Genomic DNA, 42,461 nt, shown 5'->3' with positions numbered 1-42,461 from the left:
ATACGTTGAGCTAACCAGTACTAATGAACCGTGAGGCTTAACCTGACAACACCGAAGGTGTTTTGTCTGAGAGACAAAGATGAATGAAGTAGGCTTGTTTAAGATTGAATATTGCTGGTTATGACGAGAAATCGAAGTAACGGGTAATAAAACTGACCAGTTTGTTTGGAACAAACTAGAACAGTGCGGAGCACTGGCCCCCAGAGGGGTGAGTCTCAGGAAGAGACGGATAATTAAAGAATTTGAAGAATTCTGCTTGGCGGCCATAGCGCAACGGTCCCACCTGATCCCATGCCGAACTCAGAAGTGAAACGTTGTAGCGCCGATGGTAGTGTGGGGTCTCCCCATGTGAGAGTAGGGAACTGCCAGGCATTAAATAAGACGAGAAAGCCAACCCAATGGGTTGGCTTTTTTGCGTTTGGAGTTTTTAAATAGAATAATAATGAAAAATACACTATTTAGATGCCCCAACATAGGGCACTTTTATTATTAATTGAATAATTAACAAAAATTATGACGAGAGAATGCAGCGAGCACTGTCCTTTCTGAAATTTCCAAATAGTCTTCCATTGCCATCGCAGCTTCTTCTGCTTTACCATCCATTAACAGCATTAAAATCTGTTCATTTTTCTCAATATAAGGCGCATGTAGTAATTGAGGATCGTTTAATAAACCGAAGGCTAAGCGTAATTCTGCTAGAATAAGTTGGTATTGTTTAAACAGTCTAGGGCTATCTGAAAGCTCAACAATTGCGGTATGAAAATGCATGTTACAGGTTCCGACACCATTCCAATCTTGTTGTTCTTGAAACTTTTTTGCTTGTTCGACACTATCTTGCATTCTAATAATGGCTGGGTGCATAGGATAAGAATGTCGTAATGCATCACACTCAATTAACCGTCTTACACGATAAATATCCATAATAGAGGCCATATCTGGTACTGAAACAAAAACCCCACGATTAGGTTTATAAGTTAACAGCCCTTCTTGCGTCAACACACGAAAAACTTCTCTCAAGGTATTACGCGATATTTCTAGCGTTTCACTTAATGCGGTTTCTGAAAGTCTTTCACCAGGAGGTAATTCTCCTATAGTGATCTTTTGTCGAATAATATTGGCGACTTTTTGAGAAAGAATTTGTGGAGATGTTTTCTTCTGCATTATCTTCTGCTATTAGCTCAATAGAAACATCTATTCTATCAGTGAGCTTTACAATATATAACCTCTATTGTCGCTGTATGTTGCACTTATCACTCTCTACAATATTGCTTTCCGCTTCTTTTTATTAAAAAAATTGATTTTTTCTTTATCAATTTTTAATGTTCAAATTTATTTTTCTTCATTTATATGCACTATTTTTGTGCATCTTATTTTTTTATGCTTCATTCCCGTGCATTTTTGATACGAATAAATCATCTCAAATTGTCAATAAAATGTTAAAAATGCGATCTTCTTTGCACTTTTATCATCCCATATTTAAATCTATTTGCTTATTTATTCATCTATTATTATTAATTGTTCAACAATCTAATATCACTTGATTAACAATCATGTATTCATGCTCAACAATGGCATGTAAATTGCCTTAGTAATAATAATTAAAATAATGATGATAAAGGGGGTAGCTTATGGCTACACAAGATTCTGCAAATACAGCTCCAACTTCGTTTATAAAAAGTAGACGTTCCTCTCTGATTGCCGCTATTTTTTTAATGGCAACCTCAGCAATTGGTCCTGGTTTTATTACACAAACAGCAACCTTTACGGCGACAATGGGGGCCGCATTTGCGTTTGGGATCTTAGCGTCGATTGTGATTGATTTTATTGTGCAACAAAGTATTTGGCGAGTGATCACGGTAACCAATATGCGGGCTTCAGATATTGCCAACAAAGCTATCCCAGGAAGTGGCTATTTGCTGGCGATATTAGTTATCTTCGGTGGTTTAGTGTTTAACGTTGGTAATATTGCAGGTGCAGGATTAGGGCTTAATGCGATGGTTGGACTAGATCCTAAATGGGGTGGGATCTTAAGTGCATTGCTTGCGATCTATATTTTCTCTTCACGTAAAGCCAGTAACTTTATTGATCGTATGATTATCATTCTTGGTATGGTCATGATCTTACTAACTGTTTTTGTTATGTTTGCATCCAATCCACCGATTGGCGAAGCATTAAGACAAACAGTTTTACCTGACTCTATTAACTTTGCCACAATTACCACGATTGTGGGGGGAACAGTAGGGGGTTATATCTGTTATGCGGGTGCTCATCGTCTTCTTGATAAGGGAACGACGGGTATTGAGAATATTGAAGCGGTATCGAACGCTGCAACAAAAGGTATCTTAGTTGTTGGATTGATGCGCTACATTTTATTTCTCGCCATTTTAGGTGTTGTGGCTAGCGGTGTAACATTAGATATTTCTAGCCATGCTGCGAACCCTGCTTCACAAGCATTTCAACATGCTGCGGGTTTAACTGGGTTACGTATCTTCGGTCTTATCTTATGGGCCGCTGCTCTCACTAGTGTTATTGGTGCTGCTTACACCTCTATGTCATTTATTACGGTGTTTAAAAAAGGGATCACAGAACGCCAACGTAATATCGCAACCATTATCTTTATTGCTGTTTCATTAGCTATTTATATGATGATGGGAACAGCGCCCGCTGCTCTATTAGTCTTTGCCGGTGGTTTTAATGGTCTGATTTTACCTATTGGTATGACACTGTTTATTTTTGTTGCATGGCGTCGCCAAGACTTAATGAATGGCTATAAATACCCAGCATGGTTGTTATGGTCAGGCATTTTAGTCTGTGTACTGACTTGGTATATGGGCATCATGTCAGTCGGTGCGATTTTCAACTACCTCAAGATTGCTTAAAGGAATAATAACAATGATAAATGCCATCGATTTAAACAGTGATTTAGGTGAAAGCTTCGGACAATGGACAATGGGCAATGACGATGCAGTACTTGAAATAGTCAGTAGTGCCAATATTGCCTGTGGTTTCCATGCTGGCTCCCCGGATGGAATTTTAAGAACATTAAAAGCGGCAAAACAACACAATGTCGCAATAGGGGCGCATGTCGCTTATCCTGATTTAGTGGGGTTTGGTCGCCGTAATATGGATATCGCCAGTGATGAATTAACCGCAGATGTGATTTATCAAATAGGTGCTTTGCAAGGATTGGCAAAAGCAGTGGGTTTGAGCGTGACTTATGTTAAGCCTCATGGCGCGTTGTATAACACAATTGCTCATGATAAACGCCAAGCACTTGCTGTTATTGAGGCGATACTCGGCGTAGATCCTCAACTGACATTAGTTGCTTTAGCAGGATCACCTTTGATTACTCTTGCAAAAGAAAAAGGACTTCGTGTTATAGCCGAAGCCTTTGCAGACAGAGCTTATCACGCTGATGGCACTCTGGTTTCTCGTAAAAAAGAGGGCGCAGTTTTACATGATCCGGAACGTGTTGCACAACGTATGCTACAACTTGTACAAGAAGGTGGTGTTGAGTCTATAGAAGGTATTTTTACGGCGATAAAAGCTGATTCTATTTGTGTTCATGGTGATAGTCCTGATGCAGTCAATTTAGCCAAAAGCGTAAAAGAAACTTTAATAAATCATGGTATTGCAATTAAATCATTTGCTCCTGCTTTACTGAAAGTTGAGGGGTAAATATGACAAATTTAATGAAAGCAACTGTTGATGCAATCACCAAAGCACAAGAGGCTCGATTAGCAATTCGTCATGGTTTAGCTATACCAACAGCAGGTATGGCAAAAGGAATGACACAAGCAAATATGATTAGTTTGCCTCGCGATTGGGCATTCGACTTTTTACTTTATGCACAGCGTAATCCTAAAAGTTGCCCTATCTTAGATGTTTGTGAATCAGGTAGTTATCGTACTGTTTTAGCGAAAGACGCCGATCTGCGTACTGACATTCCTCTTTACCGTGTTTGGGAAAATGGCAAATTAACAGATGAGATTACAGATGCTACAGCCATTTGGGCACAACACCCCGATCTCGTAACGTTTCTTATTGGTTGTAGTTTCACTTTTGAAACGCCGATGTTAGAAGCGGGTATTGAAATTCGACACATTACGGATAACTGCAATGTTCCGATGTATAAAACCAATCGTTTATGTCGCCCAGCGGGACGATTAGAAGGCGAGTTAGTGGTTTCAATGCGTCCTATTCCGTCAGATAGAATTGCTGATGCAGTCATGATCAGCGGCCGCTTTCCTTCGGTACACGGTGCTCCGGTTCATATCGGTTCACCAGAAGCGCTGGGTATTAAAGACATTATGTCACCCGATTTTGGCTCTCCAGTAAGAATTGAAGAAGGTGAGATCCCCGTGTTTTGGGCTTGTGGTGTGACACCACAAGCGGCGGTGATGCGTTCAGGCGTTCCTTTTGCGCTCAGTCATGCTCCGGGGCATATGTTTATTACTGATGTGCCTGATGCTGCTTATCATGTATAAGGGAGGAAGATATTTTGCGCTTTTTGCCTGTTAACTTGTCTCACTTACTTGTCGAACTCTCCTCTTTAAAAGAGACGCTCGCATTGTATGAATCCGTTAAACAAGCTGATATTGCTGCTATTGAAGATATTGTACCCGCAGCGAAAACGCTCTTAATTCACTATACACCGTGGCTAATTACGGCTGAAGAACTTGTTGTTCAGCTCCGACAATTAGAAATCAAAGCGCTATCAGCACGTCAAACACAGTCATTAACGATCCCTGTTCATTATCAAGGTGAAGATCTCAATGAGGTCGCTGAATTATTAGGGATCACTACCAATGAAGTGATCCGCAGGCACACAGAACAAACTTATCAAGTTGCATTCACTGGTTTTGCACCGGGGTTTGCTTATCTGATCGCTGATGAAACCCAGCTCTATGTACCTCGTCGTAAAACGCCTCGTACACGGATCCCAGCAGGCTCTGTTGGATTAGCCGGTGAATTTAGTGGTGTGTATCCACAACAAAGTCCCGGCGGTTGGCAGTTAATCGGAACGACGGAAATAAAAATGTGGGATCTTTCCCGCGAACAACCCGCCTTTTTATTACCGGGAAATGAAGTGCATTTTATTGATGCACAAAAAGCACCAATAACAGTTTCATTGCCTGAAAAAAAATCGGCAGTAGCTTCCCCTCTTTCATTAAATGATACAGGCTTATATGTTATTTCGGCAGGGTTACAGACATTATTTCAAGATGAAGGACGAATTGGTGCTGCATCAATGGGGGTTTCTGCTTCTGGTGCACTAGATAAACCCGCTTTACATGCGGCTAATCGTTTGGTTGGGAATCCGACAACCTTCGTGGCACTTGAGATAACTCAAGGTGGATTAACACTTAAAGCGCGACAAGATTGTGTTATTGCCTTAACTGGGGCGGATTGTTCTATTTTACTAAAACATGAGTCGGGAAAGAGTGAATATCTATCAAGCTATCAACCAATTGATGTTCGTTGTGGTGATGAAATTATTTTAGGTATACCAACAACAGGGGTACGTAGCTATCTTGCTGTGAGAGGTGGGTTTGAATTACCTAAAGTTTTAGGTAGTCAGGCTTTTGATACTTTAGCGCAAATTGGGCCTAGTGCACTGCAAGAAGGCGATGTCCTTCATCTGAATAATGAAAGCATTTCAAACGGTATTGTAGCCGATGAACAGCCAACATCAGTGCTACCAAAACAAGGTGATATTGTCACACTTGATATCGTTTTAGGCCCTCGTACTGACTGGTTTACCGCGGATGCAATAAAGACGCTAACCTCTCAATTATGGCAAGTCACACCACAATCTAATCGTATTGGTTTACGTTTATTGGGCGAAACGCCCCTTGCGCGTGAGCAACAACAAGAATTATCAAGTGAAGGCACCTGTATTGGTGCAATACAAGTACCAATTAATGGGCAGCCTGTTTTGTTTCTTAACGATCACCCATTAACAGGGGGCTATCCTGTTATTGGTGCTGTCGCTGAATATCACTTACCACTCGCAGGGCAGATCCCTGTTAACGCTAAAATTCGTTTTAATCCAATTACCGAATTTCAAGAATATTGATAGGAGAATGCCACTCATGACAACAATTAACCAAAAACAACGAGTGAAGCATCGAGTACTTATTGCAAATCGAGGTGAAATCGCGGTTCGCATTATTCGTGCTTGTCAGGATTATGGTGCCACTTCAATTGCCATTTATGCCAATGATGATATTGATGCACTACACGTTCGTCTTGCTGATGAAGCTTATGGACTCAATGGTAATTTACCGAAAGAAAGCTATTTAGATATCAACAAAATTATTGATATTGCTAGTAAAGCTAAAGCGACGATGATCCATCCAGGCTATGGTTTTCTTTCAGAGCGTGCAGATTTTGCAAAAGCGGTACAAGAAGCCGGATTTATTTGGGTCGGGCCAAATCCTGAAACGATTGAGGTACTTGGCGATAAAGTGAAAGCACGTAAAATTGCACAATCTGTCGGTGCTCCCCTTGTAAATGGCACAGCAGATCCCGTTAATGATGCTAAAGAGGTTCTAGATTTTGCCAAGCAATATGGCCTACCTGTTGCCATTAAAGCCGCTTTTGGTGGTGGTGGGCGAGGCTTAAAAATTGCCCATAAAATGGAAGAAATTGAAGAGCTTTATCATTCCGCAGTACGAGAAGCAGTCACCGCATTTGGACGTGGTGAATGTTACGTTGAACAATTCTTAGATAAACCTCGTCATATCGAGGCGCAAATTATCGCAGATAAATTAGGCAATGTTGTTGTTGTCGGAACGCGAGATTGTTCGTTACAACGCCGTAATCAAAAGCTGATTGAAGAAGCCCCAGCACCTTATTTAACAGATGAACAACGTGAACGTATTCATCAATCAGCTAAAGATATTTGTGCTAAAGCGGGTTATGTCGGAGCCGGTACAGTTGAGTTTTTATTAAGTGCAAATGGTACTATCTCATTTCTAGAAGTGAATACACGTTTACAAGTAGAGCATCCGGTTACAGAAGAAACCGCGGGTATCGATTTAGTGATAGAGCAGTTACGTATTGCTGACGGGTTGCCAGTCAGTATTGATAAAACCCCTGTCCCGCGCGGTCACTCTTTTGAATTTAGGATCAATGCGGAAGATCCGGCGAAAGGCTTTTTACCTACACCAGGTTTAATTACACACTTCTCTCAGCCTTCAGGTCCAGGTGTGCGAGTAGACAGTGGTGTTGCTGAAAATAATCAGGTTTCACGCCAATTCGATTCAATGATGGCCAAACTGATAGTGACAGGTGCAACACGTGAACAAGCCATTGCACGGGCTCGTCGGGCATTATCTGAATTTAAAATAGAAGGTGTGGCAAGTGTATTGCCTTTCCATTGTGAAATGATGGAACACACCGATTTTACTGAAGATTTTAAGGTACATACTCGTTGGATTGAAACTGATTTTCAGGCAAAAAATAGCCATTTCCCACGTAGTACACCAGCAAAAAATGAACAACTCGTTCGTACCTTTATTGAAATTGATGGTCGTCGTCATGAACTTGCTTTGCCAGCTCAATTATTATCACTCTCTGCGGTAATACCAACAGCAATGAATGCCAGTCATGAGAAAGAAGAGAATGAAAAAGCAGTTATTGCACCAATTTCTGGTGTATTACATAGCTGGATCTTATCTGATGGTGATAAAGTCAAAGAAGGTGATGTTATTGCTATTATGGAAGCGATGAAAATGGAAGTTCAGGTGGTCGCATCTTGTGACGGGGTATTACAGCAAAAAGCCAAAACAGGTGATTACTTTTCAGCAGAAACCGTTTTAGCTGAAATAAATTAAGCGTGTTAAAGAATTAATATATTGATTAATAAGAATAATGCCCGCCTTTAATATTCGCCCTTTAAGATGAGTAAATTTCGTATTAAAGGGCTTTTTTATAATAACTTTATTTATATATCTATTTGTTATATCTAATTCCTTTTGGTTATAAGTTATTTTGCCTATAATCTAGGCTCGCTAAATTATCAGCAAAAGGAAATAAGATGTTACTCGTCTCACAATTGCTTATCGGCGCTGCAATAGGGTTAGTTATTACAACGACCGGCGTTGGCGGAGGCGTTATTTTATTGCCTGTTCTTATTTATCTTTTTGGAATGAATGCATTAGCGGCTGTGGCAACGGCTAATTTGTTATCTATGCTAATGAAACTCTCGTCTTCTTATATTCATTTTCGTTTAGGTAATATTCCATTAAAACCCGCATTATTAATTTTGGCGATCATGTTTCCTGCAACTTTTTTAGCGAGTTATGGGGTGACGTGGTTGGGATCGCAACCTCAATATTACGATCGTGTTGAATCTGGTATTAATATTTTAATGATCGTTGCCATCGTGTTTTCATTGATCTTGTTTTTACAACGAATGATAAGAAGATCAACAGGTTCAGATCTTTTAATTTCTTTGCCACCACCTTCATCCGTTACTTTTTCTTCCTTATTTGTACCAGGAATGAGTGCAGGGTTTGTGCTTGGAGCGACGGGAGTTGGAGGGGGATTAGTGGTATTGCCTGTATTAATGCGTTTTGCACAAATGGGGATTAAAGAGGCAATTGGTACCTCTATTTTTATTACCACGATCCTTTCGGGTGGCTCAGCTATTGCTTATAGTGCTGGTGGTTATACCGATGTTCACACGGCACTTATTCTTTGCTTAGGATCATTGTTTTCTATTCCATTATCACGCTATTTACTTGTCTATTTATCAGAGCGTTTTTTCCAATATTTAACACTGTCGTTTATTCTGATCAGCATCATTATGATGAGTTGGAAGTTAATCTATTGAATATAAAAAATTTTTTATATTCGATTCAATCATTGTGGATAAATTGAATGACATAAGCAACATAAAAATATAAGATATTTTTATGTTTTTCCTATGAAAGATATGAAATGACTGAAATAAAACTAGATAAATCTAATTATTCTCAATGGGTTATACGAAATTCTTTGTATTGGATGTCTAGCTATACTCGTTGGACATTAGAAGAAATAGATAATCAATGGAAAATTACGTTTGAAGACAATAACGAGTCAAATTTATTCGAATTTAATAAATTAATTAATGATTATATTTTAAGAGAAAAAATAGAATTAAAAACAGGAAAAGTAAAAGAATCAATTATTAATAAAGTGTTGGTGAGTATAAATGAAAGGTTGAACGAATGAATTTATTACCATTTAACTTCGAATACATAGATGATAATAGATTATTTATCAGCAACCTAGCTGGTTTTAATCATGTTTTAAATCACGTTGAGTTATCAAATATTATTGATTTTGGAAAAAGTGCTGATGAGCAAGTAAATAAAATACTTCGAGATAAATTATTTCTTACTGATGAGGATACAAAACTTCCTAAAATGATGATTGCATCTGGTTTAGGAAAAAAATTAATGTCAGAAATGAGATTTTCTCCAATTTTTATGATCGTGCCGACATTACGTTGTGATCATACTTGTAAATATTGCCAAGTAAGTCGAGCCTCCATATCGTCTAATAATTTCGATTTAAATGAGAATGAAATTCCTAAAATAATCTCACTAATAAAAAATCTTTCGAAAAATAATTATAAAATTGAAATACAAGGTGGTGAGCCATTAATTAGGTTTGACCTTGTAAAAAAAATATATGACGAAGCTATTATTCAACTTGGTCAAGAGAATATTGAGTTTGTTATTACTTCAAGTCTTTCATTACTTACAGATAAAATGATTGAATGGTCAGAAGAAAAGCCTGTTATTTACTCAGTATCTTTAGATGGAAATGAATATGTACATAATAAAAACAGGATATTACCTACAAAAAATTCATTTCAGATAATTACAGAAAATATAAAAAAACTGCAACGCAGACTAGGTAAAAATAGGGTTTCAACAGTCACTACGGTAACAAAAGAATTACTTCATAATCCTCAGTCACTCATTGATGCTCATTTTGAATTAGATATATTTGATCTTTTTATTAGACCTATAAGCCCTTATGGATTTGCAGAGAAAAAAGAAAGCTACACAATATCTGAATATATTAATTTTTATGAGAAATTATTAGATATTATTTTCGAGGAAAACAAGAAAGGATTTCCTTTTGTTGAGCATTCTGGTGCTATACATATAAAAAGATTATATAGCCCAGGCTTTTGTGGATATGCTGATTTAAAATCGCCAAGTGGTATAGTATTTAATAGTTTACTATTCAATTATGATGGGAAAGTCTATGGAAGTGATGAATCAAGAATGCTTCAGCAGGTATACTCTGATATTGACTTTTCTTTAGGTGACTTTGATTCGTTATCATTTAATAAAAATCCTATCTATAATAATTTACTTTCTAATTCATTTAACATGTTACATGTTGGTTGTGAAACTTGTGCTTTTCAGCCATATTGTGGCGTTGACCCTTGTCAGAATATCAGTTTATTTGGTGAGCCGATTGGAAATAAAAGCCTTTCACGATTTTGCCTTTATCACAAAGGGATGTTTAAATTATTAGTAAAAAAAATTGATAAAGGTAATGAAGGATCTACTTTATTAAAAAGTTGGACTTATGCTTGAGGTTATTAGAAAAGATTTATTCGATATAAAGAGTAATTTAGATAATGGTTACTACCAAGTATTTAAAGATAAACTGGTAGATCCTAAATTCTATTTAGACAATGTTATTGTTCAACAAGAAGAAACGGTTTTATCGCCGAAACCTTATAACGGTACAAAATATGTAATAGTAAATAGTGAGCTTTATAATAGTGTCGAGAATGGTGATATTATTTCTTCTTCAAATAATAAAGTGAGAGTAATTCTATCTCGTAAGGCAAATCACAATACATTACTCGTAACTGAACGATGTAATAATCTATGCCAGTTTTGTTCTCAACCACCCAAAAAAGATGATGATTCTTGGCTATTAGAAGATGCTATTCTTGCTATATCTGCATTTAATTTTGATGGCATCATAGGAATTAGTGGTGGGGAGCCTTTAATTTATGATGAAAAATTTATTGATTTCATCCAAATAGTGAAAAAAGATGCACCTAAAACGGCACTACATGTATTAACTAATGGGCGAAAATTTAGTGATATTACTTTTACTAAAAAATTAGCAGAAGAAATTAAGGGAATGGCTATATCATTTGGTATTCCTCTCTATTCTACTCATGAGAAAACTCATGACGAATTAGTTGGATGTAAAGGGGCATATAAAGAAACGATTGCAGGATTAATTAATGCTGGTAATTTAGGTATCAATATTGAATTAAGAATAATACCAACAAAAATAAATTACCTTTATTTTCATGGGATTGTTGAACTATGTGCAAGGATTTTTTCAAATATTAATCAAATTTCAATTATGAATTTAGAGCCAACAGGCTGGGCTAAAAGAAACTGGGAGGATCTTTATATTTCTCCTGATGAGTACTCAGAACAGCTAAATTTAGCGATTAATATGACGGATATTAGTCAAATACCTTTGGCATTGTTTAACTATCCTTTATGCCATCTACCTGAAAACTTATGGGCATACAGTGTTCAATCTATTTCTGATTGGAAGAATTATTATCCAAGTGAATGTAGCCTATGCAAAATGAAAGAGCATTGTGGCGGATATTTCAGTTCTTCATATGGTAAATATCATCAAACTGCGAGGGCAATTTTATGAAAAAGTGGAGTTTAGCTGCATTACTACCTGGTTTTTTATCCTTAAATAGTCAGGTAATAGCCAGTTCTACCGGACTACCTAATTCTGAATTAACCTTTGAACCTGAAGATCTTGTTTTTGCACCCTTAAATGTAGAAACACCATTTTATATTGCTGGACATAGAAGCCATAGCTCTCACAGAAGCCATCGTAGCCATAGTTCTCACCGCTCTTCTTCTGGTGGTGGTTATTATAGAAGTGCTCCTTCTACGCCGAGTTATTCTCAGCCACAAACAACCAATAGAACAAATTCGCAGAATTCGTCAAATTCTTCATCTAATAATGATTTTTCACAATCGGTTAGGAATTCAAACTTTACTCAAGAACAAAGAAAGCGCCTTGTTATGAGGGTACAATTTGCATTATTTGAAAAGCATTATTTCAATGGTGTAATTGATGGTGTTATGGGACCAGCAACCCGCCAATCAATACAAAACTATAGAAGAGATATGAAACTATCTTCTAATGCATTAATTGATGCTGATTTATTAAATGCATTAGGAATTTATGCAACTAATTAAAAATGCAGATGGTTAAAGTATGAACATTAAAATAGGTGATGAATTTTTAGTTTATATGGCGCTAGGTGAAGAAAGCTATATGAAAGAGTATTATCGTGTTGTTGAATTAGATACTCAACTTTCTCAAGTAACAGGTAAGTTACTCAAAAGAACAACGGCTGATGATAAAAATATTGGTTTGGGTCGTTGTGAGTTAGAAGGCGGTATTGAGCAATTTGCATTAGAAGATATCTACCCCGTTAAAGAGTGATCTTAATTGCAGATCACTCTTCTTAATTCATTTGTCGTTTAGGCTACAGGCGCATTTTCAGGTAATGCAGATGCCGGTAAACCAAATACTTTGTCAAATACCCAGTTATAAACGAAAGTATAACAAGGGATAATAATTATCAGCGCAAAATCCATCACTAACGCTTGCCATAACGAAACATTAAGCCACCATGCAATTAACGGAATTAAATAGAGTACTAGTGTTAGCTGAAATCCAATTGCATGTACAATACGGCGTCTAAAAGTTCGAATTCTTGAAATCTGCCTACTTTCCCAAAATTCAAACATACAGTTATAAATAAAATTCCAACTCACCGCGATTGTTGTTATCACAAGCGCTAATGGGCCAGTTACTGCTGTTGAGCTATCAGCCAAAAGAGCAAGTCCAACGGATGAAATAACCCAGCCAAAAATCTCATAAGCTGTCACGTAGACAATTTTTCGTTTAATACCTTGCATTGTGCTCTCTTTTTTCTGTGGATCCGTGTTGTTAAGCATCGTAAGATAAATCAGCAAGAATGACAGAAAAAGTCAGCTAGTATCAATTTAACTGAAACATCAGGAGTGAACATGCAGTTTTCAAGTGAACATATTGCGATATTTTTAGCCGTGATGGATAAGGGATCTTTCTCTGCGGCAGCACGTTCATTAAAACGTGTTCCTTCTGCTGTTAGTATGGCGATTGCCAATATGGAAGCTGAATTAGGCTATGCACTTTTTGAGCGCTCATCACGAGAGCCTCAACCAACCGAAAAAGCCAAAGCACTTGAACCTCATGCCAGAATGATCGCAGAGCAATTAAAATTATTACAAGTGCATGCACAAGAGCTTTCCATGGATCTCGAAAGTGTTTTAAATATAGGTGTTGCAGCTGATATTAATCCTGATTATTTATTACCTGCGTTATCTGAATTAACCCAACGTTATCCATTACTTAATGTGAATGTGATAACCGCAGCACAAGACGACATTATTGAAATGTTGCATTCACATAAAATTCAATTGAGCCTCGTTTATGGGGGCTTGTATGTGAATGGTGATGAGCAATTTCAATATCTTGGCTCAGAGTCATTAGTGGCAACAATCTCTGCAAGTCATATTGCATTAGCACACCCTGCAGGCGTATTTATTGAGGATTTAGTGAATGTTCGCCAAATTATGATCGCTAGTCACACCAAAGAGTTGAGAGATGAACGCTCATTAGTGGCTACAAATTATTGGCAAACGGATAGTTTTCAAATGGCATTAGGTATGGTTGAAGCGGGAATGGGATGGGGTAATTTACCGTATTCGCTGATTTATACTCAATTACAAAAAGGAAAATTAAAACAGCTGCAGTTTAAGAATACGAAAAATGAGTTACGGTTGCCTATTCATGCCATGTGGCTAAAAGGGGAGTCGTTACAAAAAGGGGCAAAAGAATTAGTTGAGCTGATGAGTTCTCATCAGCCCATTGTACCTAATTTTGATTAATCGATACGTTGTTGATGAACCCAAACGGCAACTTCAACACGAGATTTTAGCTTCATCTTTTTTAGTAAGTGTTTAACGTGCACTTTGACCGTACTTTCTGTGATATCAAGTTTACGTGCGATCATTTTATTGGATAGCCCTTGCGCTATTAATTTTAAAATATCACGTTCACGCGGGGTGAGTTGTTCAATATCACGCTCACCTTCAGAACGATCTTCACGTAATGATTCTGCTAAAATCGGCGTTAATGCAGGACTGACAACCATTTTTCCGGCAGCCGCTTGTTTAAGTGCTGCAAGCAATTCTTCAGGCTCCATATCTTTTAAAAGATAGCCATCTGCACCACGTTTTAACGCTGTGACTAAATCATCACTATAATTTGATACGCTGAAAACAACGATCCGACCTGATAACGACTTTAGTCGAAGTTGATCAAGTGTTTCAAAACCATTCATTCCTGGCATATTCAGATCCAGCAAAATTAAATCTGGATCTAATTCTTCTGCGAGTTTCACGCCTTGAATACCATCACCCGCTTCCCCAACGACAGTGAGTGTTGTATCAAGACTTAAGAGTTGTTTTACACCATTGCGTAGCATTGGGTGGTCATCAATGAGTAAAATTGTCGCTTTTTCTGTGGGTGATCCCATGTTATTCATTACGACTTGCTCCATGTTAGACAGGGTCTTTATGAGTAGTGATTAATGGAAATTTAACAAGCACTTGAGTACCGCCCTGTTCACGTACTTTGATAGTATAAGAGCCATTTAGGCTATTTGCGCGTTCACGCATAATAATAAGGCCATAGTGATTTAATTTTTCAGGGTTAGGACTAATTCCTTCACCATTATCGTTAATTTTTAATTCAATAATGCCATTATCAAGAGATAAAGAGACTTCAGCCCAGTTGGCATTGGCATGCTGTAATATATTATTCAATGCTTCACGTACAATTTGAACCACATGAATACTCTGATGTGAATTCATGCATTTTGCAGGTAATTGATAGTCAAAATTAATAGTAAATCCAAGGCGCTGATTAAATTCGGTCAGTGTACTTTCTAACGCAGCTAGTAATCCCGGCTCTGTGAGTTTTAAGCGAAACGTGGTTAACAGTTCTCTTAGTTGACGATAAGCCACATTAAGCTCTTCTCGCATCTCTTTAAGGAGTTTTTGGCAGTTATCCGGTAAGGTTTCTGACTGCATTTGCAAATAGCTAACTTGCATTTTTAAACAAGAAAGCGATTGAGCAATCGAGTCATGTAATTCACGAGCAATTGCCGAACGCTCATCCATGAGTAAAAGCTGTTGCTGCTGTTCGTTTTGCTGTTCCATCGCAAGCATTGCTGAGATCTGTTTTGTCAGTAATAACATTAAATTATTCTGTTCGTCAGTTAAAACAGTAGTTTCAGGTAACTGCATGACAAATAATCCATAACGATGGATTTGATCAGCTAATTCCCAATGTAATAACCCACTATTTAATGAAGTCGTTATTGACGTATTATCTTCACAACGTTCGCATTGCTTATCTGGGCAGTGATGTGGACGTGATTGAGGTTCTAAACTGATTTCATTAAACAGTGTGTGATGATTATCTTCATATAAACGTATCTGCAAATAAGCATCAGGAATGATTTGTTGAAGTTCAAATAGTATCTGTCTTAATCGAGCGCAAAGAGGGGCAGGGGAGTGTAATTGCTGGCTTGAATGATAAAGGTAAGAGAGCACTTTATTTTTCTGTTGTAAGTCGTGCGTTTTTTCGACCACTCTTTTTTCTAATTCACTATACAGCGTAGAAAGCTCTTCTGACATGGTATTGAGTGCGATACCCAATGTGGCAATTTCATCATGGTGTGCGCGCTGATGAAAACGTGCTGAAAAATTACCATGACCAATTGAATGAGCCATCGCCATTAATTGTTGCCAAGGATGTAATAAACGACGGCGAAAATGCCAAACAGAGCCAAACAGTAATAACAGAGTGAGTGCAGTAAAAATAAGCTGAGTATAAGCCACCATCCTGATTTTTTGCTCTGTTAGCTGGTCGATACTTAACACTAATTTATCGAGCTGAGAAACAAAAAAGATAACTTCTTCTTTTGCATCATTACGTTGTTTTGCATAGAGCAATGTTGGTTTTAAGGTATCTTTCCAGTAAGTATTTAATTGAGCATATTGTGATTGTAGCGATTCATTGCTTAGGACTTGAAGTAATTCATCACTGTCTAAATCGGTTTCTAATTCATGAAGGTAATAACGATGCTGTTCATCTAGAGGTAAAGCAGATAGCAAACGATAACTTTGCATTCGCAACGATCCAGATTTATTAATCGCATGAGCGTTACCTTGCACACTCAAAATAATATGGTTAGAAATTGCCATTCCTACCACACCCAATAGCGTGAAAAGTAACATTAATATCGCTATCTGATTAATAATTGAAAAACGGTAGTGCCATTGGATTTTATGTGTACTCATCGTTATTTTTCCAAGTTTATTCTGGCGCTATATTGCCTTAAAAAGACACCAAATGTCATATACCACTAAAGTATTACTCCTAAATATCCAATAGAGATAATTTCACTTCTAAATTATGATGTTTTTAATCTAACTAATTAATTTAGAATGAAAAATTAAGTATTATGTTATTAATACTTAGGTGTAAATAGTGATTTTAGTTCAAAAATCAAACAAATGTTTGCTTGATGCAGATCATGACTAATTAACAATTCTAATCGTACAAAGATGCCAATCTAACCGTTAATCGAGGTTGTTATGGCACTCACTCAACACCCAGAAAAAATGAGAAAAGGGGTGATCAAAGATTGGCATCCTGAAGATAAAGCTTTTTGGGAAAAGACTGGTCAAAAGATCGCTTCACGTAATTTATGGATTTCTGTTCCTTGTTTACTTTTATCATTCTGCGTATGGATGCTTTTTAGTGCCGTTGCAGTAAATTTGAACAAAGTAGGTTTTAACTTTACCACAGATCAGCTATTTATGCTGACGGCACTGCCTTCAGTCTCAGGTGCTATTCTGCGCGTTCCTTATTCTTTTGTTATTCCTATTTTTGGTGGCCGTCGCTGGACGGCAATCAGTACCGTATTTCTGATAATTCCTTGTCTCTGGCTAGGCGTCGCCGTGCAGGACGCCACAACGTCTTACTCAACCTTTATTATAATTTCGCTGTTATGTGGTTTTGCTGGAGCAAACTTTGCATCCAGTATGGCAAACATCAGCTTTTTCTTCCCTAAAGCACGTCAAGGTGGGGCATTAGGATTAAATGGCGGATTAGGTAATCTCGGAGTGAGTGTTATGCAACTCGTCGCCCCTTTAGTGGTTGGCGTTGGTGTTTTTGCTCTGTTTAGTGGCCCAGGTGTCGTTCAGCCTGATGGTTCACGTTTATGGCTAGAAAATGCTGCGTGGATTTGGGTTCCTTTCTTGTTGATCCTGACATTTGCAGCTTGGTTTGGTATGAACGACCTTGCGGCTAACAAAGCTTCTTTAAGTCAGCAATTACCTGTTTTAAAACGTGGTCACCTCTGGTTATTAAGTATTTTATACCTGTGTTCTTTTGGCTCATTTATTGGTTTTTCAGCGGGTTTTGCGATGTTATCGAAAACCCAATTTCCCGATATCGTTATTTTGCATTATGCCTTCTTCGGACCTTTATTAGGTGCCTTAGCTCGCCCTGTGGGTGGCGCTTTGTCGGATAAATTTGGAGGCATTCGAGTCACACTGATTAACTTTATCATCATGGCAATTTTCTCTGCTCTACTCTTCTTAACACTACCTGAAAATGGTGTTGGTGGCTCATTTATCGCGTTCTATGGCGTATTTATGGTGCTGTTTTTAACCGCAGGTTTAGGTAGCGGTTCTACATTCCAAATGATTGCTGTGGTGTTTAGAAAAATCACCGTTGACCGCATGAAAGCACAAGGTGCTTCTGATGAAGCAGCGCAAAAAGAAGCAGTAACAGAAAGTGCAGCTGCGCTTGGTTTTATCTCAGCCATTGGTGCAATAGGTGGCTTCTTTATTCCTAAAGCCTTTGGCACATCGCTTGCAATGACTGGCTCACCTGCCGGAGCCATGAAAATCTTTGTTCTATTTTATATCGCCTGCGTCTTGATCACTTGGTTGGTCTATGGACGTAAACACAATAAACAATAATGACGAATTATACGCAATGTGAGAGCGCTCACGCGCATTGGGAGAGTATCTGATGAGTAAGTTTCTCGATAGATTCCGCTATTTTAAACAGCTTGGCGATACCTTTTCAAAGGATCATGGCCAAGAATTAAATGTTAATCGTGACTGGGAAGATGGTTATCGTAGTCGCTGGCAACATGACAAAATTGTCCGTTCCACTCATGGTGTTAACTGTACTGGCTCTTGTAGCTGGAAAATTTATGTCAAAAATGGGTTAGTCACATGGGAAACCCAACAAACGGACTATCCGCGTACACGTCCTGATTTACCCGATCATGAGCCTCGTGGTTGTCCTCGTGGTGCAAGCTATTCATGGTATTTATATAGTGCGAACCGCGTTAAATACCCAATGGTACGTAAACGCCTAATTAAATTATGGCGTGAAGCGAAAGCACAACACTGTGATCCTGTCGATGCTTGGGCTTCTATTATTAGCTCGCCAGAAAAAACCAAAAGCTATAAACAAGCTCGTGGTCGTGGTGGTTTTGTTCGTTCTTCATGGTCTGAAGTGAATGAAATTATTGCCGCTTCTAACGTATTTACAGCTAAAGAATATGGTCCTGATCGTATTATCGGTTTCTCACCAATTCCAGCAATGTCGATGGTGTCATACGCTGCGGGTGCGCGCTATTTATCTCTTATTGGCGGGGCATGTTTAAGTTTTTACGATTGGTATTGCGACTTACCACCAGCATCACCCATGACATGGGGTGAACAAACAGACGTTCCTGAATCGGCGGACTGGTATAACTCTTCTTACCTGATTGCATGGGGCTCTAACGTACCGCAAACACGTACTCCAGATGCCCACTTCTTTACCGAAGTTCGCTACAAAGGGACTAAAACTGTTGCGGTTACACCTGATTATGCTGAAATTGCTAAACTGTGTGACCAATGGTTAAATCCAAAACAAGGTACTGATAGCGCAATGGCAATGGCGATGGGACACGTTATTCTTAACGAATTCCACGTTAAACGCCAAACTGAATACTTTAGTAACTATGTGCGCACTTACACTGACATGCCAATGTTAGTGATGTTAGATAAACATGATTCTGGCAATTTAGTTGCGGGTCGTATGTTACGAGCTTCTGATTTAGTGAACAATCTCGATCAGGAGAAAAACCCAGAGTGGAAAACCATTGCTATTGATGAGAAAACACAGCAATTGGTTGCCCCTCAAGGTTCGATGGGCTTTCGTTGGGAAGGCGCAGCTAAATGGAATCTTGAGCCTAAAGACGGTAAGAGTGGTGAAGAAGTCACTTTACAATTAGGGCTTTTAGAGAACCACGATGATGTTGTAGATGTGGCATTTCCTTACTTTGGTGGCATCAAGAGTGAATACTTTGAAGGTGTTGTTCTTGATGACGTTCTCGTTCATAAACTGCCTGCTAAGCGTATTACACTTGCGAATGGCGAAGAAAAATACGTTACAACCGTCTATGACTTGCTATTAGCAAACTACGGTATTGATCGTGGCTTAAATGATGAAAACTGCGCATCAAATTACGATGAAATCAAAGCATATTCACCAGCATGGGCAGAGAAAGTGACGGGGGTAAGCCGTCAAGATATCACCCGTATTGCACGTGAATTTGCAGATAATGCAGAAAAAACACATGGTCGTTCTATGGTGATTGTGGGAGCCGGTATTAACCACTGGTATCACATGGATATGACCTATCGTGGCATTATTAATATGCTGATTTTCTGTGGTTGTATTGGTCAAAGTGGTGGTGGCTGGGCACATTATGTTGGACAAGAAAAATTGCGTCCACAAACCGGTTGGTTGCCGTTAGCCTTTGGTCTTGACTGGCAGCGCCCACCTCGTCATATGAATAGCACGTCATTTTTCTATAATCACTCAAGCCAGTGGCGTTATGAAACCGTATCACCGACAGAGTTATTATCACCATTAGCGGATAAATCACGCTTTAGTGGTAGTTTGGTCGATATGAACGTGCGTTCAGAACGTATGGGATGGTTACCATCGGCACCTCAATTAAACTTAAACCCGCTGTCTATTGCGAAAAAAGCCCAAGAGGCAGGCGTTAGTGTCGCTGATTACACCGTTAATGCATTGAAATCAGGTGAAATCCGTTTTGCTTCAGAGCAACCTGATAATCCACAAAACTTCCCACGTAACTTATTTATCTGGCGCTCTAACTTATTAGGTTCAGCGGGTAAAGGACATGAGTATTTACTGAAATACTTGCTGGGAACCGAAAACGGATTACAAGGTAAAGATTTAGGCGAGCAAGGCCAAGTTAAGCCACAAGAAGTGGAATGGCAAGATAAAGGCGGTGAAGGTAAAGTTGATTTAGTGGTAACTTTAGACTTCCGTATGTCAAGTACCTGTCTTTTCTCAGATATCGTTTTACCAACCGCAACATGGTATGAAAAAGACGATATGAATACTTCGGATATGCATCCGTTTATTCACCCATTAACGGCAGCCGTTGATCCTGCTTGGGAGTCTAAAACAGACTGGGAAATCTATAAAGGTATCGCTAAAACCTTCTCTAAATTGTGCGTGGGTCATTTAGGGGTTGAAACCGATTTAGTGACATTACCTATTCAGCATGACTCTGCCGCTGAAATGGCACAGCCTTTCGATGTGAAAGATTGGAAAAAAGGCGAATGTGACCTTATTCCGGGTAAAACCGCACCACATCTTATTCCTGTTGAGCGTGATTATCCAAATACTTATGCTCGCTTTACCTCACTTGGCCCGCTGATGGATAAATTGGGTAATGGCGGTAAAGGGATCAGTTGGAATACACAAACAGAAGTCGATTTCCTGAAAAAACTCAATCGTGTCCGTCATGACGGTGTGGCAAAAGGGCGTCCAGCAATTGAAACAGCAATTGATGCAGCCGAAGTTATCCTCTCTTTAGCCCCTGAAACTAACGGTCAAGTAGCGGTAAAAGCGTGGGATGCACTAAGTAAAGTGACAGGACGCGATCACACTCACTTAGCCAAAGTGAAAGAAGACGAGAAAATTCGTTTCCGCGATATCGTTGCTCAGCCTCGTAAGATTATCTCAAGCCCAACATGGTCTGGCCTTGAAGATGAACATGTCTCTTATAACGCCTGTTATACCAACGTTCACGAGATGATCCCTTGGCGTACTTTAAGTGGTCGTCAGCAGTTGTATCAAGATCACGAGTGGATGCGTGCTTACGGTGAAAGCTTAGTGGTTTACCGTCCACCTATTGATACTAAAGCGATTGATGCGGTTAAAGGTAAAAAACCAAATGGTTTTCCTGAGAAAGCATTGAACTTCCTGACTCCTCACCAAAAATGGGGAATTCACTCAACCTATAGCGATAACTTATTGATGTTAACGCTCGGTCGTGGTGGCCCTGTGGTTTGGCTGAGTGAAGATGATGCCAAAGAGATGGGAATTAGCGATAACGATTGGGTTGAAGCATACAACAGTAATGGTGCGCTAACTGCGAGAGCGATTGTTAGCCAACGTATTCCCGATGGCATGATTTATATGTATCACGCACAAGAGCGTCAAATAAACCTGCCAGGATCAGAAATGACAGGCATGCGTGGTGGTATTCACAACTCTGTGACGCGTGTTTGCCCTAAACCAACTCATATGATTGGTGGATACGCTCAGTTAGCTTATAGCTTTAACTACTACGGCACTGTTGGCTCTAACCGTGATGAGTTTGTTGTGGTGCGTAAAATGAAACAGATTGATTGGCTTGATGGTGAAGGTGATGCTTATCAACAGACCCTGAATGGACAGGAGAAGGCATAATGAAAATTCGTTCACAAGTCGGTATGGTACTCAACCTCGACAAATGTATCGGTTGCCATACCTGTTCAGTAACCTGTAAAAATGTTTGGACCAGTCGCGAAGGTGTTGAATACGCTTGGTTCAATAACGTTGAAACAAAACCAGGCACAGGGTATCCACAAAATTGGGAAGACCAAGAAAAGTGGAAAGGTGGATGGATAAAAAATATCAAAGGTAAATTAGTACCAAGAATGGGCAACCGTGTTGGTCTATTATCTAAAATTTTTGCCAATCCCGATGTCCCAGCATTGGACGATTACTATGAGCCGTTTGATTATGACTATGAGCATTTAAAAAATGCACCAGAAGGCTCATTACCGACAGCACGTCCTCGTTCGTTGATCACAGGTCAGCGCATGACCAAGATCGAAAAAGGTCCAAACTGGGAAGACGATTTAGGCGGTGAATTTAGTCAACGTGCTGCGGACAAAAACTTCGCTAATATGCAAAAAGAGATGTATGGGCAGTTTGAAAATACATTCATGATGTATTTGCCACGTTTATGTGAACACTGCTTAAATCCAGCTTGTGTTGCGACATGCCCAAGTGGTGCAATTTATAAACGTGCTGAAGATGGCATTGTGCTTATCGACCAAGATAAGTGTCGTGGATGGCGCATGTGTTTAACGGGGTGCCCATACAAAAAAATCTATTTCAACTGGAAAAGTGGTAAGTCAGAAAAATGTATTTTCTGTTATCCACGTATTGAAGCGGGTCAGCCAACCCTGTGTTCAGAAACTTGTGTAGGGCGTATTCGTTATCTGGGGGTAATGCTGTATGACGCAGATAAAATCTCACAAGCTGCCAGTGCAGATAATGAAAAAGATTTATACCAAAGCCAGTTAGATATCTTCTTAGATCCCTTCGATCCTGAAGTGATTGCAGCTGCAGAAGAGCAGGGTATTCCGTTAAGTGTAATTGATGCCGCACAGCGTTCACCTGTGTACAAAATGGCAGTAGATTGGAAGCTGGCATTACCACTGCACCCAGAATATCGCACTTTACCAATGGTTTGGTATGTACCACCTTTGTCACCGATTCAATCTGCTGCTGATGCAGGTGTGTTACCACATACAGGCGTTCTGCCCGATGTAGAAAGCTTACGTATTCCCGTTCAGTATTTAGCAAACTTACTGACAGCCGGTGATACGGCACCAGTGTTATTAGCATTAAAACGTATGCTAGCGATGCGCCATTACAAACGTGCTGAAACTGTAGAAGGAAAAACGGATTTAAGTGCGTTAGAGCAAGTCGGTTTGACTGAAGCGCAAGCACAAGAGATGTATCGTTATCTTGCTATTGCCAATTATGAAGATCGCTTTGTTATTCCATCAAGTCATCGAGAACTTGCGAGAGAAGCTTTCCCAGAACGTAATGGTTGTGGTTTTAGCTTTGGTGATGGTTGCCATGGTAGTGATAGTAAATTTAATTTGTTTAATAGTCATCGGATTGATGCGATTGATATCACTTCAAGAACACCACAGGATGAACGTCGTTCAGAGGAGAAAATATGATGATCTCTCTGAAAGTGATTTCTCATCTTTTAGATTATCCCATACAAGAATTATGGGATAACCGTGGCGAGCTTATTGACGCATTACAGGAGGCCGATGAGCTTCCTGTGACTCAAGTTGCGAAATTAATGGCGTTTATTCACGCCTTAACGCAACAAGAGTTGTTAGATGCACAAGCCAATTACAGCGAGCTTTTTGATCGAGGTAGAGCGAGATCACTATTGTTATTTGAACATGTTCATGGTGAGTCTCGCGATCGTGGTCAGGCAATGGTTGATCTGTTAAATCAATATCAACAAGCGGGGATCACATTAAGCAGCCGTGAACTCCCTGACTATTTGCCGACTTACCTTGAGTATTTAACACTTTTACCTACCACTGAGTGTATTGAAGGGCTAAACAACATTACGCCTATTTTGGCTCTGTTAGGTGAGCGTTTAAAACAACGAGGCAGTGATTATCACGCTCTCTTTGATGTGTTGCTTTGTCTTTCACAAAGTGAGTTAGACGCTTCACAACTTGCGGCTCAAGTAGCAAAAGAGCCTTTAGATGATACACCCGCCGCGTTAGATGCGGTGTGGGTAGAAGAACAAGTGACGTTTCTTGGAGAAGGTACGCAATGTGGTGGTAACAAAATCAGCCAACATCAGCGTCGTTTTGCACAAGAGACGGCAGTTCAATATCTCAACGTGGGAAATTCGTTGGATACGGGAGTACAAAAATGAATTACATCAATACGTTATTTTTTGATATCTATCCCTATATTGCTGGTGCCGTTTTTATTATCGGTAGTTGGTTACGCTATGATTATGGTCAATACACTTGGCGTGCAGGCTCTAGCCAGATGCTAGACAAGAAAAATATGCGATTGGCTTCTAACTTATTCCACGTTGGGATCATCGGTATTTTTGCTGGTCATTTTCTGGGGATGTTAACGCCACATTGGATGTATGAATCTTTCCTGCCAATTGAATATAAGCAAATTATGGCGATGGTGGGTGGCGGTACTTGTGGTGTATTAATGTTGGTTGGGGGGGTGATGTTATTAAAACGCCGTTTAACCAACCCACGGGTAAGAGCCACATCTTCATTTGGTGACATCATGATCTTAACGCTTCTGGTTATTCAAGTTGCGTTAGGTCTGCTGACTATTCCATTCTCGGCCCAACATATGGATGGTAGCGAAATGATGAAGCTGGTGGCTTGGGCGCAATCTATCGTGACCTTCCACGGCGGTGCTTCGGCTCATCTTGAAGGTGTCGCATTCGTATTTAAACTGCACATTTTTTTAGGTATGACGATTTTCTTATTGTTCCCATTCTGTCGATTAGTTCATATTTGGAGCGTACCCGTTGAGTACTTAACGCGTCGCTATCAAATTGTGCGTAATCGTCATTAATGAATACCCATCTCCTGATAGTAAGTTTGAGACCTTTTAATTGCGCTTATCTCACCCCCGCCCGCGGGGGTTTTTTTATCTCTTTTTCCAGCTCTAAAACATCAACAAAAATTTTGAATGGTTAAAGCAATAATCTTTAGATTCATTTAAGAATGGTTGCACTTATAATTCTTTTCAGCGAAATGAATTTATATCAGGCAATAAACAGTTAATTAAATATAGTGATATTTAATTAAATTTAAAGATTCAAAATCGATTATTTATTAATAATAAATAAACTTAATTGTAATTGTAAATTTAAATTAATCTGAGCCTTGGCATATAAATTTGGTGCTATGATTTAATTGAGTCTTACCTCTATTATACTATCGGAGATTATTATGAGCTTTAAATATCATCGTATTGATAAAGATAATGCCGCTGTTCTGTTGGTAGACCATCAAGCAGGATTACTCTCTTTAGTCAGAGATATCGAGCCAGATAAATTCAATAATAATGTATTAGCATTAGCCAATGCCGCTAAATACTTTAATCTACCTACCATTTTGACCACCTCATTTGAAGATGGCCCTAATGGCCCTCTAATGCCTCAGCTCGTCGAAATGTTTCCAGATGCCCCTTATATCGCCCGCCCTGGACAAATTAATGCATGGGATAATGAAGACTTTGTCAAAGCAGTTAAAGCGACAGGCAAAAAACAACTGATTATTGCAGGTGTTGTGACTGAGGTTTGTGTCGCATTCCCTGCATTATCAGCACTTGAAGAAGGTTTTGAAGTGTTTGTTGTAACCGATGCTTCAGGGACTTTCAATGCTATTGCTCGTGACTCTGCGTGGGATAGAATGTCAAAAGCAGGGGCGCAATTAATTAACTGGTTTGGTTTAGCTTGTGAGTTACACCGTGATTGGCGTAATGATGTTGAAGGATTAGGCACACTGTTTGCTAACCATATTCCAGACTATCGTAATCTTATGACAAGCTATAATACTTTAACAAAAAAGTAAGCGGTTAATTTAAGTTTTATTCAAAAATAGGGCTTATATTATTTTTTGAAAAGTATAATTTAATTAAAATTTAAATTTATTAAATTATAGATATAAGCCCTTAATTAATAACCGGATCGAAAATGAAAAACAAAATATTAAAAACAACCGCTATTGCGATGGCATTAAGTGTGGGTGTTGCACAAGCGGCTGAATATAAAGCAAGTACTGCTGAAGGCCCAATAAAAATAGTCAACCTAAAAGCCATGGAAGCACAAGTTCAAGCTAATATGGAAAAAGGCGCTTTTGGTTATATTCGAGGTGGTGCTGAAGACGAAAATAATTTACGTTTAAATACGACTGCATTTGATAAAAAATATATTATGCCTCGGTCATTACAAGGCATCGAATTTTCTGACTTAAATTTAAAAACAGAATTTTTGGGTATTAAATTAGATACGCCTATTATTCAGGCACCGATGGCAGCTCAAGGGCTTGCTCATCAACAAGGCGAAGTCGCCACAGCAAAAGGTATGGCAAAAGCAGGTTCTATTTTTTCATTAAGTACTTATGGTAATAAAACCATTAAAGAAGTGGCAGATGCTCAACCGGGTTATCCTTTCTTCTTTCAATTGTATATGAGTAAAAATGACGCCTTTAACGAGTATATTTTATCTCAAGCAAAACAGTATGGCGCTAAAGGTATTATTATGACTATCGACTCTTCGGTTGGTGGTTATCGTGAAGATGACGTGAAAAATAATTTCCAATTCCCATTAGGCTTTGCCAACTTAGAAGCATTCGCAAAAATAAGCGATGATAAATCTAAGACAGGTAAAGGTGCGGGTATTAGCGAAATTTATGCACAAGCTAAACAAGCCTTCACACCAGCAGATATTCAATATGTGAAGAAAATGTCTGGTTTACCAGTGATTGTAAAAGGTATCGAATCACCTGAAGATGCAGATACTGCCATTAAAGCTGGCGCAGATGCGATTTGGGTGTCTAACCATGGTGGTCGTCAATTAGACAGCGCACCAGCAACCATTGATGTATTACCTGCGATTGCTAAAGTGGTGAATAAACGTGTACCTATTGTTTTCGATAGTGGCGTACGTCGTGGCTCTCATGTCTTTAAAGCGTTAGCGAGTGGTGCAGATGTTGTGGCTGTTGGTCGCCCGATCCTTTATGGATTAAATTTAGGGGGAGCTGAAGGTGTAAATTCAGTTATCCAACATTTAAATAAAGAATTAAAAATTAATATGATGTTAGGTGGCGCAAAAACAGTAAAAGATATTCAGGCAACACATCTTTATACTGATGCTAGCTTTAATCAATAATTAGCTTATTTATTAAGTTAAGAAGAATAAAAACCCCACGCTTAAGTTGAGTGTGGGGTTTTGTCTAATGGCTCATTAAAGATTTATTTTTCAGTTGATGGTGTCTCACCAAAACAGAGATTATTTTGATTATTAATGCCACCATCGGGAGATGAATAACCTAAACAACCCAACATTGAATCAAAAATATTGTGATGATAGAACGTGCGCTCCGCAACTTGATTGCGTTTTAGGTTATCAAATAACTGCTTGTTTTCAGGCTCTGCTAAATAGCTATCCGACATCCAAACTAAGAAAGGCACTTTAAATTGTTCTGGTGGTGCGATTTCTTTTGGTGTGCCGTGTAAGCCACCTTTTTCTGAAATAGACTCACCGTGATCGGAGGTATAAAACACAATGGCTTTTTTATCGCGTAATGTGTCGAGTATGCCATCAATAAAATAATCGGTATAAAGAATAGAGTTGTCATAAGCATTCACTAATTGCTCTTTAGTACACTCATCATCCACATTTAAACATTCAGGTTGATATTTTTTGAATGATTCTGGGTAACGTTGAGAATACATAAAGTGAGAGCCTTTAGTGTGTAAAATCACTAAATGATTTCCTTTTGGACGCTGAGAAACCGCATTCGCCGTTTCAGCAATTAATAAAGTATCATCAAGTTCTTTACCAAAGTTGCTGTTTTTGGCAGTCATCATCTCTTTCATCGCATAATTATCTAAATCAAGCTTATTGTAAAACCACAATTCGCTTTGCATTGAAAAGAGTTCTGATGTCATACCTAGCTGTTTCAGAACTGAGAAAATATTGTTCTCTTTTAATGTTCGCTGATCGTTACTTTCTGTTCCGTTTTCTCGCACAAACATACATTTTAATGAAAGCTTGGTTGCGGTATCACAAGAAATACCTTTAAAGGCGACAAGATTTTTTTCTTGGCTTAATAGAGGATTGGTTTGACGCTCATATCCTAATAATCCCATATGATCCCATCTTGCTGTTTCACCAATAATAAAGACAACATACACATCCTCATTAGCCTTTGATGGTTGGTATGTGAAATGATCAGCGGGATCAAAAATATTTTGGTTATTAAACGTATCGTCATACTGCGTTATTGCATATTGGAATAATGGAATGATCCAGTTTGTGGGCAAGTATGCATAACTTAAGCCACCACTGTAGCTTGGTAAATCTAAGTTATTTTTGATTTCGTAGGCTTTCTGTTTTGAATCTAAGGTCTTTAGATAAGCAAATACAGCGACGGCAATCACAAGCATTTTAGCTGTGTTTTTTATCCAGATTTTTTTCTTCTGCTCTGTAGTGAGATTTTTTTCTGGTTTTTTACATAGCCAAATAAGTGCTAATGGCAAAATAGATAAGCCAACAATCCAAATAATGACATTAGGACTAACCAGCTCTTTTGATAAATCGGTATCTGTAGTGAGTGTTGAAATGATAATACCGTAACCAATGACAACATCGTAAAACGAAATATAGTAGCTAGCACAAACGCTGACGATAAGAATAAAAGAAGCGACTATTTTAAAAAAAAGGGAACCAAAAAAGGAAAGAAAACGCAGTAAAAAGAAGGTAAAGGCAATATTAACGACAACTTCACCTAGAATATATAATACATCAATGAGGGGGTTATTTGTATTCTGTGTGCCGTATCGGCCAATGTAAACGGAAATATTTAGAAAAAAACCAAGATAGATAGCTAAAAAAAGGACAATATTTTCTTTCGAAAACCTTAAAAACTTTAATTTTTGCATGTTCAGTTATTATCAATGTATAGGGTGTAGAGGTCTTTAAGACCACGAAGTTGTTTTCAGGTTCAGTATTATGTTCTTTTTTTTATTGAAGTTTAAAAATTTTTTATTTGAATTACATTAATATCAAAATTATTAGTTTTGAATAGTTCTAGTAAATAGGCGTATTGATAGTGATATTAGAAAGTTGTCATCATTATATATGGCAAGATCCTGATAGAGGCAGATAAGAACGTGTATTTGCACAATCGCTATTTTCGCTAAATAAAGAACATTCCTTCGCTATAACGTCTTATGTATAACGTGTTTTTATAGGTATCTTAATCGACATAAATATCGTCATTAGTGTCGAACATCGCTTGCTAATTTAATCTTCATTATTTTCTTACTGATTTTTTGATTTTATTTTTCTTTATTTTTCATTGTATTGCAGAAATATAAAAAAGCGTGCTTCTTTGGCACACTCTCTGCATAGATAGAGGAGAGAATCGGGTAATAACCTGAAAGTTGATGAACACAGGAGCAATGTTGATGAAAAAAGTCATCACGGTCTGTCCGTATTGCGCCTCAGGATGCAAAATCTACCTGAAGGTGGAAAACGGTAAAATCATTGGCGCTGAAGGAGCCAATGGTTTAACAAACCAAGGTGAGCTGTGTCTGAAAGGGTATTATGGATGGGATTTTATCCATGATACTAAGATACTGACTCCACGTCTTAAAACACCAATGATCCGTCGTGAAAGAGGCGGAAAATTAGAAGCGGTTTCTTGGGAAGAAGCGATTGAGTTTGCAAGTAGCAAGCTTCTTGCTATCAAAGAGAAATACGGTGCTAAATCTATTATGACAACCGGTTCATCACGAGGCCCGGGTAACGAAGCTAACTTCGTTATGCAGAAATTTGCTCGTGCGGTTATCGGAAATAATAATATAGACTGCTGTGCTCGTGTCTGACACGGCCCTTCGGTTGCAGGTCTGCAGCGTTCGGTCGGTAATGGTGCTATGAGCAACTCAATCGTTGAGATTGAGGATACCAAATGTCTATTTGTCTTCGGCTATAACGCCGCAGACTCGCATCCTATTGTTGCTCGCCGTATTGTTAAGGCGAAAGAAAAGGGTGCCAAAATTATTGTATGTGACCCTCGTTACATCGAAACAGCACGCTTAGCTGATTTACACTTAGGCTTGAAAAATGGCTCTAACATTGCGTTATTAAATGCGATTGCGCATGTGATTATTGAGGAAGGATTACATGATAAATCCTTTATCGAAAATCATACTGAGCAATTTGAAGAATATTGTAAGTTAGTTGAAAGCTATACACCTGAATCAGTTGAAGAAATAACAGGCTTAAGTGCGCAAATTATTCGTGAAGCTGCGCGTATGTACGCAAAAGCAGAAACAGCAACAATTCTTTGGGGGATGGGGGTGACTCAATTCTACCAAGGTGTTGAAACGGTTCGTTCACTGACTAGTTTGGCGTTATTAACTGGTAACTTAGGTAAAAAATATGTCGGGGTTGGCCCTGTTCGTGGTCAAAATAACGTACAAGGTGCGTGTGATATGGGAGCATTACCTAACACACTACCAGGTTATCAATACGTTACTGACGAAAAAGCGCGTGAGAAATTTGCTAAATTCTGGGGCATTGAATCTATGCCTGATGAGGTAGGCTATGCGTTGAGTGAAGTTCCTCATAATATCGATCATGGCTTATTAAAAGCGCATTATATAATGGGTGAAGATCCACTACAAACAGAGCCAGATTTAGCAACCATCCGTAGAACCTTTGAAAAGCTGGATCTACTGATAGTACAAGATATCTTTATGACCAAAACGGCGTCTATTGCTGATGTTATTTTCCCTGCAACATCATGGGGCGAGCATGAAGGTGTTTATACTGCAGCAGACCGTGGTTTCCAACGTTTCTATAAAGCGGTTGAACCTGTTGGTGATGTGAAAACAGACTGGCAAATTATCAGTCTGATGGCAACAGCAATGGGTTATCCAATGCATTACAACAATACCAAAGAAATTTGGGATGAGTTGCGTGAGTTATGCCCAATTTATTATGGTGCGACTTACGAAAAAATGGCGGACTTGGCTTATATTCAATGGCCTTGCCCAACAGAGGATAGCCCAGGTACACAATATCTGTACGAAGGCGGTAACTTTGATACCCCTAACGGTAAAGGTCAATTCTTTACTTGTGACTGGGCACCACCCATTGACAAACTTTCTGATGAATTCCCAATGGTACTGGCAACAGTCCGTGAAGTTGGGCACTACTCTTGTCGTTCAATGACAGGTAACTGTAAAGCATTGGCGGCATTAGCTGATGAGCCGGGCTATGTTCAGTTAAACACTGAAGATGCCAAACAACTAGGAATTAAAGATCAAGAGCTAGTTTGGATACGCTCCCGTCAAGGTAAAGTGATTACACGCGCTGCAGTCAGTGATAGACCGAATAAAGGCGCGGTATATATGACTTACCAGTGGTGGATTGGTGCTTGTAACGAACTCGTTGCAGAAAACTTAAGCCCAATTACTAAAACTCCTGAGTATAAGTATTGTGCAGTATGTGTTGAGCCAATCAAGGAGCAGGCTCAGGCAGAACACTATGTGAAAACGGAGTACAGCAATATTAAACGTCGTTTAAGAGAAGCCGCCGAGGGCTAATCTGACCTAATTAGTATTGTTTTTCTGCCTTAAGACCGAGTTTATTGACTTGATGTTAATAAACTCGGTTTTTTTATGGTTTTTTATTACTGTCGGCGTTTTTCCTCTTCTGCTTATCGTCAAAAAATCACTTAATTTTTGTTTGAATATTCACTATACGTTGGCTCACAATAAAAAAGTAATACGTTACTTTTAATATAATCCTTTTTAAATCAATTTGATAAATTGCTTTTTAATTTATGCAATAATAATTTATGACTAAGCAACTGACTGATTTAAATAAAGCGTTAAGGGTAAATCAGGGTGTGCATTCATTGAGTCGAATTTATGTGATGGGTGAGCATCAACGGTGGGATAACGAGATAATAAAACCATAAAATCTTGGTAAGCCTGATTTTTATTATCATGAGTGAAAATAGGTGTACCGCTATGATTTAATTCATTATCTGCAATTAATAGAACATCAAGATATTGCGCATTATTGTGTTCATAAAGCACATTTTCAGGGTTAATTTTTTGCCAAGGTGTTCCTATAGCTTCTTGTGGTGAATGGACACGTAAAGCACCAGTATTATCTTTTACATTATGCTTATTCATCATAACAATCATGGTGTGGTCAACGCCATCCTTATGCACACCTTCAATTGAAAGTTCGCTTAAAGAGTCTGGTTGAGCAATTAATCTTAAATGAAAAACAGTCGATATTGATTTTGGCGATTGTTGATCTGTTAAGTGACGAGGGGTAAATGCATTTCCTTGAATTAATAGCATTTTTAATTTTAACAAGGCTTGATAGGCCGTATTGCTCTGCCAGCGATCATCCAGCGCTCTAAAATGCCTTTGTGCACCGCTGTCTTCACGAATAAATCCATCTTCTTCGGTGAGAACAAAAGGTTGATACTCTAGTCTGGAGATGGTTTCGATATCATTATCAAAAAGGTAGCGTCCTGTTCGAGTATGGCGAAATGAAAGAGTTGGATCTTGCGCCAAATAGTCGCCATATTCCATTAATGTATTAATATCTTTTTCTTTAGCACCTAATTGTTTTATTAAATCAATGACAATATTTTGGGGAATAAAAACATATTTATTATTTTTGTACTCTTTCTTTATTTCACTAATTTTATCTATAAGCAGGCTATTCATATATAATATGCTCCATTGATTGTTTATATTATTAATAATTAATTAGAGGGTTATCTAATGAAATACGATCAATTAAATTATAGATAGAGACTAATAAGTTTCAAATAAATGAAATAAAAGAGTGTAATAAATTAATTACACTCTAATTAAATAAGTCATTATTTCAGAATTAAAGTATTTCTGGAATTGAAATACCTAAACGTTGCATTCGTGATAATAACGTTGTTCTTTTTAATCCTAATTTTAAAGCGGCACCTCTAGCGCCAGCAACTACACCGTTGGTTTCTCTTAATGCTTGAATGATCCTTTCTCGCTCCTCATCATCACTTTCTGGCGCATTAGTTTGCATACGCTTTTCAATAGATGAAGGTTGAGATAGCACCTGTTTTAAACGAGAGGGCTTATTAATGTGAAGCTCTTTTAACTGAAGATTTAATGTTGAACCTCGGGTTAAAATAACCGCACGCTCAATAATATTTTCAAGTTCACGGACATTACCCGGCCATGGATAAAGTGTTAATTGTTCCAATGCGTTAGCGGGAATACAATCTATTTTTCTATCCATTCTTCGCGCAATTTTTTGCGTAAAATGTTTTGCTAAAAGCGGAATATCTTCAGGTCGCTCTCTTAATGGCGGAATAATAATAGGAAAAACATTAAGACGATAATAAAGATCTTCTCTAAACTCACCTTCATCAGTTAATTCATGAAGATCTTTATTCGTGGCTGCAATCAGCCTAACATCAACAGGAATAACTTTATTACCACCCAGTCTTTCTATTTCTCGCTCTTGAAGAACACGCAGCAGTTTGGGTTGTAATTCAATGGGCATATCACCAATTTCATCTAGAAATAGTGTACTTTTATCCGCCATTTCAAATCGGCCGATATGTGTATTCGTTGCACCAGTGAATGCACCTTTATCGTGACCAAAGAGATCGCTTTCTAAAAGGCCAGAAGGTACGGCTGCGCAGTTCATTTTTATCATAGTCTTACTTTTTCGCTGACTTAGACGATGAATAGCGCGTGCAATTAATTCTTTACCCGTCCCTGTTTCACCCAATATAAGAACGGTACTATCACTTTGTGCCACTAATTCAATTTGTTCGAGAACATTATGCATAGCATCGCTTTGATAAATAATCTCACTAAAACCCGCATTATTATCTATCTGTTCATTAAGCCAAATATTCTCATTCTTTAAACTATCTTTTAAATGCGTTATTTCTTCATAAGCGGCCGCATTTTCAATGGCAATACCAATACGAGCCGCAATTTGTTGAAGCAATTGGCAAGTGTCGTTAGTAAAAACACTTCCTATTTCATGTGCTAAAATTAATAAACCGAGAGGTTTATGATTAAAAGCCAGTGGCAATAACAAAGCCGTCTGCATATTTTGCTTAATTAGACGCTTAATCAAAACATCTTCCTGATCTTCTTTATTAATATCAATTAAGACAGGTTTATTCTGATTAATAATTTCTTCGGCTTTGTTATTCGCGCTACTGAATTTACGTTGTTGGCGAATAACGGATTTTCCAGTCTGATAACGACTAGAATAAAGAATACCTTCACTATTATTTTGTGATGAGGTACGGCATAACATAAGACTAATATGGTTTAGTCCAAAAAAACGATGTATTTCTTTAGAGACTTCAGAAATAAGACCATCCATGTCTAGATGAGCTAATACAGAATTTGTGATATCAACCAAAATTCGATATTGGTTGCGCTCATTACGAAGGCTCTCCATAGTTTCAGCATTGTTACTGCTTAATTTCATGACACCACCGATTGCCCTAAAAAATTAGCTATATTGTAGTAGGTTTAGAATAAATTTATATCAATGACTGAATCATTTTTGATCCAACCCGCTATTTTTGTATATGTAATGAAACTTAAGAATATAAACGCATCAAACCATTATATAATTTAATATATAGCGATTTATTTTATCGTCAAATTTGTCGAATAATTTGACGAAGTGACTTATCTATTAATCAATAATCATTTTTATTTGAAAATTATTTAATTGAAAAATAAGGAATAGTTATATCAAAAATATATTGGCATGAACTGTGCTAGATTCATTCTATAGATACGCTAATTATTACTCTTAATTAGAATAAATCATTGCATTTATCGCCATATATAACGGCTATATATAACAAAGATCAGGAGAATATGATGAACCGTTTCATCATTGCAGACCCTAAAAAATGTATTGGTTGCCATACTTGTGAAGTGGCTTGTGTTGTGTCACATCAGCAAGCAGACCAAGATAATTTAGCCATTGACCAAATTAGTGAGCAAAATTTTCAACCGCGAATTCATGTGATCAAAGGATTCTCAATCAGTACGGCAGTTGTTTGTCATCAATGTGAAGATGCCCCTTGTGCCAATGTGTGCCCGAATGGCGCTATCATTCATAACAAAGATTATTACTATGTCGATCAGGAAAAATGTATCGGCTGTAAAACCTGCGTACTGGCTTGTCCTTATGGCACGATGGAAGTGGTTTCTCGTCCTGTTATGCGCAAATCAACCGCGCTTAATACCATTGAGGCATTTAAAGCGGAAGCAAATAAATGTGACTTATGCCACCACCGTGAAGCGGGTCCTGCATGTATTGAAGTCTGCCCAACTCATGCTCTAGTGTGTATTGATAGAGATGCACTTGAAGAGATGGTTAAAGAACGTCGTCGTAAAGCCGCTTTTGAAACCGGTGCTGAATTGTTGTTCTAAGATCAATAATAAAGCAACTATGTGCTGATACTATAGTTGCTATTATTTATTCTGCTTCAATAAGGTATCGACATGCATGAAATCACGCTTTGCCAGAGTGCATTTGAGATAATAGACTCTCAAGCTAAATTAAATAATGCAAAAAAAGTAAAAAGCGTATGGATGGAAATTGGCGCATTATCTTGTGTTGAAGTCAGTGCACTTGAATTTTGTTTTGATATTGTTTGCAGAGACACCCTTGCCCAAGGCTGTGAATTACATATTGAGATTATCCCCGCGAAAGCATGGTGTTGGGATTGTCATCAAGTTGTCACTGTTTCAACCTTTAATGCGGGTTGCCCGTCTTGTGGTAGCCAGAATCTGCGCGTTGAAAGTGACGATGCAATGCGAATAAAGCAAATAGAGATCGAATAGAGGTTGTTATGTGTCTTGGTATCCCAGGCCAGGTTGTTGAAGTTGGAAAAACAATCACTGAAAATGCAATGGTCGATGTTTGTGGCGTTAAACGAGAAGTTAATATTGCGCTAGTCTGTGAAGGCGAGCCTCATACGATGATCGGAAAATGGGTGCTAGTGCATGTAGGTTTTGCTATGAGTATCGTCAATGAAGAAGAAGCAAAAGAGACACTGGATGCTCTGATGGCCATGGGAGAAGTGGAAGATGATGTCTCTGCTTTTCTTTATGGTGAAGAGGGCGCACCAAAGAAAAATTGAGTTAGTTTTGTACTATTGCACGATTAATTTCTTTTTCTTATACTTAACCTTCATCTTTTAAAAGCTGGGACGGCCCAGCTTTTTGTCTTTGTATTCAGGGGACGACCCCAATTTATCGAGTAGGGGACGTTATGTCTTGGATTATTCTTCTTATTGCGGGTTTATTAGAGATCGTTTGGGCTGTCGGCCTTAAGTACACACACGGTTTTACGCGTTTAACACCAAGTATTATCACCATTAGTGCCATGGTTGTGAGCATGGGAATGTTATCTTATGCCATGAAAGGCCTACCAGCTGGCACGGCTTATGCGATTTGGACAGGCATTGGTGCTGTCGGTACGGCAATTTTTGGTATTCTCGTGTTTGGTGAATCAGCCAATATCTATCGTTTATTGAGTTTAGCAATGATTATTTTCGGTATTATTGGACTGAAATTAGCGAGCTAAACCAGAATATCAGGCACAAAAAAGCCACTCAATTGAGTGGCTTTTAATCTTTACGTATTAATCAATTACAGTGTAAATACGCCAATAATAGCGATAACACTGATAATTGCTGCACCACCATAGAATACCCATTTGCTTGCAGGTACATGCACTTTAAAATCGTGCAAAGTATGGTGAATACGGTGTAATGCACACCAAACTGGCAGAATGATCATTAATAGTAAGAACAGACGGCCAATAATGCTTTGGCTAAATGCCATAATACGTTCATAAGTAAATGCTTCTGGCGCAATACCCATTGGGATTAGGATACCGAGCAGGATAATAATGGCTGGAGAGACAATTGCACTCCACATACCACCTGCACCAAATAATCCCCAGAAAATAGGTTCATCAGAGCGCTTAGGAAGTTGATTCTGATTCATTATTTCCTCCTGGGTTAAACAATTAGCGCCACTGCCAAAATAACGACAGTCACGACGATGGTAAGACCCCATAAACCACGAACGATAGGCTCTTGTGGTAGTTTTTCATCTTTAACGACGATATTTACGGCTTTCGGTGCAAGCTTAAACCAAGTTGCAGTATGAAATACCGTCGCAATAAGGGTCACAATATTAATCAGCATTACAATTGGGTTGCTCAGGAATCCAACGAAACCTGCCCAACTTTCTGGTCCATTTTTCAGTGCAAACACACCAAACAGTACAACCAGACTGAACCAAAGTTGTGGAAGACAAGTCCCTTCACGGGTGATATAGAAACGATAGAAACCGAGTTTCGTCCACCAGTTTGGTTGCATGCCACGAACATAAGGCTTACGTTTTGTTGTCATGTCTTGTTTCCTCCTTAACGTGGTTTCAGCATCGCAATGACAAAGTCTTGCGCACTGGCTGCTTTACCTTGCTGAATAGCGGCAGCAGGATCCACATGTTTTGGACAGACTTCAGAACAGTAGCCAACAAAGGTACAAGACCAGACACCGTTCTCACCATTTAACTGAGGCATACGCTCTTTAGCTCCATGGTCGCGATTATCTGTGTTGTAACGTTGAGCTAACGTAATCGCTGCTGGGCCAATAAACTCTGGGTTTAGACCAAACTGAGGACATGCTGCATAGCAAAGACCGCAGTTGATACAACCAGAGAATTGGTGATATTTAGCCATTTGAGCAGGAGTCTGTTTATTCGGACCTTCAGAAGGCTTACGATCATTACCGATAATATAAGGTTTAATCGCTTCTAAGCTTTCGATAAAGTGAGTCATATCAACAACAAGGTCACGTTCAACAGGGAAGTTACCTAGAGCTTCAACTCTTACGCCGTTTGGATATTCACGAATAAACGTTTTACAAGCCAACTTAGGCACTTTGTTGACCATCATGCCGCAAGAGCCACAAATCGCCATACGGCAAGACCAACGGTAAGAGAGATCAGGCGCTAAATTGTCTTTAATATAACCCAATGCGTCCAGTAATGAGGTTTGCTCATCATAAGGAACATCATAAGTGACGAAATGAGGCGCTTCGTCCGTTTCTGGGTTATAGCGCATGACTTCCATCTTAATGTGCTTCATGTCATCAGCCATTCGCTTTCTCCTTATTCTGCTTGTCTTGTGCAGTCGCTTCACCACCATAGACACGTTTAGCAGGAGCAGATTTAGTGATCTTCACATCGCTATATTCTAAACGAGGGGCACCTTCTGGGTTATAGAACGCCAGAGTATGTTTCAGGAAGTTCACGTCATCACGCTCAGTACAACCTTCGTCAAGACGTTGGTGTGCACCACGAGACTCTTTACGATTGATTGCAGAATGAGCCATACATTCAGCGACATCTAAACCAAAGCCAAGCTCAATTTTGTACAGTAAATCGGTATTAAAGACGCTACTGGTGTCTTTAATTTCAACATGTTTGAAACGTTCTTTTAATTCAGCCAGTTTATCAACGGTTTTTTGCATTAATTCAGGTGTACGATAGATACCGCAACCTTCTTCCATTGATTCACCCATTTCATCGCGAATTTGTGACCAGCTTTCAGAACCTTTTTGGTTCATCAGTTTTTTCAGGTCATCTTCAATGTCACGAGTACGAGCATCTAATGCTGATGCGTTAGCTGGTGCTGCTTCTTGAGCACAACGAACCGCTTCTTCACCTGCAAGACGACCAAATACAACCAGTTCTGCTAGTGAGTTAGAACCTAAACGGTTAGCGCCGTGTAAGCCAACAGATGAACATTCACCTACTGCAAACAGACCTTTAATACGAGTTTCTGTTTGTTGGTTGGTTTCGATACCACCCATAGTGTAGTGAGCAGTAGGACGAACAGGGATTGGCTCATTTACTGGGTCAACACCCACATACGCTTTTGCCAGTTCACAAATAAATGGCAGACGTTCATGAAGTTTTTTCGCACCCAGATGACGTAAATCAAGATGAACAACATCACCACGGTGAGTTTTGATGGTACGGCCTGCACGCCACTCATGCCAGAAAGCTTGAGAAACTTTATCGCGAGGGCCTAATTCCATGTATTTATTTTCTGGTTTACCTAATGGTGTTTCTGGTCCTAGGCCGTAATCTTGCAGATAACGATAGCCATCTTTATTGACCAGAATACCACCTTCACCACGACAACCTTCGGTCATCAGGATACCTGAACCAGGTAGTCCAGTTGGGTGATATTGAACAAATTCCATATCACGCAGTGGAACGCCATGACGTAAAGCGATACCCATACCATCACCCGTTACAATGCCGCCATTGGTATTGTAACGATAAACACGTCCAGCACCACCCGTTGCCATAATGACCGCATTAGCACGAATTTGAACTTTCGTACCTTCCATCATATTGATAGCAACAAGACCACGAGCATGACCTTCATCAACAAGGATATCGAGAACAAAGTGTTCGTCGAAACGTTGAATCTGTGGATATTTTAAGGATGTTTGGAACAGGGTATGTAGCATATGGAAGCCGGTTTTATCGGCTGCGAACCAGGTCCGTTCGATCTTCATCCCACCAAAACGTCGGACGTTGACTGACCCGTCTTCTTTACGGCTCCAAGGACAGCCCCAGAGTTCTAGTTGAGTCATCTCTGTTGGACAATGCTCAACGAAGTAATCTACGACATCCTGTTCACACAACCAGTCACCGCCTGAAACGGTATCATTGAAGTGGAAATCATAGGAGTCGTGAGCCTGAGTCACTGCTGCTGATCCGCCTTCTGCTGCCACGGTGTGGCTACGCATTGGGTAAACTTTTGAGATCAGAGCAATTTTCAGTTGAGGATTCGCTTCCGCTGCAGCTATTGCTGCTCGTAAGCCTGCGCCCCCGGCTCCGATTATCGCTATATCGGCATTAAAGGTTTGCACTGCGCTTCTCCATTGTTCAAGTGAAAATTGGAATAATTGTCTAGAATTCAATTCACTGACATTATTAATTTGTAATGCTATTTTTTTAAGCTATCCGTAACGAAATTGTTTCACTGCCTTGTGACTACGCTTGATAACATCTTTATTATCATTGACTGTAATTTTAGTATAACGAAATGTAGGGCACCGAAATTTGATATGAATGATGGTTTTCCCGTATTTCGCAAAAAAAGTGTGATCCACACCAAGAATTCTGGGTTTTGATAATAAGCCACCAGAAAAACTCGAAGATCAAATAGAATATATTTTTCTAAATTGGAAATTATAAATAGTAATGAATAATCTGTTTTGAAAGTATAGATAACTTTAATTAAAAATGACAATGGTTTTTTATAATATCTTGATTTTAAAGAGTGATTTTTTTTATCTTTCTTAAGTCTAATTTAAATAAATAAAATTCCATTCTAAAAGTTAAAATAAAATTTTTACTATTTATCTAAAACAAATCGGTTTGTCTTGTTAATTGTTAATAAAATATTAATAATATTTCTAAAGGTTTTTAATTCTAATCAAAATACATAGATTTAAATAGAAAGTTAACTTTAAAGTTTAGGTGAACTTGGCTATTTAAATATAAGAATAGTGTTAGTTTATTGTTATTTCTAATTGAGAAAAAGAATTATTCTAATTAACTCTTGTTATAAAAATAGCAAAAAATCACGGCTTTTCTGATGTAAATTGGTGTTTATTTAAACAATAAAAAGTGCCCAAAAGTAGATGTTTTGTAGAATTATATTTATTTGTCTTATATGTTTTTACTTAAAAAAGAAAAGAATAATGAAAAAATATAAAATGAAACACCTCTTTATTAGCAGAAATTTGTCTGTTGAAGAGGATGCGAGTAAACTGCACGCTCTGTTTTCTGTTGGAGTTTTTCGTTTATGAGTGAAATCGCGGATTGGCAGCCAAGCGCCTCAATCGCCAACTTACTAAAAAAGGCGAAAATAATCAGTAATATTAGGCGTTTTTTCACTGATCGTGGCGTGTTAGAAGTTGAAACACCGATGATGAGTCAGGCTACCGTTACCGATGTTCATCTTTACCCATTTGAAACCCAATTTGTTGGGCCAGGTGCTTCACAAGGGCTAAAACTTTATTTGATGACAAGCCCTGAATACCACATGAAGCGTTTATTAGCCGCAAACAGTGGGCCAATTTATCAAATGGGGCGTTGCTTCCGTAATGAGGAAGCCGGTAGATATCACAATCCGGAATTTACGATGCTAGAGTGGTATCGCCCTTGTTTTGATATGTACCGGTTGATGAATGAAGTCGATGATCTACTGCAAGAAGTGTTAGATTGTGAAGCATCAGAATCACTCTCTTATCAACAAGCATTTTTGCGTTATCTCGATATTGACCCTTTATCTGTTGATAAAGAAAAATTGCGTGAAGTGGCAGCAAAACTGGACTTATCAAATATTGCAGATACGGAAGAAGATAAAGATACGTTACTTCAGTTACTATTTGTTTCTGGAGTTGAACCTCATATCGGTTTAGAAAAACCAACCTTTATCTATCATTTCCCTGCGTCACAAGCCTCATTAGCTGAAATTAGTTCAGAAGATCACCGTGTTGCAGAGCGTTTTGAGGTCTATTTTAAAGGTGTTGAATTAGCGAATGGGTTCCGTGAACTGACGGATGCACAGGAGCAACGTCATCGTTTTGAACGTGATAATCGTCAGCGAGTAGCCATGGGATTACCAGAGCAACCTATTGATGAGCGCTTTTTAGCTGCCCTTGAAGCTGGATTACCAGAATGTTCAGGTGTGGCTTTAGGGGTTGATCGCCTTATTATGCTGGCTTTGGGAGTAGAACACCTTAGTGATGTGATTGCGTTCCCAGTTTATAGAGCATAAATACGATATCGATAATGCTAAAAAGAGAGCCTAGGCTCTCTTTTATTTTTTAGATTTTTGATTTTGTCTTCGTTTTTCCTCTGCTTCAAGGGCTTTTTCTTGAAATTTCGTAAATTTATCTCCTGTTACATCTTTCATATAGCGATAATTAATAAACCAAAACGTAATACACGAAAATAAAATAACCCACCAAATTAAGAGTAGCTTTAATGAAGAATTAACACCCAGCATTAAATGAAAGCTAATTAAGACCATTAAGCTGACAAATATCGAGCTAAATAATCCTCCCACAATTTGCGACATATATTTTTTTAACGGAGTGATACTGACTAATGGCAAAATAATCGCCATGGAGAACAGTACGCCAAATGTGGCGAACATAATAATCGAG

At 38.6% G+C, this 42,461-nt stretch carries 37 protein-coding genes and 1 rRNA gene (1 of these 38 running past the window's edge); 26 read left to right on the top strand and 12 right to left on the bottom strand.

The genetic code is table 11. The features are described from left to right. Positions 1-255 precede the first annotated feature (255 nt). A 5S ribosomal RNA gene (rrf, locus tag DK861_RS05135) occupies positions 256-371 on the top strand. Positions 372-501: 130 nt separating this feature from the next. On the opposite strand, the gene DK861_RS05130 is transcribed toward rrf, so the two are convergent. Then, entirely contained in the window at positions 502-1,161 is a 660-nt protein-coding gene (locus tag DK861_RS05130; protein ID WP_109399414.1) for a GntR family transcriptional regulator, read from the bottom strand. Positions 1,162-1,628: 467 nt separating this feature from the next. On the opposite strand from DK861_RS05130, the gene DK861_RS05125 reads away from it, so the two are divergent. The 11 genes from DK861_RS05125 (at position 1,629) to DK861_RS05075 (ending at position 12,522) form a co-directional block, all read left to right on the top strand. Further along, a complete protein-coding gene (locus tag DK861_RS05125) occupies positions 1,629-2,879 on the top strand; it encodes an NRAMP family divalent metal transporter (protein ID WP_109399413.1) in 1,251 nt (416 codons plus the stop codon). 13 nt (positions 2,880-2,892) lie between these two features. After that, positions 2,893-3,678 (top strand): 5-oxoprolinase subunit PxpA, encoded by a 786-nt coding sequence (locus DK861_RS05120; RefSeq protein WP_109399412.1) that lies wholly within the window; start codon positions 2,893-2,895, stop codon positions 3,676-3,678. Between the two features lie 2 nt (positions 3,679-3,680). Further along, positions 3,681-4,487, top strand: a complete 807-nt coding sequence (locus DK861_RS05115) for a putative hydro-lyase (RefSeq protein WP_109399411.1) — start codon at positions 3,681-3,683, stop codon at positions 4,485-4,487. Between the two features lie 14 nt (positions 4,488-4,501). Beyond that, positions 4,502-6,079, top strand: a complete 1,578-nt coding sequence (locus DK861_RS05110) for a 5-oxoprolinase/urea amidolyase family protein (RefSeq protein ID WP_109399410.1) — start codon at positions 4,502-4,504, stop codon at positions 6,077-6,079. A gap of 16 nt (positions 6,080-6,095) precedes the next feature. Continuing rightward, positions 6,096-7,841 (top strand): biotin carboxylase N-terminal domain-containing protein, encoded by a 1,746-nt coding sequence (locus tag DK861_RS05105; RefSeq protein WP_109399409.1) that lies wholly within the window; start codon positions 6,096-6,098, stop codon positions 7,839-7,841. Positions 7,842-8,044: 203 nt separating this feature from the next. Continuing rightward, the gene (locus DK861_RS05100) at positions 8,045-8,842 is read left to right on the top strand and encodes a sulfite exporter TauE/SafE family protein (protein ID WP_109399408.1); all 798 of its coding nucleotides are present in this window, start codon (positions 8,045-8,047) and stop codon (positions 8,840-8,842) included. A gap of 107 nt (positions 8,843-8,949) precedes the next feature. Continuing rightward, positions 8,950-9,225: a His-Xaa-Ser system protein HxsD gene (gene hxsD, locus DK861_RS05095; RefSeq protein ID WP_072063846.1), complete on the top strand. Its 276-nt coding sequence runs from the start codon at positions 8,950-8,952 to the stop codon at positions 9,223-9,225. Beyond that, entirely contained in the window at positions 9,222-10,610 is a 1,389-nt protein-coding gene (hxsB, locus tag DK861_RS05090) for a His-Xaa-Ser system radical SAM maturase HxsB (protein WP_109399407.1), read from the top strand. The genes hxsD and hxsB overlap by 4 nt, the downstream gene beginning before the upstream one ends. Further along, positions 10,603-11,712, top strand: coding sequence for a His-Xaa-Ser system radical SAM maturase HxsC (hxsC, locus tag DK861_RS05085; protein ID WP_109399406.1), 1,110 nt, complete (start codon positions 10,603-10,605; stop codon positions 11,710-11,712). The genes hxsB and hxsC overlap by 8 nt, the downstream gene beginning before the upstream one ends. After that, a complete protein-coding gene (hxsA, locus tag DK861_RS05080) occupies positions 11,709-12,272 on the top strand; it encodes a His-Xaa-Ser repeat protein HxsA (protein WP_109399405.1) in 564 nt (187 codons plus the stop codon). The genes hxsC and hxsA overlap by 4 nt, the downstream gene beginning before the upstream one ends. Before the next feature lie 19 nt (positions 12,273-12,291). After that, entirely contained in the window at positions 12,292-12,522 is a 231-nt protein-coding gene (locus DK861_RS05075; protein WP_072063842.1) for a hypothetical protein, read from the top strand. 38 nt (positions 12,523-12,560) lie between these two features. On the opposite strand, the gene DK861_RS05070 is transcribed toward DK861_RS05075, so the two are convergent. Continuing rightward, on the bottom strand, positions 12,561-13,001 hold the full coding sequence (locus tag DK861_RS05070; protein WP_072063841.1) for a PACE efflux transporter: 441 nt from the start codon (positions 12,999-13,001) through the stop codon (positions 12,561-12,563). A 111-nt stretch (positions 13,002-13,112) separates the two neighbouring features. On the opposite strand from DK861_RS05070, the gene DK861_RS05065 reads away from it, so the two are divergent. Then, on the top strand, positions 13,113-14,015 hold the full coding sequence (locus DK861_RS05065; RefSeq protein ID WP_006535470.1) for a LysR family transcriptional regulator: 903 nt from the start codon (positions 13,113-13,115) through the stop codon (positions 14,013-14,015). On the opposite strand, the gene narL is transcribed toward DK861_RS05065, so the two are convergent. Both narL and narX read right to left on the bottom strand, forming a co-directional pair. Next, complete coding sequence (gene narL / locus DK861_RS05060) at positions 14,012-14,665, bottom strand: two-component system response regulator NarL (RefSeq protein ID WP_109399424.1); 654 nt, start codon at positions 14,663-14,665, stop codon at positions 14,012-14,014. The two genes, DK861_RS05065 and narL, sit on opposite strands and share 4 nt — an antisense overlap. A gap of 25 nt (positions 14,666-14,690) precedes the next feature. After that, entirely contained in the window at positions 14,691-16,496 is a 1,806-nt protein-coding gene (narX, locus tag DK861_RS05055) for a nitrate/nitrite two-component system sensor histidine kinase NarX (protein ID WP_109399404.1), read from the bottom strand. Between the two features lie 297 nt (positions 16,497-16,793). Here narX and DK861_RS05050 point away from each other — a divergent pair, with 297 nt between their 5' ends. From DK861_RS05050 to DK861_RS05020, 7 genes are all read left to right on the top strand, one after another. After that, on the top strand, positions 16,794-18,188 hold the full coding sequence (locus tag DK861_RS05050; protein ID WP_109399403.1) for a NarK family nitrate/nitrite MFS transporter: 1,395 nt from the start codon (positions 16,794-16,796) through the stop codon (positions 18,186-18,188). A 52-nt stretch (positions 18,189-18,240) separates the two neighbouring features. Next, entirely contained in the window at positions 18,241-22,002 is a 3,762-nt protein-coding gene (locus tag DK861_RS05045; protein ID WP_109399402.1) for a nitrate reductase subunit alpha, read from the top strand. Continuing rightward, entirely contained in the window at positions 22,002-23,555 is a 1,554-nt protein-coding gene (gene narH / locus DK861_RS05040; protein WP_109399401.1) for a nitrate reductase subunit beta, read from the top strand. The genes DK861_RS05045 and narH overlap by 1 nt, the downstream gene beginning before the upstream one ends. Beyond that, positions 23,555-24,280: a nitrate reductase molybdenum cofactor assembly chaperone gene (gene narJ / locus DK861_RS05035; protein WP_204101248.1), complete on the top strand. Its 726-nt coding sequence runs from the start codon at positions 23,555-23,557 to the stop codon at positions 24,278-24,280. Before narH ends, narJ begins: the two co-directional genes overlap by 1 nt. Further along, positions 24,277-24,954, top strand: a complete 678-nt coding sequence (narI, locus tag DK861_RS05030) for a respiratory nitrate reductase subunit gamma (protein ID WP_109399399.1) — start codon at positions 24,277-24,279, stop codon at positions 24,952-24,954. Before narJ ends, narI begins: the two co-directional genes overlap by 4 nt. 380 nt (positions 24,955-25,334) lie before the next feature. Next, positions 25,335-25,958, top strand: coding sequence for an isochorismate family cysteine hydrolase YcaC (ycaC, locus tag DK861_RS05025; RefSeq protein ID WP_072063835.1), 624 nt, complete (start codon positions 25,335-25,337; stop codon positions 25,956-25,958). 122 nt (positions 25,959-26,080) lie between these two features. Then, complete coding sequence (locus DK861_RS05020) at positions 26,081-27,277, top strand: lactate oxidase (protein WP_109399398.1); 1,197 nt, start codon at positions 26,081-26,083, stop codon at positions 27,275-27,277. An 83-nt stretch (positions 27,278-27,360) separates the two neighbouring features. On the opposite strand, the gene eptB is transcribed toward DK861_RS05020, so the two are convergent. Continuing rightward, complete coding sequence (gene eptB / locus DK861_RS05015; protein ID WP_109399397.1) at positions 27,361-29,052, bottom strand: kdo(2)-lipid A phosphoethanolamine 7''-transferase; 1,692 nt, start codon at positions 29,050-29,052, stop codon at positions 27,361-27,363. 528 nt (positions 29,053-29,580) lie between these two features. On the opposite strand from eptB, the gene fdhF reads away from it, so the two are divergent. Next, complete coding sequence (fdhF, locus tag DK861_RS05010; RefSeq protein WP_109399396.1) at positions 29,581-31,725, top strand: formate dehydrogenase subunit alpha; 2,145 nt, start codon at positions 29,581-29,583, stop codon at positions 31,723-31,725. A 258-nt stretch (positions 31,726-31,983) separates the two neighbouring features. Here fdhF and DK861_RS05005 read toward each other — a convergent pair whose 3' ends face one another. Both DK861_RS05005 and DK861_RS05000 read right to left on the bottom strand, forming a co-directional pair. Beyond that, the gene (locus tag DK861_RS05005) at positions 31,984-32,871 is read right to left on the bottom strand and encodes a 2OG-Fe dioxygenase family protein (RefSeq protein WP_109399395.1); all 888 of its coding nucleotides are present in this window, start codon (positions 32,869-32,871) and stop codon (positions 31,984-31,986) included. Between the two features lie 169 nt (positions 32,872-33,040). Next, entirely contained in the window at positions 33,041-34,654 is a 1,614-nt protein-coding gene (locus DK861_RS05000) for a sigma 54-interacting transcriptional regulator (RefSeq protein WP_072063829.1), read from the bottom strand. Between the two features lie 404 nt (positions 34,655-35,058). Here DK861_RS05000 and hydN point away from each other — a divergent pair, with 404 nt between their 5' ends. The 4 genes from hydN (at position 35,059) to sugE (ending at position 36,775) form a co-directional block, all read left to right on the top strand. Further along, positions 35,059-35,616 carry an electron transport protein HydN gene (gene hydN, locus DK861_RS04995; RefSeq protein ID WP_072063828.1) on the top strand — a complete coding sequence of 186 codons (558 nt, stop codon included), beginning with the start codon at positions 35,059-35,061 and terminating at the stop codon, positions 35,614-35,616. 72 nt (positions 35,617-35,688) lie between these two features. Continuing rightward, a complete protein-coding gene (gene hypA, locus DK861_RS04990) occupies positions 35,689-36,030 on the top strand; it encodes a hydrogenase maturation nickel metallochaperone HypA (RefSeq protein ID WP_006535441.1) in 342 nt (113 codons plus the stop codon). 8 nt (positions 36,031-36,038) lie between these two features. Beyond that, complete coding sequence (gene hybG / locus DK861_RS04985) at positions 36,039-36,329, top strand: hydrogenase maturation factor HybG (RefSeq protein WP_036933156.1); 291 nt, start codon at positions 36,039-36,041, stop codon at positions 36,327-36,329. 131 nt (positions 36,330-36,460) lie between these two features. Then, positions 36,461-36,775, top strand: a complete 315-nt coding sequence (gene sugE / locus DK861_RS04980) for a quaternary ammonium compound efflux SMR transporter SugE (protein WP_006535439.1) — start codon at positions 36,461-36,463, stop codon at positions 36,773-36,775. A gap of 65 nt (positions 36,776-36,840) precedes the next feature. Here the strand turns inward: sugE and frdD are convergent, their stop codons facing one another. From frdD to frdA, 4 genes are read right to left on the bottom strand one after another with little or no spacing between them, the layout of a single operon-like run. Continuing rightward, positions 36,841-37,200 carry a fumarate reductase subunit FrdD gene (frdD, locus tag DK861_RS04975; protein ID WP_006535438.1) on the bottom strand — a complete coding sequence of 120 codons (360 nt, stop codon included), beginning with the start codon at positions 37,198-37,200 and terminating at the stop codon, positions 36,841-36,843. Between the two features lie 14 nt (positions 37,201-37,214). Beyond that, positions 37,215-37,610, bottom strand: coding sequence for a fumarate reductase subunit FrdC (frdC, locus tag DK861_RS04970; protein WP_004245411.1), 396 nt, complete (start codon positions 37,608-37,610; stop codon positions 37,215-37,217). Between the two features lie 14 nt (positions 37,611-37,624). Beyond that, the gene (locus DK861_RS04965) at positions 37,625-38,362 is read right to left on the bottom strand and encodes a succinate dehydrogenase/fumarate reductase iron-sulfur subunit (RefSeq protein ID WP_109399394.1); all 738 of its coding nucleotides are present in this window, start codon (positions 38,360-38,362) and stop codon (positions 37,625-37,627) included. Further along, positions 38,355-40,151: a fumarate reductase (quinol) flavoprotein subunit gene (frdA, locus tag DK861_RS04960; RefSeq protein WP_109399393.1), complete on the bottom strand. Its 1,797-nt coding sequence runs from the start codon at positions 40,149-40,151 to the stop codon at positions 38,355-38,357. The genes DK861_RS04965 and frdA overlap by 8 nt, the downstream gene beginning before the upstream one ends. A gap of 941 nt (positions 40,152-41,092) precedes the next feature. Between frdA and epmA the strand changes: the two genes are divergently transcribed. Next, positions 41,093-42,070: an elongation factor P--(R)-beta-lysine ligase gene (gene epmA / locus DK861_RS04955; RefSeq protein ID WP_006535433.1), complete on the top strand. Its 978-nt coding sequence runs from the start codon at positions 41,093-41,095 to the stop codon at positions 42,068-42,070. Positions 42,071-42,112: 42 nt separating this feature from the next. On the opposite strand, the gene DK861_RS04950 is transcribed toward epmA, so the two are convergent. Beyond that, positions 42,113-42,461, bottom strand: the 3' portion of a protein-coding gene (locus DK861_RS04950) for a hypothetical protein (RefSeq protein WP_109399392.1). Its footprint extends 65 nt past the window's final position; only the last 349 of its 414 coding nucleotides appear in the window; its start codon lies off the right edge, out of view — the gene reads right to left on this strand; its stop codon occupies positions 42,113-42,115.

The sequence above is a fragment of the Proteus sp. TJ1640 genome, assembly GCF_003144445.1.
Lineage (GTDB): Bacteria > Pseudomonadota > Gammaproteobacteria > Enterobacterales > Enterobacteriaceae > Proteus > Proteus penneri.
This window is presented reverse-complemented; position numbering and strand designations above follow the sequence as displayed.

What these genes read in the sequence shown, in the direction of transcription:
- DK861_RS05130 (WP_109399414.1), bottom strand. Translation starts at nt 1,161, where the DNA reads ATGCAGAAGAAAACATCTCCACAAATTCTTTCTCAAAAAGTCGCCAAT.
- DK861_RS05125 (WP_109399413.1), top strand. Translation starts at nt 1,629, where the DNA reads ATGGCTACACAAGATTCTGCAAATACAGCTCCAACTTCGTTTATAAAA.
- DK861_RS05120 (WP_109399412.1), top strand. Translation starts at nt 2,893, where the DNA reads ATGATAAATGCCATCGATTTAAACAGTGATTTAGGTGAAAGCTTCGGA.
- DK861_RS05115 (WP_109399411.1), top strand. Translation starts at nt 3,681, where the DNA reads ATGACAAATTTAATGAAAGCAACTGTTGATGCAATCACCAAAGCACAA.
- DK861_RS05105 (WP_109399409.1), top strand. Translation starts at nt 6,096, where the DNA reads ATGACAACAATTAACCAAAAACAACGAGTGAAGCATCGAGTACTTATT.
- DK861_RS05100 (WP_109399408.1), top strand. Translation starts at nt 8,045, where the DNA reads ATGTTACTCGTCTCACAATTGCTTATCGGCGCTGCAATAGGGTTAGTT.
- hxsD (WP_072063846.1), top strand. Translation starts at nt 8,950, where the DNA reads ATGACTGAAATAAAACTAGATAAATCTAATTATTCTCAATGGGTTATA.
- hxsB (WP_109399407.1), top strand. Translation starts at nt 9,222, where the DNA reads ATGAATTTATTACCATTTAACTTCGAATACATAGATGATAATAGATTA.
- hxsC (WP_109399406.1), top strand. Translation starts at nt 10,603, where the DNA reads ATGCTTGAGGTTATTAGAAAAGATTTATTCGATATAAAGAGTAATTTA.
- hxsA (WP_109399405.1), top strand. Translation starts at nt 11,709, where the DNA reads ATGAAAAAGTGGAGTTTAGCTGCATTACTACCTGGTTTTTTATCCTTA.
- DK861_RS05075 (WP_072063842.1), top strand. Translation starts at nt 12,292, where the DNA reads ATGAACATTAAAATAGGTGATGAATTTTTAGTTTATATGGCGCTAGGT.
- DK861_RS05070 (WP_072063841.1), bottom strand. Translation starts at nt 13,001, where the DNA reads ATGCAAGGTATTAAACGAAAAATTGTCTACGTGACAGCTTATGAGATT.
- DK861_RS05065 (WP_006535470.1), top strand. Translation starts at nt 13,113, where the DNA reads ATGCAGTTTTCAAGTGAACATATTGCGATATTTTTAGCCGTGATGGAT.
- narL (WP_109399424.1), bottom strand. Translation starts at nt 14,665, where the DNA reads ATGGGATCACCCACAGAAAAAGCGACAATTTTACTCATTGATGACCAC.
- narX (WP_109399404.1), bottom strand. Translation starts at nt 16,496, where the DNA reads ATGAGTACACATAAAATCCAATGGCACTACCGTTTTTCAATTATTAAT.
- DK861_RS05050 (WP_109399403.1), top strand. Translation starts at nt 16,794, where the DNA reads ATGGCACTCACTCAACACCCAGAAAAAATGAGAAAAGGGGTGATCAAA.
- DK861_RS05045 (WP_109399402.1), top strand. Translation starts at nt 18,241, where the DNA reads ATGAGTAAGTTTCTCGATAGATTCCGCTATTTTAAACAGCTTGGCGAT.
- narH (WP_109399401.1), top strand. Translation starts at nt 22,002, where the DNA reads ATGAAAATTCGTTCACAAGTCGGTATGGTACTCAACCTCGACAAATGT.
- narJ (WP_204101248.1), top strand. Translation starts at nt 23,555, where the DNA reads ATGATCTCTCTGAAAGTGATTTCTCATCTTTTAGATTATCCCATACAA.
- narI (WP_109399399.1), top strand. Translation starts at nt 24,277, where the DNA reads ATGAATTACATCAATACGTTATTTTTTGATATCTATCCCTATATTGCT.
- ycaC (WP_072063835.1), top strand. Translation starts at nt 25,335, where the DNA reads ATGAGCTTTAAATATCATCGTATTGATAAAGATAATGCCGCTGTTCTG.
- DK861_RS05020 (WP_109399398.1), top strand. Translation starts at nt 26,081, where the DNA reads ATGAAAAACAAAATATTAAAAACAACCGCTATTGCGATGGCATTAAGT.
- eptB (WP_109399397.1), bottom strand. Translation starts at nt 29,052, where the DNA reads ATGCAAAAATTAAAGTTTTTAAGGTTTTCGAAAGAAAATATTGTCCTT.
- DK861_RS05005 (WP_109399395.1), bottom strand. Translation starts at nt 32,871, where the DNA reads ATGAATAGCCTGCTTATAGATAAAATTAGTGAAATAAAGAAAGAGTAC.
- DK861_RS05000 (WP_072063829.1), bottom strand. Translation starts at nt 34,654, where the DNA reads ATGAAATTAAGCAGTAACAATGCTGAAACTATGGAGAGCCTTCGTAAT.
- hydN (WP_072063828.1), top strand. Translation starts at nt 35,059, where the DNA reads ATGAACCGTTTCATCATTGCAGACCCTAAAAAATGTATTGGTTGCCAT.
- hypA (WP_006535441.1), top strand. Translation starts at nt 35,689, where the DNA reads ATGCATGAAATCACGCTTTGCCAGAGTGCATTTGAGATAATAGACTCT.
- hybG (WP_036933156.1), top strand. Translation starts at nt 36,039, where the DNA reads ATGTGTCTTGGTATCCCAGGCCAGGTTGTTGAAGTTGGAAAAACAATC.
- sugE (WP_006535439.1), top strand. Translation starts at nt 36,461, where the DNA reads ATGTCTTGGATTATTCTTCTTATTGCGGGTTTATTAGAGATCGTTTGG.
- frdD (WP_006535438.1), bottom strand. Translation starts at nt 37,200, where the DNA reads ATGAATCAGAATCAACTTCCTAAGCGCTCTGATGAACCTATTTTCTGG.
- frdC (WP_004245411.1), bottom strand. Translation starts at nt 37,610, where the DNA reads ATGACAACAAAACGTAAGCCTTATGTTCGTGGCATGCAACCAAACTGG.
- DK861_RS04965 (WP_109399394.1), bottom strand. Translation starts at nt 38,362, where the DNA reads ATGGCTGATGACATGAAGCACATTAAGATGGAAGTCATGCGCTATAAC.
- epmA (WP_006535433.1), top strand. Translation starts at nt 41,093, where the DNA reads ATGAGTGAAATCGCGGATTGGCAGCCAAGCGCCTCAATCGCCAACTTA.